This is a genomic window from Sporosarcina sp. Y1004 (assembly GCF_057669665.1).
The window spans coordinates 115,343-173,013 of the sequence record NZ_JBYHFQ010000006.1; the positions used below are offsets into that span (position 1 = coordinate 115,343).

The following is a 57,671-nucleotide window of genomic DNA, read 5'->3' on the forward strand; positions in this document are numbered from 1 at the left end:
AAGGGGTTTTCGGAAATTATGGCTGGGAGGAACCGGTCGGCCGCAGCGGTCTCGTTGGTTGGAATGCGTCTGGCCGTAAGATGGATTCGCTTGAGGAGGACAGAGAATATTCCATTTTTGAGTGTTTGGCGCTGAATGGTGTAGCTGACGGCGGGATTTGGTTTTTCTTTAGCATTGAATCGAAGATAGGAGTGCGGAAAGAGGGGCGGACATTGTATTATTCACCCGGAGATATTGGTTTCCGGGCGTTTGCGGTAAACGGAGAAACGGTCGTTGCGCACCGCGGTATAGGAGGGCGGAAACTTTTTGAGCTGCAGCGTGAAGGCGATGAATATAAGACTGTCCGTGAAATCGAACTGATGAAGCCAGATGGTACGCCTGTCGAACCGCAATTAGTAAACAACCGGGAGAGCATGCTACTGTTTTTGGACGGAGTTGAGCTGTATATGTATGAAGCGAAATCGGAAACGTGACGAAAAGCAGCTGTCGTGCGAATATTCAGTCAATTGGATGTACCACCTACATTCGAAATCGGGACGTAGAGGTGCTATTTAGGTAAGTAGTGGCTGTGTGATATTCAATTCAAGCACTACTTCCGTAAGCTTCTTGATTTGCATCGCGCACAGGCATCGGAAACATTTTGTATTGGGAATTTTATTATTAGATATTTCAAGTTAATGCTGAGAAATTAAATTGAGATACCAAGTATGGAAACAGCCATAAAATCTTAAGGAAATTAGTAAAAGTAGTAAATAACGAATCCCTGCCGTATAATTACAGATAATAGTCGGAATAGGTAGTCGAATTTAAAGATTTATGGAAATCAATAATAATAATATTTTTGTGACATTCGCGATGCCAAAAAAATAAGTATCAAATCGTTCGATAAATGGGCGCATTTCCGGAGTTTAAGGATATGCGCCTATTCAGCATTTAGGTCAGATTATGTAAAAATGCCATTTACACTAATGAAGTAGGATGATGGCTTATAGGGGAGCACTTAAAATGATAGTCATTATCACCATTCTAGTTGCTATTCTAATTTTAAATCAAATTATTATTCAAAAGCTAATATCAAAGTTGAATATAGAGGAATCTGAATTAAATAAAAAATACGTAAACAAATTACATAAGTATGTTGAGGGGATACTCTATTGGACTAGTTTTATTGTGATGATTATAGTCGTAAATGAATTCCTACATCTTAAAATATTGATTTTTGTGGGTATCGTTGTTGTGTTTGCTTTTCGCACCATAATGGAATGGATTTTCACAAGAGAAAGTAAAACATATCTTCTTAGTGCTGTAACTTGTGTTTTATTTGTTTTGTGATTGATTACTTATGGGGTAACAGATTACTTTAATATTATTTAAGAAATCGAGAGCGATAGTTGAGGAAATATGTGCTGAATTCGGGTCATTTAATCGGAGAACTCTTTGTAGTAATTCTAAGCCTCTTTGTTTATTAGGCAAGTTTAGGAGTGAAATTGTTCATTAGGAGATAGGGTCATGTTTAAGAAGAAGGATGCGGTTGTTTTGGTGTTATCCCTATTGGCTATTTGGATATCACTTAGTGAATTCTTGAGAAGGGACATTTTGGTTTCTAATTTATTTGCGCTTCTGTTCCTTATCGTTTCACTGTACTTGTTTGTTGTAACAGTAAAGGACCTTTTCAGGAAAGAAGATTGAGCAGTGCAAATATTATTAGTTGTTATTAAGGATAATATTTCAATGATTTATTAAGGTAGCGGATTAGTGCATATAAGTCCTATAAGGAGTTGTTGTTTTTGGTTGACAAAGAAACGCAGATAAAGATACTGCTTTATGGAAATGCATTAGATTTTGCTTGTGAAACTCTGGGTGTTAAAAATATGAGACACCATAAGTACTCTAAAGTATTTACGGTTAGTAAAGAAGAAGTATATGAATATATCGCAATCAATGGTATACCACAGAGTGATTCAACGAGTAGATATTCTATGGCGGAAGGCTTCCATTTTTTTGAGGAAGAAGGTAAATGGTATACCTTTTTTAGAGAGAGAGGTTATATCTCCCATGAAAAAAAAATTGATGATTATGAGATGGTAAATAATACATAGTACTTACATTGCTACAATTATCTGGTACTGGACTCTATTAGTAGTTTTTTAGCAAACAGGCGTGATTATTGAATAAACCGCCTTGAGATGATGGGATGACTTAGAGGCAACTAAATATAATAAACGGGTCAAATTGTGGAGGGGATTCTGTGTTTTGGATAAAATATGGTTTGATTGTGGTACTAGTTTTGGTTTGTACTTCAATAGCTAAGCTTCTTCTGAGGAAGCTTTTCAAAATTGAGAAAGTGAAAAAAGAGTTTTTTTCTTATAATTATATAAATGGGCTACATCGGAAAGTGGATAAGGGTTTGAAACTATTTTCCACAGTTATTATGATACTTATACTTAGTGTAATGTGGTTTTATTTTGAAGAGTTCAATTACCTGATTTTAATTGCAGTTATCATTTTTGCGGTGTTGGACTACCTGGTAAGAGCATTTTTTGAGTGGAGATATACACAGTATCCAAAACAATCTATTTTAACTTTAACCGAGATGTTTTTAGTTTTAATAGCAATAATAATCGTATTTCAATTTGAATTATTCGTTTAAACAAACGGATGCGATAGCTGAACAAATATGTACCACAATAAGGCCAGATTGCAAATAAGAAATACGAGAAAATATAAGTTGGTCTTGCTGAATAGGTATGCAGTGACAGTGTGATAATCAATTCAAGCACTACTTCCGAAAGGTCTTTGAATTGCATGGGTACCGGACACAAGAGGTGACGCCTCAATCGGGCTGTTTGGTTTTCCAATACGTATTTCTGAAGGGACCAAATTAAAGCTTCTCCAAATATAAAAAAATGACCCACTTTGGTCCGCATGCGAAGAGGCGTGGTGGGTTCTGATGATTTTATAAGTGAAGGGTACCAAGTTCTCATCAAATTCTAAATTGTTTTAGAACCTGGTACTCGAAATTATTCAACAAAAGGGCACATTTCCTGACTAAGGATCTGTGCCCTTTTAGATTTGGACTAGTTGTTTAGTAGTGATTGGTGAAAATTGGGGAATGTGAAGAAATGTACTAACAGGAAAGGTTGGTTCAAGAATTTACTTAATGACGAGTGAATAAATCTACGGCGATTATGCTAATAATAAACATTGACGTGACACCAATTGGTGACATATAATAAAGACACTAAATGGTGTCGTATTTAATAAGGGGGGAGGTTTTGAGCGAGAAAAAACAAGAGCGTGATGTGTATGCAGCAATCGCAGACCCAACAAGACGTCAATTGCTACGTTTGTTGGCAGATGCAGGGGAATTGCCTTTGTACGAACTGACTGCCCAATTTCAAATGGGGCGTACTGCAGTTTCTAAACATTTGGCTATCCTTAAAGAAGCTGGTCTGGTCACAGTTCGAAAGGTTGGAAGGGAAACAAGGTATCGAATAAATGCAGCTCCCTTGCAAGAAATTAAAGACTGGGTCTCTTTTTACGAGAATTTTTGGGTGGAAAAAGTGTCACATTTAAAAAAACTATTATCGGAGGAATAGACAATGGCAGACGTAACATTAGATTTTCAATTTACAAGTTCAATTGAGCAAGTGTGGAAGGCATTAACAGATTCAGATATGTTAGCAAAATGGATATGGAAAAATGACTTTAAACCAGTTGTCGGAGAAGAATTCCAATTCCGTTCTGAGCCAAATGAATGGTGGGATGGAATCGTTAAAGGTGAGGTACTCGAAGTAGAGGAGCCTCGTATATTATCTTACACTTGGGCAAGTGCTGGAGAAACCACTACGATTACATGGACATTGAAAACAGGTTCAGATGGTGCTACACATTTGCATTTTGAACAAACTGGTTTCAGTGAGGAAACTAAAGCAACCAAAGGAGCTATTGAGGGAGCCAAATATAGTTGGATGAATTTCGGTGAGCAACTCAAGAACATCTTGGAACAATAACCGCATTTTGCTTCAACTAAATGAATGGGATCAAGTAGTATAAAATAGGCAACGTTAAACAGATCACTAAATGGTCCATATTGCCAATTAGTGATCTGTTTTTCGATTTAAGGAGAATAGAATCATGAGCTTTATTCAAGATACATTATCAATATTCAAAAAGAGAGAATTATTATTTTTAGAAAGCAATAAAGAGTCTGAAGATGTGTATTCCTTTCTATTTGAAAAAGAGGAGGATTTAACCTGGGAAGCAGGGCAACACGGTTTGTTTACGATTACCCATAAGAAGATTAAAAAACCTATACGACCATTCACGATAGCATCTGCTCCCACGGAGAATATGGTTAGACTAACAATGCGTATTGGTGATCAACCAAGTGATTTTAAGAAAGCCCTGTTGGAATTAAAACAGGGGATGCGAGTTAAAATGAGTGGGCCGGTAGGGGGTTTTTATCTTAAAGATAACAGTCCTTCACTTCTAATTGCAGGCGGGATCGGAATTACACCGTTTCGGTCGATCGTAAAGCAATTAGAGGCAGAAGAGAATGGACGGGATCATAAAATACATCTGCTTTATTTGGATAGCAATCAATCATTTATATATAAAGATGAACTTGAAGGAATTGCTGACAATACTTCAATAGGTGTAACTTACCTTGATTCAAGGGATGAATTACATCAGGGGGTAGACAAGTTTACCAACTTATATAAGAACAGTGGTAAATACTATATCGCGGGACCGAAGTCAATGGTGGATGCAATTTCTACTTACTTACTAAATAATAATATTCCAAAACGAAATATCAAAAAGGATGCCTTTTTTGGGTATTAACAAGAAAATAATACAGGCAATCGGGCGTTTTAGCTAACTAAAAATATGTGCCAGATTGCGAATAAGAAGTACGAGAAAGTATGAAGTTGGTCTTGCTGAATAATTATCACTTGATACTTGTTGAGAGAGGTTAATTAAAATGAAAAATAAAGAATTAAAGGTGTTGGAAATACCGAAGTGGGGACGCTATTTACGTGGTAAATGGCTAGAAAACTTTGCTGGTCATCTAACAAATGAAGAACAAAAGGAAATATATATGGATTCATTTTTATGGCATCTTTGCAGTTACGAAAAGGTGAATTGTCTTGAAAAGGAAGAGGCCATAAAAGCATTCGATAGGCAAAAAAAGAATCAATGTACGATCTTTTATGAATTCACGAATGAAGCATTCTTAGTTCAAAATGCTGAAAATCTGAAAGTGAAGGACTTGCCATACGACGATTGGGATATGGATTACAGAGACATTTACGTTATGGATTGGGAAAATAACTGGACCTTTATTATAACGCATGAAAATGGCTGGATTGGACCATATTTTATTCAAAAACCCTAAAACTTACTTTCACAATCAGGTGCAATTGTCGAAGATCATAAGCTTAATTCCTCATTCAAGATACGGAGGAATTAGGCTTTTTATCTTTCAAAATCCTTAACGTTGTAAATTTGCACTTTCATGATGTTACCCCATTGGTAGACTTATTGGCAACGAGTGGTACATTCTTCTGGCCGTAATCATGACTAACGTGAAAAAATTTCATCACGTTGTCCCCTTTTTCGAATGGTTTGTCTATATATAGGGTGAAAGCATCGTTCGTTCAGGCAAAAGACGTCTTGCTGTCTTCAAAAACACTCGTTAGTAGGTAGAAATGTGTTTGTCGCCCTTGACCATGCGCTTACGCTTTTGTTGCTATTCACCAAAGGAGGATTCGTGATGAATTTATTAATCAAAGAGTCACCGCTTCAGGTAATTCCTTCGCTTGCGATGCAAGTTGGATTAAACGCGGCCATTTTACTGCAACAACTGCATTTTAGATCGCTCATCTCGACGAATGTGCGGGATGGGCATAAGTGGGTTTACAAAATATATTGGATTGCTTATGTCCCGAGGGCTGGCGCCCGGAGCCTAAACGACAAATCACTTTATACAAGTTTACTCTCGGTACGAGATTTTATAACTACCTAGGCTAAAAGAAAGGATGGCGTGAACATGGTATTTGTACAAGAAGTGTTTCAGTTGGCGATTGAAATGGACATGGTGCACTTGGCACATCGGACTTTTTGGGCAATTGCCGAGGGGAAAGTAAAAGTGGAGGAAGATTCCGAGCGACTGGTTGCAATCGACTATGACGACGAGGCGATTGCGAAAATGGTTGCGCGAAATCAGTTAAGCATTGGTCAGATTAAGCTGTACGTTGCCGAAACAACAAAGCCAGATCGATTCGCATTCTATTACAGTGAGAATGTTTTGGATGCGCACGCACTCCATCAGGACATGTTCCGAGAGACGCCAAAACGATTGACGAATGCCTCCTATTTAATGCCGATGCTTTTTCATTTCGATGAAACGGATGCTGCGAATATATTATATTTCCACCGCAACAATGTTGTCGCGTATCCATATTATTTAGGTCATGTCATGGCGGGGGAGCGGGTGTTGGCGCGGATGCGGGCTTGAGTTAGAGTAGCAAGACTAAATGTTTTGCTCTTTTTGTATGGAGAAAGTGAAACGTTTTGTCATCCGATTCGTATTAGAGATAACGGGTTTTATTGAAAAGGGTCTTCTAGTACGAGGAGGGATTAAATGAGACAGTTGTATATCAAGCAAAAGGTATTTAGTCTGGGCGGAAAATTTTCGGTTAAGGATGCAGAAGAGAAAGAAGTGTATTTCGTAGAAGGAAGCTTCATGCAAATACCGAAGACGTTTTCGATTATGGATGTGGCTATGCAGGAAGTGGCAATGATCACGAAAAAAACGTTTAGTTTCCTACCGACTTTTTTTGCCAAAGTACACGGCCAAGAAACGGTAACGATAAAAAAGGAATTTTCATTTTTAAAAGCACGTTATTCAATTGACGCGGCAGGAATTGAAGTACAGGGAAATTGGTGGGATATGGATTTCGAAGTGTACCGACATGGGGAACTGATTGGCGCTGTCAGCAAAAAGTGGTTCACATGGGGCGATAGCTACCAGTTGGAGATTCTAGATGATGAGATGGAACCACTACTCGTTGCGCTCGTTGTGGCAATTGACTGCGCAAAAGCGGCTCAATCTGCTGCAGCTGGGGGCGGGGTGTAACAAGACTATTAAAGTATCATTCCGATAAACCTCTGAGCGACGAAGTTTAGTGAAGGATTCTTATTGAATTCTGAATTGATTTAGAACACGAAATTACAGCATTTAAGCGATGTGCGGCAACGATATATATAACAAAGACGATTTCATCTAACTCTAGATGAGGTCGTCTTTTTTGAAGGTCAAAAATTAAAGCAACAAATGAAATAGAGTGCTCAGTAGATAACCCATAAGAATGTACATTGTAAAGATCTTGAAAGGAACAACTTTAATGTGATGTAAGACAAATTCACTGATGCTTGTAGCGGCAATCAAACCAATGGAAATACCCATTAGTACGCCTTGCTCTTTTGTTGTGAGATTCACGTAATGTCCAATCCATATGAATAGGCCGAAGAAAATGGATAAAGTGAGGAAACAAGAAAGTAATAGCCATAGTTTTTTCCCTTGTGAAAGAAGGGCAGTAGTAAGGGCGAAACCTTCCGGAACATGATGAAGAATAATTGAAGCTGTAATCGTGATGCCAATTGTCGAATTCTCCAACAAGTTTCCTATGGTTAAACTTAGGGGGATTGTATGTATCAGTAAAGCAATCATCAGCAAGAGTGCTGATGGCGTTTTAATAGTAAGTGTATGCATTAAATTATGAATGACTAGGAAAAGTAGACATCCAATTAGTATGCCCAGAATAATGCCAAATGGCTTGTACATTTTTAACGCACTTGGAATGATGTCAAGTGCGAGTAATCCTAATAGAAATCCCCCGCATAATAGAGATAATCCCGCGGTTGAATTTCGGAAGTATCTTGATACCTGCCAAGCAATCCCACCCCCGATGCTTACACTGAAAAAAAGAAACCCACCAAGTAATATCGCGCTCACCTCTATCAATCTCCCACCTTCTACATTTCTTAATATCTTCCTCTATGAAATATATGCGCCTACCGACTATGTATGATTAAGTCGTTTGTAAAGTGAGTATATTGTTAGATTAAATTGTTCCAAAGGACCAATTAAGTAGAAAAAGATAGAACCTAATTCAACTATGAATTAGGTTCTATCTATAATCTAACTGTTGGATTGGGGTGGTGATTAACGTTAGCTTTTCAAATTATAATTTCCGCTTCTTCTCATAAGGCCTTACCATCAGCCCCATCTCCTTACGTTCTTTATCAAGCGCCTTATAAAACGAGATCATCATAAGGATTATGATAAAGGAGAGGGGCAATGCTGCTATGATTAATGCATTCTGAAGTGCAGTTAGTCCGTTGGCAGAGAGTAGAATCATGGCAACAGCAGCCTGAGCGATACCCCATGTTAGTTTCACTGTGTTCGGCGGATTGAGTGATCCGTATGTCGACTGCATTCCAAGTACGAATGTTGCAGAATCTGCGGAAGTGATGAAAAAGATTGCAACGAGAATGACTGCGATAATCGATAGCGTCATCGACATTGGCATCGCATTGAAAACGGCGAAAAGCGTTTCCTCTGTTTTTAGTCCGGACAGATCGGTTCCTTTCTTTTGTACATCTATTGCAGTCGTACCGAAAACGGAAAACCAGAAGAGGCTTAGTAGAGTTGGTAACATCAGGACACCGACAAGGAATTCCCGTATCGTTCGACCACGCGATACACGTGCGATGAATATACCGACGAAAGGAGCCCATGAAATCCACCATGCCCAGTAAAAAATGGTCCAGTCATTAATCCATGCACGATGGCTGTCGTCAACTGGTGCGGCCCGGAAGCTCATCCGTATCAAGTTTTGCAAATAAGTACCGATTGTATCAGTAAACGTATTGAAAATTAACAAGGTTGGCCCAAGTATAACAACAAGGATAAGTAATACTAATGCGAGAACCATATTGATGTTAGACAAATATTTAATCCCTTTACTTAGACCTGACCATGAAGACGCAATAAACATAATTGTAACAATAACGATAATGCCAACTTGAATAGGGAAACTGATGGGCAAATCGAACAGATAAGCTAATCCGCCGTTAATTTGAATGGCGCCAAATCCTAGTGTCGTTGCGACTCCGAATACTGTCGCGAAAACAGCAAACACGTTGATCACGGTACCTAACCAACCGTCCATTCGTTTTCCAAATAGCGGTTTCATTGTTGAAGATATCAAACCGGGCTCTCCTTTACGGAATTGGAAATAGGCAAGAGTCATGGCGACGACAGCGTAAATCGCCCATGCATGAATTCCCCAATGGAAAAAAGTGAAGCGCATTGATTCACGGAAGGCTGCGGCTGTTTCTGGTTGTTCCGTTGCTGGGTTGATGGCAAAGTGAGATAAAGGTTCTGCGGCACCCCAGAAAACAAGGCCAATCCCCATACCCGCTGAAAATAACATTGAAAACCAGCTAATACGAGAATACTCAGGTTTTTCGTCGGGCTTACCTAGTGTAATCTGTCCCATTGGACTGACAATAAAGAACAGACAGAACAATACAATCCCGGTGACAACTAGTAGATAATACCAACCGAAAGATGATGTGATAAAATTCTTCATATTGTTAGTAACTATTTCGAAGCTTTCCGGCGAGATAGCACCGTATAAAACTGTCAATAAAACAAGTACTAGGGTAATCCAAAAAACGTTGGATACTTTTTTCATCAAATCACCTCTGTTCTAATGGGGTTTTGGTACATGTCGTTTGGTGTTATCATGCCCATTACTCCTTTTTCGCATTCATTATATCCTTTTACCCCGTGGCAATTAAAGTTAAACAGAAACAAAGCGATTCCAGATGACGATTGGAATCGCTTTGTTAAATATGAATATATTATTTGAAATGTAAGTTGTTATAATTATGAAGGTCGTGCATTTCTAGCAGGTAAATCTGTCAATTTGGTTAAGGTCCATGCCCATGTATTGCCATCTTCTTTGTCTGCTGCGCCATCTATAGCCCGCAACTGAAGTCCGACCGACGAAGACCGGGAAGAACCAAAAACCTTGTCTTCTCGATGTCCAGATAAAAGTGTAGCGGAATAGACAACCGCGGATTGCCCCGGGGTCTACTGCGAACAATGAAGTACTAGGATATTCCGGTATTCGGTTTGGAGGTGGTGAGCTAGGAGCCCGCTGTCCTTGCTGTTGTCCTTGACCGCCGCCTCGCCCAGGTGGTCCACCTTGCCCTGGACCACCTGGCCCCCCGAATCCTGGACCACCTTGCCCTGGGAAACCTGGCCCTCCGAATCCTGGACCGCCTTGCCCTGGGAAACCTGGTATCCCGAACCCTTGCCCACCTTGCCCCGGTGGATCAGGCATCCCGAACCCTTGCCCGCCTTGCCCTGGTGGGAACCCAGGCATTCCGTATCCCTGCCCGCCTTGCCCTGGTGGGAATCCAGGCATTCCGTATCCCTGCCCACCTTGCCCCGAAGGAAATCCTTGCATTCCCTGTCCAGGCATACCCATGCCCGGCGGCCAGCCTTGATTCTCATATCCCTGCATTCCTTGCGACGGATTACCTTCATATCCATCAGGTAATCTCGGGAACCATTGCTGTTCCCCTTGACCACCTGGTTGCATGTTAACCATTCTTCCACTCCTTCCAAGCGATTCCCCTTATCCTATGCGACAACAAATGAAATGCGTGGACTATTCGCTTAAAAATTGGTGAAAAGGGAGGGAAAAGAGCTAAATAGACAACGGTTTTCCCCAACTAATAAAACATCCATTTATGAGAACTCTTTTTACTTATTTAACACTTTAGCTAACTACAACAGCGCCTTGTTAGCACAGACTAAACTTTCTGAAAAGTGGTACTTTATGTGTTTTAATCATGTACGATAAGACTAGGTTAAGTAATTTTAGATAAAGGATGGGTGACATGATTGAATTAACAGGTTCCTCTCTCCGCCTAAATCAGATGAGTGAAATACTTTATAAAGAAGTGGGTGTTTCATTAAACAGTGAAGCATTGAAACGTGTCCATAAAAGTCGTGAAGCTGTCGAGAAAATTGTGCGAGATGACCGGACTGTTTATGGCATCAATACTGGATTTGGCAAATTCAGTGATGTGAAAATCGATGAAAAGGATACGAAAGCCTTGCAACTTCACCTGATTCGTTCGCATTCGTGTGGGGTGGGAGAGGCTTTCCCTGAAACCGTTTCGCGTGCAATGGTCGTTCTCCGTTTGAATGCTTTGCTGAAGGGGTTTTCAGGAATTCGTGCTGAAGTGCTGGAACGCTTCGCTTATATGGTGAATAACTGTATCCATCCAGTCATTCCTCAGCAAGGCTCACTCGGTGCATCAGGAGATCTTGCACCTCTCGCTCATTTAGCACTCGTATTGCTAGGCGAAGGGTTTGTGTGGGAAGACGGATTGCATACACCTTCTGCAGATGTGTGGAAAAAGCATGGAATGGAGCCCATCGTACTTGAAGCGAAAGAAGGGCTTGCGCTCATAAATGGAACGCAAGCGATGACTGCACAAGGTATAGTCAATTATTTAGAGGCAGAATCACTTGCCTTTGACAGTGAGTGGATAGCGGCTATGACAATGGAAGCATTATATGGAATCACAGACGCATTTCATCCAAGCATACATGAAGCACGCGGTTATCCTGAACAAGTAGATGTGGCGGCGAGGATGTTGGATTGGTTAGATGGAAGTCTTCTTACTACGATCCAAGGGGAAAAGCGTGTCCAAGATGCTTATTCCATTCGTTGCATTCCACAAGTGCACGGTGCAAGCTGGCAGGTACTTGGTTATGTAAAAGAAAAACTAGAGATTGAGATGAACGCAGCAACGGATAATCCGCTCATTTTTAATAATGGCGACACGGTTGTATCAGGGGGGAATTTCCATGGACAGCCGATTGCCTTTGCGATGGATTTCTTGAAACTAGGGGTGGCGGAACTTGCCAGTATTTCCGAACGTCGTATCGAACGGCTCGTTAATCCGCAATTGAATGAAGGATTACCGCCATTCCTAAGTCCCGAACCAGGACTGCAGTCAGGTGCCATGATCTTGCAGTATTCAGCCGCAAGCCTGGTATCAGAAAATAAAACACTCGCACACCCTGCATCCGTCGATTCGATACCGTCATCTGGTAATCAGGAAGACCATGTTTCAATGGGAACAATCGGTGCGAGGCATGCACATGAAATCATTAAAAATGCGAGAAATGTCCTTGCAATTGAAGCACTGTGTGCAATGACAGGTTGTCATATCCGCGGACCCGAACAGATGGCGCCGAAAACCCGTGTCAAGTTCGACCAATTGCTGAAAATCGTGCGTCCAATTGAAGAAGATCGTATTTTTACGCCGGATATTGAAAAGCTTGCTCAATTTCTGCTTGGGTGAAGTAGTAAGCCAAGTTGTTATCATGTTCATTATTTAGGCAATTCCGCTTCGTCCACCGGTTAAAGCGTTGTCGTATCGTTCGAGTTGTACGATTTGAGCATCGGGATTCACATTGCCTGTCATAATATCGGCGATAATTTTTGAACCTAGCATACTGTAAACAGTTCCATTGCCTCCATATCCAAGTAGATAATAATGATTTCCTTTTGACGGATGCTCTCCGATGAATGGTAAGTTATCTAGCGACTCTCCAAATGTTGCACAATAAGCGTAGTCAATTTCAATCGGAATTTCTGGGAAAAGTGCCTCTAGTTGTTTTTTTAGGTTTTCACCGCGTTTCATAATTGATTCATTTGAAAGATGAGCTTGGGGTTTATCCTCGTCGAGCCCGCCTACAATGATTCGATTGTCGATTGTTGTCCGCATGTAAAGATAAGGACGCTTAGATTCCCAAATCAGCGCATTTTCATGCCAAATCGGGGAAGTGTCTAGTGGTTTAGTAACAATGACATACGAACGGTTAATGTCAGCACCAATCCGTTTTCCTACTGGAAGCGTCTCATATCCAGTTGTAAAAAGAACTTTATCGGTATGGAATTCACCTAACGATGTAGAAACGTCCAACAGCCCATTTTCTTCGGTTACGCCATTCACTGCCGTATATTCAAAGAGATGGACATCCATTTTCTCGACTAATTGTAACAGTCCATTGACGAATTTATAGGGGTTCACTTCAGCATCGCCATATGTCACGATGGCCCCAGATTTTGAAAAGGGGAGATGCATGCGGAATTCTTCTTCGTTCCAATAATCGCAAGAAAATCCATGAATCTTTAATGTTTCATACTCTTTCCTAATCCGTTTTAAATCATTTTCGTCACTTGCATAATAAACACTTGGCCGGCTGATGAAATCAGGATCAATTGGCAACCGTTCAGCTGTTTGTTTTAGTTCTTCCATTGATTCCAAACATAACTGATAAAAACGTACAGCGTCCTTTTCTCCGATTTGTTCGATTAATTCATGAAGCATGATGTCATTTGAATATTGAAGCAACCCCGTATTCGCCATTGTACTGCCCGTAGCCATCTGCCGTTTGTCGAGCACTGCGATGGACAGACCTTTGTCTGCCAATGCAAGTGCTGAAAGAGCTCCCGACATCCCGCCACCTACAATAATGACATCATAATGTGACGCGATTTCTACCTTTTTTCGTTCGGGGGGGACCGGGATCGTTTCAGGCCAGTACAAAGAACCTTCGTGAATATGCATATTTACAACCTCCTATATGTAATCTAATATTCTTTACCCGCAATGAAGAGATTGAAAGCATGCTATTATAGATAGAAGTCTTGAAAGAATAGGAAGACAGATAGGGGAAATAAATTTAATGACTACTGCAGAAAAACCACATATTTTACTAGTAGACGGAATGGCTCTCTTATTCCGCTCTTTTTTTGCAACATCAGCTATGGGACATTACTTTCCTAATGAATCGGGGGTCCCAACAAATGGGGTTCAAGGATTTGCCCGTCATACGATGACAGCGATGTCACTATTTAAACCGACACATATGGCAGTTTGCTGGGATATGGGTTCGCAAACATTTAGGAATGATTTATTTGAAGGATACAAAGCGAACAGACCAGCACCTGCACCGGAACTAGTGCCGCAGTTTGATATGGCTAGAAGTGTTTCCGAAATGATCAATTGGAAGAACTATGGCGTTCCTGGCATGGAAGCGGATGATCTAATTGGTTCATTCGTAAAAACATGGAGCGATAAAGCGGATATCACAATTGTGACTGGAGATAAAGATATGCTTCAGCTACTTAGACCGGGTGTCCGAATTGCATTCACGAAAAAAGGATATGCCATTTACGACATTTATACGGAGGACCGTTTTATAGAAGAATACGGAATTACACCAATCCAGTTCATCGACACAAAAGCATTTACAGGGGATACTAGCGATGGCTATCCCGGCGTGAAAGGAATTGGACCGAAAACTGCCCTTAAACTGATTAAAGAACACGGGACAGTTGAAGGTGTGATTAATTCGATCCATGAACTGACGCCCGCGATTCGGAAGAAAATAGAAGAAGAGATGGACATGCTGTTACTCTCTAAAAAACTGGCGGAAATTCATTGTGAATTAGAAATGAAAGGTTCGATTGAAGAGTTGGAAATTCCTATTTATGATAATGTAGTGAGGGAATTGATAGAAAAAGAAGGGTATTCGATGATTCTAAAACAAGCAGATTCACTGTTTTTATGAAATCACACACTGGGCATTATGAGCATAGTTGTTTTTGAATCGCTTTGAATTGAACAAACTTCTATACGCTTATCGAGATGTCTTAATTAGAGGGGATGCGACTTTGTCGCATCCCCTCCAATTTTTTCGGTAATCGTATGGTGGTTGTTCATCCGTCGCTCTCCAAAAACATAAGTACATGAAGTGCTGAAGCTTTTTTGGACGAAAGCATAGCTTGCTTCTTACCTGGAGAGTAGCGGTCAAAGATACAATTTTGACCGCTCTAACCTTCTAATATAGTTTCTCTATTTTCAACTTAGGGAAGTGTCACCTACTTATAAAGTTAGAAGAAAATACTATGTACAACGTGCTAGAGTGCCCGGAATTTCATCTTCGGGCACTTACACTCTTTATAGAAAGTTATCTAATCTTTTCTTCCAAAGTAACTGCATTTTTCACTAAGATATTGTAGGAACGCGACAGGCAATTAATCACGACAGTAAAACCGAAAAGAGCGTTGCAAGATGTGACGGAGTCACTTCTTGCAACGCTTGCCCTCTCGGTAAAACTAACCTGATTAATTCGCCGAAAGCGGGCTTGAAATATTCCGGTGAAATGTGGGTTTCAAGCTCTTCTAGCTATATTTCTATGCAAGTAAATAGTTTCGCAACGATTGAAGCTTTTTGAACTCATTATTCTCTAGGTTCAATTTTTACAAAAGATAATATCGAGCGGTTTCGATTGTAGGAAACTGACCGGACGCGACTATTCCGATTCCTTCCCCCGTTATCATGGATAAATAGAGTAATATCCTCATCTAGAACTTCATAACCGATAACAGGTACCCAGTGATAATCGAATTCAAAACTTCCGCGCCAACGCAAACTAAACCATTTATCAAACTTGGCGGCAACAAGTCGGTCATTATCGATTTGTCTTTTCACTTCATCAATACCACATTCAACTACATTCCAATCACTTCCAATTAGTTTGCGCATATTACGGATGAAATGTCTTTTTAAAAGTCCGATTCTTGTTGTTCCAAGAAGTTTATATAAGTCGTTTATGTCATTAGGGTATGCATCTGGAGAAATCTGATCCATCAGAACACGAGCAGTGACGGGTCCACATGCAGAAGCCCGGAATGACTCATTGATATCATTATCATATTGTGATTTCCCAATCACGTTTAGCACTTTTTTCACTATATACACCTCCTCAAGCAATTATACGCAAGTTATTTCCAAAAATTTCTAGGTAAAGCCGACAAAAAAGAAGCAGTCTATAAGGAGACTGCTTCACTTTATGAATATCAATTACAGATATTTTGAACGTCTGCAAGAGTACCTTCTGCAAGAGCGTTACCAAGCCCTTCATCTGCTTGATAGAAGTTAGCAATCACGCGTCCGACAATGTCACGATTTTTAATTTGGGCAAAATCGTTGGGTAAGTTTTTAATGAGTGCTTGTTTTGTAGCATCGTCAGAAACAAATGCTTCATCAGATTGATTGAAGTGATTGACCATTATTTGACAACAAAACTTTTAAAGAAGTTCTGAAATTCACATAGGTTTCAATATCCAAGTGAATGCCAGCATGAACAACTTCTCTAACAATACGTGGATTGAACCCGACGAAGATAGGACGAATACCCATTAGTTTTAAAGTTTCATCGAGTTGGTTGATTTCAAGTGTAAGGAGGTTGAAATCGAACTCCTCAATATCTTTTGGGCTTACTCCGGTAAAATCAAATACAGCACATTCTACGTCTTTATTCTCTCCAACATAGCATAGGACACGGGTACGTATTAAATCAAAACGATCTTTACCGGTATGTCCTGAAATAGGGACCAAAATCGTATTTTCGACGATTGATGGAATGATTGGTACAGCTGTATTCAGAAGAATTCTTTCATAAGATGCAATTTTAGCTTTAAGCTGATTGATTTCAGTTTCATATTCCAATGTACGCACCTCAATACCGTTTTCTCTATTATACTCGAATTGGTAAAAGTGTCCATTAAAATACAAAAGCGGTTAGACATTTGTCCACCGCTTTGTAACTCACTAATAGATTAAGCTTTTACGTTATCTAGGAAATCAGTAACTTGTGAAGGTGATTTTGCATTTGCACTATGTAAGTGCGCTTGTTTTTCACCGTTCTGGAAAATTAAAAGACTTGGGATACCCATAACTTCATACTTATCTGCGATTTCAGGCAACACGTCGCGGTCTACATCATACCATGTGTATGTGTCATACTTTTCAACGATTGGATCAATGAACATATCCATACGTGTGCAGTCTGGGCACCATCCTGCTTGGAATTTGACAAGTGCTTTAGAATCTCCTGAAATAACTTCGTTAAATTGTTCTACTGTTGTAATTGATTTCATAATTTATGAGCCTCCTTCATAGGTATATTGTACAACGTTATCACTGTAGACTGGTAATAATCTGTTTCGAGTAGTTAGGGTAACGTTTAAATTGAGAAAAGTCGATTTAAATATTGCGAAAATGGTGAATGTGTTTTACACTAAGAGTCATAGAAGTAGTTTCTATTTTTTTTGCCCATAAAATGAATGAGTGTTCATTCAAATGGAAAAGGGAGGCTTTACACGTGGCTTATCAAATTAAAAAAGCGGCAGTTTTAGGTTCAGGCGTCATGGGATCGGGCATAGCAGCCCATCTCGCAAATATTGGGATTCCCGTCCTGTTACTCGACATCATTCCTGGAAAGTTAACTGATGAGGAAGTGGCTAAAGGACTTACACTTGAAAGTAGCGGGGTACGTAACAAGTTTGCAGCAGGCGCATTACAGAAACTATTGAAACAAAAACCTGCGCCACTGACTAAGAAAAGCAATCTGTCTCTCATAGAAGCAGGAAATTTTGAAGATGATTTAGACAAATTAAAAGATGTTGATTGGATTATAGAAGTAATTGTTGAAAATCTGGATGTGAAAAAAGGGTTATATGAAAAAATAGATGCGGTTCGTAAAACAGGCACAATTATCACTTCAAATACATCAGGTATCAGCATTGAAGCGATGGCAGAGGGACGTTCGGAAGACTTCCAAAAGCACTTCCTAGGAACGCACTTTTTCAATCCACCACGCTACTTGAAATTACTTGAAGTCATTCCGGCTAGTACAACAGCTCCGGAAGTCATTGAGTTCATGACTCGTTTTGGGGAAGATGTCCTTGGAAAAGGAGTTGTAATCGCTAAAGACACACCTAACTTTATCGCCAATCGGATAGGTACGTATGGTCTTCTAATCACGGTGCGTGAGATGGAGAAACGTGGGTTTTCTATCGGTGAAGTCGATTCGGTTACAGGTACTTTGATTGGTCGTCCTACTTCTGCTACATTCCGCACGCTTGACGTTGTAGGGCTAGATACTTTCATGCATGTAGCTAAAAACGTCTACGATAAAACAGAGGGCGAAGAGCAAAAGGTATTTGAATTGCCGCCATTTATGAAGAAAATGATTGAAAACGGCTGGATTGGTGCTAAGGCGAAACAAGGATTCTATTTGAAACAAGGAAAAGAAATTCTTGAACTGGATACGGAGACCTTTGAATACAGTCCGGCTAAAAAATTGAAAACGCCTTCTATTGAAATGGCAAAACAACAAAAAGGGCTTGCTCGTAAGGTGAAAACCCTTGTCTATGTGGATGACCGTACAGGAGAAATTCTTTGGAACATCCTAGCTCCGACAATGCTCTATTCGGCACAATTGCACGGTGAAATTGCAGACGATATCGTGGCACTCGACAATGCCATGAAATGGGGCTTTGGATGGCAGCAAGGGCCTTTTGAGATATGGGATGCAATCGGCGTTGAACAATCCGTTACTAGAATGAAGGAAGAAGGCTATGAAATTCCTTCTTTCGTTCAAAGTTTGCTAGCTAAAGGCTATGAAACTTTTTACAGAGAAGAAGACAGTGAACGCTACTTCTTTGATGGCGAGGATTATAAGCTTGTCCCAATAAATGAAAAAAGTATCGATTTGAAACGGTATAAGAAAAAACACGGTGTCATCAAAAAGAATTCTGGCGCTAGTTTAATCGACCTTGGCGATGGTGTGGCACTTCTTGAATTCCATTCGCAATCGAATTCAATCGGTCCCGACATCATTCAAATGATCAATTTCGCTGTGGATGAAGTGGAGAAGAACTTTAAAGGGCTCGTCATCGGAAATCAAGGCAAAAACTTCTGCGTAGGCGCAAACCTTGGGATGATTCTTATGGAAGCACAAGATGATAATATCTTTGAACTCGATTACATCATACGTTCATTCCAAAATGCCATGATGAAAATCAAATATTCCTCAAAACCTGTTGTCGCTGCGCCGTTCGCAATGACGCTTGGGGGCGGGGCAGAGGTTTGTCTGCCAGCCGCGCATATTCAAGCTTCAATGGAAACGTATATGGGGCTTGTAGAAGCCGGTGTAGGTTTGATACCAGGTGGTGGAGGAAACGTCGGGCTATATACGAAACATTTGAAAGGATTGCCGTATGGCGTCCATATTGACTATCAATTTGTTGCTAACAAAGTATTCGAATCCATTGCAACTGCAAAAGTTTCCGCGTCGGGTGAAGAAGCACGTGAAAACAACTTCCTAGATTTCGCGAATGGTATCAGTGTTAACGCTGATCACTTAATCTATGATGCGAAACAGGCAGCAATTTCATTATTTGATATGGGTTATAAAGCGCCTCAACGTGAAAAAATCCCTGTTACAGGCGATTCTGGTTATGCGACGATGCTGTTAGGTGCAGAAGGCATGTTCTTATCTGGTTATATCAGTGAATACGATTTGAAAATTGCGAAGAAGTTGGCGTTTGTTTTATCGGGCGGAAAAGTGCCATACGGAACACTTGTTGACGAACAATATATGTTGGATCTTGAACGTGAAGCGTTCCTTAGCCTTGTGGCGGAACCGAAATCACAGCAACGTATGCAACATATGCTCGTTAAAGGCAAACCACTGCGCAATTAATGTTGGATTGTATATAGCAAAGAGGAGGAAATTCAATGCGTGAAGCAGTAATAGTAGCCGGTGCACGGACGCCGGTTGGGAAATCGGGCAGAGGCACACTTGCAACAGTACGCCCGGATGATTTAGGGGCACTTGTGATTAAAGAAACATTGAAACGTGCGGGTGGTTATGACGGACCAATTGACGACCTAATCATTGGCTGTGCAATGCCTGAAGCGGAACAAGGATTGAACGTTGCTCGCAATATAGGCGCACTTGCAGGTCTTCCAGATACGACGCCTGCCATTACAATAAACCGGTACTGTTCATCAGGACTACAGTCAATTGCCTATGCGGCTGAGCGTATAATGCTGGGCTCTTCACAAGCAATTATCGCTGGTGGCGTCGAGTCAATGAGTATGGTGCCCATGATGGGAAATACAATTAGACCGAATGCGCACTTAGCGGAAACGGCTCCTCAGTATTATATGGGTATGGGTCACACTGCTGAGCAAGTTGCGGTGAAATATGGCATTACGCGTCAAGACCAGGATGAATTTGCTGTTTTATCCCACCAAAAAGCGGGGGCGGCGATTGCAGCTGGGAAATTCGATGATGAAATCGTACCCGTCGAAATCGTGAAACGTACTGTAGATGATAACGGGAAGTATAGCGAGAAGAAGTTCATGTTTGAAATGGACGAAGGCGTTCGTCACGGAACAAGCGTGGAGGGATTGGCTAAATTGCGTCCGGCATTCTCAGTGACAGGTACTGTTACTGCGGGGAACTCATCACAAACATCGGACGGAGCAGGTTCTGTACTTGTTATGGACCGTGAAGTGGCTGAAGCACAAGGCTTGAAACCAATCGCGAAGTTCTTGTCATTTGCAGTGGGCGGCGTGCCTCCTGAAGTGATGGGCATTGGTCCGATTGTGGCAATACCAAAAGCTCTTAAACTGGCAGGACTTTCAATTGAAGATATCGATGTCTGGGAGTTGAATGAAGCGTTTGCGTCTCAATCACTTCAAGTTATTCGCCATTTAGGCCTTGATATCGAAAAAGTAAATTTCAACGGCGGAGCAATCTCCCTTGGGCATCCACTTGGAGCAACAGGAACGATACTAACAATACGCATGATGAGTGAATTAAAACGACAAGGTAAACAGTTCGGCGTCGTTACAATGTGTATCGGCGGCGGAATGGGCGCAGCGGGCGTATTTGAACTTATATAGAAGGAACGCAGTCTAAGGTCGCGGCGTCCTGTCGCAACGACTGCATGACCTACATCCTGTAGGCCTAGCGGAGGGCGCCGTTTAGCCCCGACAGGCACAAGACAGTTTGCTAAGAGGCGCACCTCAGCCTCTCTAGCGAAATGACTTGTGACCCCGAGGGGCTGGCGCTCGGAGCTAGACAATGAAAACTGACAATCTTTCAAGAAAAAAAGGAGGAGACTACATTGACTGAATTAAAAACGAACGAACTGATAAAAGGCGGAGCTTTCCTAACAGAAGACATTGAGGCAAACCGTGTATTTACCCCTGAAGACTTTACTGATGAACAGAAAATGATTGCAAAAACAGCAGAAGACTACGTGAAAAATGAAGTTACACCTGTCGTGGAAAATCTTGAAAACCATGAATTCGAGCACTCTGTAAGACTACTTAAATCTGCGGGGGATCTAGGACTTCTAGGAGCGGATGTACCAGAAGAATACGGTGGTCTTGGACTCGACAAAATCGCGTCTGCACTTATCTCAGAAAAGATGTCTGTAGCAGGCGGATTCTCGATTACTCATGGCGCACATGTTGGTATCGGAACATTACCAATCGTACTTTTCGGAAATGAAGAACAGAAGAAAAAGTATTTGGAAAACTCTGTATCAGGTGACAAAATCTCTGCATATGCACTGACTGAGCCAGGTTCTGGTTCTGACGCATTGGGTGCGAAAACAAATGCAAAATTGAATGCTGCTGGAACACACTACATCTTAAATGGTGAAAAACAGTGGATTACGAATGCCGGATTCGCAGATATATTTGTTGTTTACGCGAAAATCGATGGCGATAAGTTCTCTGCATTTATCGTCGAAAAAGAATTCCCAGGTGTATCTGTCGGAGCTGAAGAGAAAAAGATGGGTATCAAATCTTCATCAACACGTACATTAATTTTACAAGATGCTGAAGTACCTGTAGAAAACTTATTAGGTGAAATCGGTCGCGGTCATATTATCGCGTTCAATATCTTGAATATCGGACGGTACAAATTGGGAGTTGGCACAATTGGTGGATCTAAACGTGCGCTTGAACTTGCAATTACTTATACGAACCAGCGCCAGCAATTCAAAACACCAATTTCTTCATTCAACTTGACTAAACAAAAACTGGCGACGATGGCATCCAGGCTATATGCAGCAGAAAGTTTGATTTACCGTACGGTTGGCTACTTTGAAGAGCGACAAAGCCAGTTGAGCCCTGCTGAGCAAAAAGATGGCAAAGCGATTGCAGCGGCAATTGCGGAATATGCAATCGAATGTTCCATCAACAAAGTCGTCGGGTCCGAAGTGTTGGATTACATTGTCGACGAAGCGGTTCAACTCCACGGTGGATACGGCTTTATGGCAGAATACGAAGTAGAGCGTATTTACCGCGATTCACGCATCAACCGTATTTTTGAAGGAACTAATGAAATCAACCGTCTACTTGTTCCGGGGACGTTCCTGAAAAAAGCGATGAAAGGCGAACTACCATTGCTTCAACAAGCACAAGCGCTTCAAGAAGAACTTCTTATGATGATGCCTGAGGAAATTGGTGATGAAGTACTTGCACAAGAGAAAGTACTCGTTAAAAATGCTAAAAAGATTGGTTTGCTTGCGGCAGGTCTAGCTGCACAGCGTTTCGGCACGAAGCTTGAAGCCGAGCAAGAGGTGCTGGTCAACATTGCGGACATCGCTAATAATATCTTTGCCATGGAATCCGCGCTTCTTCGATCGGAAAAAGCGATTGCACGCGTAGGTGAAGAGAAGTCTCAACAAAAAATCCTTTACACACAAATTTTCTGTCAAGAAGCTTTTCAAGACATCGAGCGAGATGCGAAAGAAACGATTCTGGCAGCAGTAGACGGAGATAACCAGCGTATGATGATTTCTGCATTGCGTAAATTAACACGTTCAAATCCTTATAATATCATCGCTAAAAAACGCGAAGCTTCGGTCAAGCTAATCGAAGCAGAGAAGTTTATCGTTTAACATTCCTACCGATTAACCGATAAATAACTTAATCACACTGGGCACTGCGAGTATGGTTGTCTTTGAATCGCTTAGGATTGAAAGACCTCTATACCATTACCGAGATGTCTTAATAAATAGGGATGCGACTTCGTCGCATCCCTATTTTTCATTTTGGTAATCTTATGGTGGTTGTTCATCCGTCGCTCTCCAAAGACACAAATACAAGAAGTGCCGAAGTGTTTCGGGACGAAAGAATAGCTCGCTTCTTACTTGGAGAGAAGCGGCCAAAGATACAATTTTGGCCGCTCAAACCTTCTACTATTGGATCCCTATTACTATATAAAGGAAGTGTCAATTTCTAATAGAACATCACATAATCTTTGCTGAAAGTTAGTGAAGAATTCAATGTACAAGGTGCTAGAGTGACCGAAATTGCATCTTCGGGCACTTACACTCTTATAGAAGATCATCTATTCTTTTCTTCCAAAGCAACCGCTTTTTTCACTTGAGTTTTGTAGGAACGCGACAGGCAATTAATCACAACAATATGAACGAAAAGAGTGTGGCTATAAGTGACGAAGTCACTTATAGCCACACCTACCTCTCGGTAATAGTGTAGTAAATAATTCGCCGAAAGCGGGCCGGAAATAGTCCAGTGAAAATGGCTATTATCTAGCCCTACTCGCCATTGTTTTAAGCAACTAAACGGTTAATCAACAGCCGTGATCTTTTAATGAAGTAAAATTGCAGATTTCACTTTGACATCCTGCTGTCTATATATGCCAGGTAGTTTTTTCTGTTATACTGTGAAAAATGGAGGCGTTGCGGTATGGGATTAATTTACTACGGTTACCCGAAATGCGGGACGTGTAGAAAAGCGAAAAAGTGGCTTGAAACGAATAACTTGGACTTTCAAGAAGTGAACATTGCGGAAGCTCCTCCGTCAGAAGAGGAACTTGGAAAGATGATTGCAGCTTCTGATTTGGAATTGAAAAAGTTTTTCAATGTCAGCGGCATGAAATATAGAGAGCTTAATTTGAAAGACAAACTGCCTACAATGTCCGATGAAGAAAAAATTAGTTTGCTATCATCAGACGGTATGCTCATCAAAAGACCGATTGTTTATGGAGAAGGAAAAGTAACTGTCGGTTTCAAGGAAGAAGAATTTAATAAAGTCTGGGGCAATTAAGTTACAGTCTTGTCTTTATCAGAGAAATATGACAGAATTGAAGAGAATGAAACTATTTATTTGGAGGGGTATAAATGAGCACACCAAAAGATCTGCGTTATTCTGAAGAACACGAATGGGTAAAGGAAGAAAACGGTAATTACCGCATCGGTATTACACACTTTGCACAATCTGAACTTGGAGATATCGTATTCGTTGAACTTCCATCTGTTGGCGATGAAATCAAAGCGGACGAGCCTTTCGGAAGCGTTGAGTCGGTTAAAACAGTATCTGAATTATATGCTCCAATCAGCGGTAAAGTACTTGAAGTGAACGAAGGACTAGAAGACAGCCCTGAATTCGTCAATGAATCACCGTATGAAAATGCATGGATGGTCGTCGTTGAACCTTCTAACACTTCTGAGTTGGACGAACTTATGTCTGCAGAAGCGTATGATAAAATGACAATCGGAGAATAATTACAACACGGCGCCGGTACATTTCCGGCGTCTTTTGCATCTTACTAGTCGATTTGCGAAGGAGGAACTCTCTTGTCGGATGAAAAAATCATCATAGTAGAGGGCGGTTCGGATAGAAAAAGATTAGCGCGTATACTTGCGGAGTCAGTCAAAATCATTTGTACGAACGGTACAGTAAGCCCATATCGGCTTGAAGAGTTGCTTGCGCCCTATGAAGAACAGGACCTGTATGTTTTTGTCGATGCTGATGAAGATGGTGAAAAAACGCGTGTATTATTTAAAAGAGAATTTCCAGCAGCAATCCATCTATATACAGAAAAAGAGTACCGGGAAGTGGAGACGACCCCGTATAAAGTGTTAGCTGAAATACTACAAAATGCGGATTTCAAAATCCGACCCGAATTTTTACTTTAAAGGATGTAAGATAAATGGAAAATTGGACACGCGAACAGTGGGAGGCAACTTTGAAGGACTCACCCGATTCTGCGTTTTATTTATATACACCGATGTGTGGTACATGTGCAGTCGCTTCTAAAATGATGAACGTCATTTCTGTCATGAAACCGGAAATGCCAATCGGGAAAGCGGATTTGAACTATGTGCAATCTATGGCAATTGACTATGAAATTGAAAGCGTTCCTTGCTTGTTGATACAGAAGGATGGCGTTTTACAACATAAAGTCTATGCTTTTCAGTCAGTCCCGTATCTGTTGGAATTGATTGATTGACAATCAAGACAGGAATTTGATATAATACGACTTAACCAACAATTGAATAGGTCGCTCTTATTAAGAGAGGTGGAGGGATAGTGCCCTACGAAGCCCGGCAACCGTCACGAAAGTGAAATGGTGCCAAATCACACAAAGTGCATAGCATACTTTGAGAGATGAGAGATTGGACAAACGTTTATTTTATGATAACGTAAAGCCTTTCTGCCCGTCTGCAGGAAGGTTTTTTTTGTACAGAAAAGCGGAAGGCGCCTGCAGCTAGACACCAGAAAAGCAGAAGGCGCCGCTAAAGGAACGCAACCTAAGTTCGCGACGTCCTGTCATAACGGTTGCATGACCTGTATCCTGCCGGCCCCCGACAGGCATAAGACAACGAAAGAATTCTTAATTTTAATTTACATAGACAAAATCTCAGAGGTGAAATCAATGATTCAATTAACGGATATTAATAAACGGTTCGGTGAAGGACCCGGCAGTATTACAGCGGTTGAAAATGTATCACTCGAAATAGCTGATGGTGAAATTTTCGGTGTGATCGGTTATAGTGGCGCTGGAAAAAGTACTTTGATTCGACTGTTGAACGGTCTAGAAATGCCTACTTCAGGAAGTGTGAATATCGGCGGTTTGGAAATGTCGGCTATCAAAGGCAAAGCTTTGAGGGAAGCGCGGCAGAAAGTGAGTATGATTTTTCAACATTTCAACTTGCTGTGGTCGCGGACGGTGAAAGACAATATTGCATTCCCTCTTGAAATCGCGGGTGTGCGAAAAGCCGAGCGCGAAAAGAAAGTGGCGGAACTGATTGAACTGGTTGGTTTGACTGGTCGAGAAAATGCGTATCCATCAGAATTGTCGGGCGGTCAGAAACAGCGTGTAGGGATAGCTCGTGCACTTGCAAACGACCCTGAAGTCCTACTTTGCGACGAGGCGACTTCTGCTCTTGATCCGGAAACGACGGATTCGATACTGGATCTTCTGACTGGTATTAATGAAAGGCTTGGACTGACGATTGTTCTCATCACACATGAAATGCACGTAATCCGGAAAATCTGCCATAGGGTTGCAGTCATGGAAGCTGGGAAAGTTGTCGAGATGGGGGACGTACTCGATGTGTTCCAATCGCCAAAAGAGGCCATTACGAAGCGATTTGTTTCTCAAGTGACGGAGCCCGCGGAAGCGAAGCAGGCAATGGCGCATATTAAGGATGAATTTCCAACAGGTACACTTATCAAGCTTGTGTTCGTTGGTGAGCAGACGGAACAACCTGTGCTCGCAAGTCTCATTCGGAAATACGATGTGGGTGTCAATATCGTCCAAGGAAACATTTCCCATACACATGGTGGAGCATATGGCTCACTTATCCTCCAGCTCCTTGGAGATTCAACAATTATTGAGGAAGCAATTCAATACCTCAATGAAAATGATGTTCAGACAGAGGTGATCGGTAATGATTGAAAACCTTTTTCCGAATGTTGATTGGACTAAGATGTGGGAAGCGACAGCAGAAACGCTCTATATGACAGCAATTTCAACACTGTTCACATTGATTATTGGACTCGGACTCGGAATCATACTCTTCCTAACAAGTCCCGGACAACTGTGGTCGAATAAGTTGGTCAATGTTATTTCAGGGGCATTCGTCAATATTTTTAGATCAATTCCGTTTATCATATTAATCATATTGCTTATTCCGTTTACGAAATTTCTTCTTGGCACAATTCGCGGACCGGATGCAGCATTGCCGGCACTTATTATTGGAGCGGCTCCATTCTATGCAAGAATGGTGTTGATTGCATTGCAGGAGATTGATAAAGGTGTAATTGAAGCTTCGAAGTCAATGGGAGCGAAAACGAGGACGATTATTTTTAAAGTTCTCTTACCGGAATCGATGCCAGCACTTGTCTCCGGTATCACCGTAACAGCAATCGCACTTGTCGGGTACACCGCTATGGCGGGGATCATCGGCGCAGGTGGACTTGGGAATCTCGCGTTTTTGGATGGATTCCAGCGCAGTCGTGAGGACGTTATACTAATTGCAACAATCTTAATTTTAATTATCGTTTTCATCATTCAATTCATCGGGGATTTCGCAGTAAGGAAATTTGACAAGAGATAATTCTATGACAGTAACATCAGGCATTGCCTGTAAACTATAAAAGAATAGAAAAAAGGGGAGAAATGATTATGAAAAAGCTTTTTGGGGGAATCGTATTAGCAGTACTTCTATTAGCATTAGCGGCTTGTGGGGCGAAAGATGATAGCGGCGATAACAATGCGAGTAGTGGGGATAATGCTACCGATGAAAAAGTTGACGCAACGGAAATCGTAATTGGTGCATCTAATACACCGCACGCAATCATTTTGGAAGAGGCAGCGCCGATATTGAAAGAAAAAGGTATTGAACTTGTTATAGAAACTTACCAAGACTATGTATTACCGAACAAAGATCTTGAATCTGGCGAATTGGATGCGAACTTCTTCCAGCACATACCTTATTTGGATCAACAAGTAATCGACCATGGTTATAAATTTGCGAATGCAGGGGCTATCCATATCGAACCGATGGCTGTTTACTCGACGGAACATAAAACAATCGAGGACCTTCCTGACGGTGCTGTTATCATATTTAGTAACTCTGTAGCTGAACATGGCCGCGTACTTTCATTACTGGAATCAGCTGGGCTAATTAAACTGGCTGAAGGAGTAGATAAAGTAAAGGCTGAAGTGAAAGATATTGTAGATAATCCTAAGAACCTTCAGTTTGATGCAAATTATGAACCTTCACTTTTACCGCAACTCTATAACAATGATGAAGGTGATGCGGTAGTCATCAATGCAAACTATGCAATCGATGCAGGCTTGAATCCGGTTGAAGATTCTATTGCGATTGAAGAGACGGAGTCGCCGTATGCGAACATCATCACAGTTAGAGAAGGCGAAGAAAATACTGAAGCAATCAAGACATTGGTTGAAGTGTTGAAATCGAAAGAAATTCAAGACTTTATTCTTGAAGAGTGGGGCGGCGACGTCATCCCAGTAAAGTAATTTGTTGAAGCGAGTGGACAAGGGTGAATCAGATTTAGTGAACGATAGGCAATATCAACCATTCAGGTTAACAGCATAGAGAAAAGGGAGAGTATAAAATGAAGAAATTACTAACAGGAGTTTTATTAGCAGCACTCGTTCTTGTACTTGCGGCTTGCGGTACAAAAAACACCGATGAAAGCAATAATACAAGCGGAAATAGTGAAAACACCGACGAAAAAGAAGCAACTAAGATTGTTATCGGTGCTTCCAATACACCGCACTCGATCATTCTTGAACAAGCAAAACCGTTATTGGAAGAAAAGGGTTACGACCTTCAAATCGAAACATATCAAGACTATGTGTTACCAAACCAAGATCTTGAATCTGGCGAAATCGATGCAAACTACTTCCAGCATATTCCGTATCTTGAATTGCAAATTAAAGATGCTGGATACGACTTTGTAAATGCGGGTGGCATCCATATTGAACCAATTGGTGTCTATTCGAAAAAGTATAAATCACTCGATGAACTTCCTGACGGTGCGACAATTTTAATGAGTAGTTCAGTTTCGGATCACGGGCGTGTACTAGCGATGCTCGAATCAAAAGGACTTATTAAACTTGACGAAAGTGTAGATAAGACAGCAGCTGAACTGAAAGATATCGTTGAAAATCCTAAGAACATTGAATTTGATGCAAACTATGAACCTGGTCTAATGCCGCAACTATACTCGAATGATGAAGGCGATGCATTGTTGATTAACTCGAACTATGCAATCGATGCGGGCTTGAATCCGATTGAAGATTCAATTGCTATCGAAGACAAGGATTCCCCTTATGTAAATATCATCGCAGTAAGAAAAGGCGACGAAAATAATGAGTCAATCAAAGCTTTGATTGAAGTATTGAAGTCGAAAGAAATTCAAGACTTTATCATCAAAGAATGGGGCGGCACAGTAGTCCCGGTTAAATAATAGGTAGAAACCTCTGTCGAAAAGTACGAATTCGACGGAGGTTTTTTGTTTTCCAATAGATGTTAATGTCGAAATGGTGTTTCAATAGCGAAAATATTATGGTATCGTTGTCTCTTAAATACATAAAATCATCTTAGGGGGAACACTGTTTTGAAAAAAATTGGTCTAATTTGGCGTATCGTCATCGCTATTGCACTGGCAGTCGTGTTTGGATCGCTGTTACCGAAAATTAGCGAAGGCTTTGCAGAGTGGTTTGTCGGTCTCGCAGCCACATTTAATATGATATTTGGAGGCTTTTTGAATTTTATAGTGCCTTTGATCATCATCGCTTTCATTGCGCCAGGAATTGCGAAGCTAGGCAAGGGGTCAGGTAGACTACTTGGTTTGGCGACAGCATTTGCTTATATTTCGACAATTGTAGCAGGGATTATTGCCTATTTTGCAGCAACAAGTTTGTTGCCTGGATTTATCGGGAAAATTAGCGAAGGTAGTGTTGCTGAAAGTGGCCGTGCTGCGGCTGAAGCTTTTTTTGAGATTGAATTGATTCCTTTGATGGATGTTATGGCAGCACTTCTTCTTGCATTTGTACTGGGTATCGGGATGGCTTCCATCGGTAGCAAATCTATGCTTAATGTATTTGATGAATTCAATGTGTTAATCGAAAAAGTGATTTCGTTTGTTATTATTCCACTTTTACCATTCCATATTTTCGGAATCTTCCTTAATATGACGTATACTGGCCAAGTTGCTAAGGTTCTATCTGTCTTTGCAATGGTATTTGTTATGATTATTATTCTTCACTTCATCATGCTAACACTTCAATATACGGTTGCAGGATCGCTTTCAAAAAAGAATCCGTTCTTCTTGATGAAAACAATGGCACCTGCTTACCTTACTGCACTTGGGACACAATCGTCTGCGGCGACGATACCGATTACGTTAAGGCAGGCGCGTAAAACAGGTGCGTCGGATAAAGTGACTGATTTTACAATTCCACTTTTTGCGACAATCCACTTGTCAGGAAGTACAATTACACTTGTATCCTGTTCGATAGGCGTCATGCTTATGAATGGAATGCCGATTGTATTTGCGGATTTCCTTCCATTCATCTTCATGCTCGGCGTTACGATGATTGCAGCACCAGGAGTACCCGGCGGGGCGGTTATGGCAGCAATAGGGCTACTCAGCACTATGCTTGGCTTCGATGAAGCGATGATTGCACTTATGATTGCACTTTACATGGCGCAAGACAGCTTTGGAACTGCAACAAACGTTACGGGTGATGGCGCACTTGCTATTATCGTCGATAAGTTTACAAAAAATGATGATGTAGCTAAAGCGACTCCAGAACCAGAACAATACTAATGATTCAAAAAACCGGTACATTGCGTATCGGTTTTTTGAATTGTGTGGATTCTCATTGGGAACTGGATAATTGAAAATGGGCGAGCGCTAGAAAAATAGAGGCATACAAGTCTTGAATTAAGGGCATCCCTTTTAAAATGAAAGGATTCTCAATGATTTGCAAGGCACTGGTTAATACGTTAAGATTAGAATGATACTAAATTGAGAATGGATATCCGTTCAACTTTATTATATTGGAGGTATTGGAATGGCTACTTTAGAAATTAAAGACCTTCACGTTGAAATCGAAGGCAAGGAAATATTGAAAGGCGTCGATTTGACGATCAATACAAACGAGATCCATGCAATCATGGGTCCGAACGGTACAGGTAAATCAACACTCGCGCAAGCGATTATGGGGCATCCCAAATATGAGGTGACATCTGGTACGATTACGCTTGATGGTGAAGACGTACTAGAAATGGCAGTAGATGAACGCGCTAGAGCAGGTATTTTCCTTGGCATGCAATATCCAAGTGAAATTACAGGCGTAACGAATTCTGACTTCCTACGTTCTGCAATCAATGCTAAACGTGAAGAAGGCGACGAGATTTCATTGATGAAATTCATTCGTGAACTTGATAGCCGAATGGAATTCCTTGAAATGGATGAAGACATGGCTACACGCTACTTAAACGAAGGTTTCTCAGGCGGAGAGAAAAAGCGTAACGAGATTCTTCAACTTACAATGTTGAGACCTAAATTTGCAGTGCTTGATGAAATTGACTCTGGTCTTGATATCGATGCATTGAAAGTTGTTTCTAAAGGAATTAACGAAATGCGCGGAGAAGATTTCGGTTGCTTGATCATCACTCACTACCAACGTCTTCTAGACTACATCACGCCAGATAAAGTTCACGTTATGATGCAAGGTAAAGTTGTTAAATCCGGCGGTTCTGAACTCGCACATAAACTTGAAGAACAAGGATATGACTGGATTAAAGAAGAACTTGGCATCGAAGACGAAACTGTCGGGCAGGAAGTTTAAGAAAGGAGGACGATTCAAAAATGACGGTTGAAACTAAGTTGGCATTGACCGAACAGGACGTCCGTTCCTATTCAGCTAAGATGAACGAAGCAGATTGGATGGCGGATTTCCGCGCAGACGCATTAGCGAAAGCGGAACAGCTACCAATGCCAAAACCAGATAAAACGAAAATTGATAAGTGGAATTTCACGGAATTCCCTGTCCATACAGTTGAAAGTGCTGTTTATGCTTCATTGGACGAGCTTTCTGAAGAAGCGCGTGCACTTGTAGACAAAGATAAGCAAAACAGTATTTATGTTCAGCACAACAACACACCTGCTTATCTCTCATTATCCGAAGAGTTGAAAGCGAAAGGCGTCATCATGACGGATATTTTCACAGCATCACGCGAACACAGCGATCTTGTGAAAAAGTATTTCATGACAGACGGTGTTAAAGTAGACGAGCATAAATTGACGGCACTTCATGCAGCACTTATTAACGGAGGCGTATTCGTATACGTTCCGAAAAATGTTGTCGTCGAAGAACCGATTCAAGTACTGTTTTTGCATGACGATGAACAAGCATCACTCTTTAACCACGTTCTTATCGTGGCAGAAGCAAATAGTTCAGTGACATATGTCGAAAACTATTTATCGACTGTAGAAGAAGCAAAAGGATTAGCGAATATTGTATCGGAAGTATTCACAGGTGATAATGCCAAAATCACATATGGTGCAGTTGATGTACTTGCGAAAGGGTTTACAACATATGTGAATCGCCGCGGGATTGCAGGACGCGATAGCCGTATTGATTGGGCACTTGGACTAATGAATGACAGTGATACGATTTCTGAAAACATTACTCACCTTGTAGGTAACGGATCTCATTGTGAGATGAAAACAGTTGTTGTAGGACGTGGTAAACAGCGTCAGAATTTCACATCTGAAATCTTTCATTTTGGTACAGATACGGAAGGGTTCATCTTGAAGCATGCTGTTGTGAAAGAAGAATCAACATGTATCTTTAACGGGATTGGGAGAATTGCAAAAGGCGCGACGAGAGCAAATGCAGTCCAAGAATCACGCGTCCTTATGCTAAGTGAAAAGGCACGTGGAGATGCAAATCCAGCGCTTCTTATCGATGAAGATGATGTAACCGCTGGACACGCAGCATCTGTTGGCCGTGTTGATCCGATGCAATTATTTTATCTGATGAGTCGTGGAATTTCACAGAAAGAAGCTGAACGACTTGTTATTCATGGTTTCCTTGCACCAGTTGTCAGCAAATTACCGATTGAAGGCGTCAAGAAACAATTGACGGAGGTTATCGAAAGGAAAGTGCGCTAATGCTTAGCAAAGACATCCGCAAACATTTCCCTATACTGGACCAGGAAATCAACGGGCATCCGCTCGTTTATCTAGATAGTGCCGCGACTTCGCAAAAGCCGCGGCAAGTAATAGAAGCAATTAGCAACTATTACAGCTTTGATAATTCGAACGTCCACCGCGGCGTCCATTCGCTTGGTAATCGAGCGACAGAAGGATACGAAGGTGCACGCGAGAAAGTTCGCAAATTCATTAACGCGAAGTCAACGGAAGAAGTTATTTTCATGCGTGGCACTACAACCGCATTAAATACTGTTGCACAAAGTTATGGACGCGCGAATGTTGGTGAAGGTGATGAAATCCTCATCACTTACATGGAACACCATTCCAATATTATTCCATGGCAACAGCTGGCGAAAGAAAAAGGGGCCGTTTTGAAATATATCGACCTTGAAGTTGATGGAACACTATCCATCGACAAAGTTCGCGCTACCATTACAGACCGTACTAAAATTGTTTCGGTTATGTACGTTTCAAACGTACTTGGTACGATGAACCCTATTAAAGAAATCGCCGAAATTGCTCATGAACATGGTGCTGTTATGGTAGTTGATGGTGCGCAAGCTGCGCCCCATATAAAAATAGATGTACAGAAATTAGATTGTGACTTTCTTGCATTCTCGGGACACAAGATGTGCGGTCCTACAGGGATTGGCGTTCTTTATGGAAAGAAAGAGTTGCTTGAGAAAATGGAACCTGTCGAGTTCGGCGGCGAAATGATTGATTTCGTTGGATTGTATGAATCGACATGGAAAGAGCTTCCTTGGAAGTTTGAAGGTGGTACACCGATAATCGCAGGTGCGATTGGACTTGCTGCTGCAATCGACTTTCTAGAGGAAATCGGTCTGGATAACATTGAACGGCATGAACATGAACTTGCTGGATATGCAATGGAACGGATGTCGGAAATCGATGGACTTACCATTTACGGTCCACTAGATCCTAAAAAACGTGCCGGACTTGTTACATTTAATCTGAACGATGTCCATCCACACGATGTTGCAACTGTGCTCGATATGAACGGTATTGCCGTTAGAGCAGGTCATCACTGTGCTCAGCCACTTATGAAATGGCTAGATGTATCATCCACTGCACGCGCTAGCTTCTATATTTATAATACCGAAGCTGACGTTGACCGCCTCGTGGACGGACTCCGTATCGCAAAGGAGTATTTCGCAGATGTCAACTAACAAATTAGATCAACTTTATCGTTCGGTCATCATGGACCATTATAAAAAACCTAGAAACAAAGGTGTCCTTGAAGAAAGTAACATCACAATCGATATGAATAATCCAACTTGCGGAGATGTCATTCATCTGACTCTGCAAGTGGAAGATGGCATTGTTAAAGATGCTAAGTTTGAAGGTGATGGCTGCTCAATTTCAATGGCATCCGCATCGATGATGACGCAAATTGTTAAAGGAAAGAAAGTGGATGAAGCACTAAAAGCGGCCACAATCTTTTCAGACATGATGCTTGGTAAAGATGTTGACGACTCCATCGACCTTGGTGATCTTGAAGCGCTTGCGGGCGTATCGAAATTTCCTGCCCGCATAAAATGTGCGACACTAGCATGGAAGGCGATGGAAAAGGGAGTCGGAAATGACTCCGAACAATAATAGGACGGAGGAATAGTAATGGCTAAAAAAATGCCGGATATCGGCGATTACAAATATGGGTTTTCTGATAAAGACGTCTCTGTTTTCCGTTCGGAACGTGGTTTAACTAAAGAAATCGTTGAGGAAATCTCAGGTATGAAAGACGAACCTAAGTGGATGCTTGACTACCGATTGAAATCATTGGAGATGTTCTATAAAATGCCAATGCCTCAATGGGGTGGAGATTTAAACTCCCTTAAATTCGATGAGATTACTTATTACGTTAAACCATCTGAAGGTGCAGAGCGCTCATGGGATGAAGTACCGGAAGAGATCAAACGTACGTTTGATAAACTCGGAATTCCTGAAGCTGAACAAAAATACCTTGCGGGTGTTTCAGCGCAATACGAATCTGAAGTTGTTTACCATAACATGAAAGAGGAACTTGTTGACCTTGGAATCGTCTTTAAAGACACAGATTCAGCACTTAAGGAAGACGAAGAACTGTTCAGAAAGTATTGGGGAACAATTATCCCTAACTCTGACAATAAGTTTGCTGCATTGAACTCTGCTGTATGGTCGGGTGGATCGTTCATCTATGTTCCACCAGGCATTAAAGTAGAAACACCACTTCAAGCTTATTTCCGTATTAACTCAGAAAATATGGGTCAGTTCGAACGTACTATGATCATTGTAGATGAAGGGGCAAGTGTCCATTATGTTGAAGGATGTACAGCGCCTGTTTATACAACGAACTCATTGCATAGTGCGGTCGTAGAAATTATCGTTAAAAAAGATGCATACTGCCGTTATACGACAATCCAAAACTGGGCAAATAACGTTTATAACCTTGTTACGAAGCGCGCGGTTTGTGATGCGAACGCAACAATGGAATGGATCGATGGCAACATTGGTTCAAAATTAACGATGAAATACCCAGCGATTATACTAAAAGGCGAAGGCGCTCGCGGTATGACACTTTCCATCGCACTTGCAGGAAAAGGTCAACACCAAGATGCTGGAGCTAAAATGCATCACCTTGCACCAAATACGTCATCTACAATCGTGTCGAAATCAATTTCACAACACGGTGGTAAAGTAACATACCGCGGAATCGTACACTTTGGACGTAAAGCGGATGGTGCACGTGCAAATATCGAGTGTGACACACTTATTATGGATGAACTGTCGACTTCTGACACGATTCCATATAATGAAATCCTGAATGATAACATTTCACTTGAACACGAAGCGAAAGTCTCTAAAGTATCAGAGGAGCAGCTCTTCTACTTGATGAGCCGCGGTGTTCCTGAGCTTGAAGCAACTGAAATGATCGTCATGGGCTTCATCGAGCCATTCACAAAAGAACTACCGATGGAATATGCTGTAGAAATGAACCGTCTCATTAAATTCGAGATGGAAGGTTCAATCGGGTAATTTAAACAAGAAAAACCGGCCACCAGGGCCGGTTTTTCTGTCTCTACATATATATTAGGCTTTAGGTGGTTTACCCCACTAGTATAACGAACAATTCTAGCGAAGGAGCGACAAGTGTGAGCCGAAGCAATAAGACCAAGGAGGGATGCAGTTCAATCCCTCCCAAGTGATCTTCTGACGGGCTTATTGCGTGAGGCCATCACCAAGCGACAAAGCGGTGTAGGAAGAACAACCTATTTGTTAAGTGCCGACTATATAGAAAGAATAGTTTGAGGGTGTAGAGTTCATCAAATCTGTTGTCCATCTATGTTAATATATTAGTATCGATTCATTTGAAAGGGGCAGAGAAGGATGATCCATATCGGACTGACCGGTTGGGGAGACCATCCTGACGTATACAACCTATCCTCCTCAAAGACAGAGAAGCTCATTGACTATAGTTCACACTTTCCAATCGTAGAACTCGATGCTACTTTTTATGCCATTCAGCCAGAACGCAATATTCGGAAATGGATAACGGAGACGCCAAATGATTTCACTTTTATCGTTAAAGCATATCAAGGAATGACGGGTCATCATCGGGGTAAACTACCTTATGCAACCGTCGATGAAATGTACAATTTGTTCCGATTGTCGATGACGCCCCTTCAGGAGGCAGGAAAACTCGCAATGATATTAGTCCAATTTCCTCCGTGGTTTGATTGTAATAAAGTGAATGTCACTAAAATCCGACAAGTATGCAATCAATTACATGGATTTGATATTGCTGTTGAATTTAGACATCAATCTTGGTATTCTACTGCATTTAGAGAACAGACTTTACGTTTTCTTACTGATATGAATGTCATTCATTCAGTGTGTGACGAACCACAGGCAGGAGAAGGAAGCATTCCGCTTGTACCTGTGACAACACGCTCCGATAAAGTGCTCTTTAGATTACATGGCAGAAATGTATCTGGGTGGCGTAACACGACTGGTGATGATCAGGCTTGGCGTAAAGTGCGTTACTTATATAACTATAATGACGCTGAACTCCATGAAATCCAGTTAGCGGTTGAAAAGCTCAAACAAGAAACTTCTAAAACGTTCGTTATATTTAACAATAACTCAGGTGGCCATGCAGCTCAAAATGCTAAACGGCTACAAAAGGTACTTAACATTAATTATGAAAGTCTAACATCAAAACAGCTCGACTTGTTTGAAGGAGAATGGTAATGGAGTATTTCTTATTAGCCGTTATCGGTCTTGCGGCAGGGATTATTGGTGCACTCGTGGGTTTGGGAGGCGGAGTCATCCTTGTGCCGGCGACATTATTTGTCGGCATTAATCTGGGCTTGATAGATGGAATTACACCACAAACGGCTGTCGGGCTATCTGTCATTATGATGATTTTCACAGGACTGGCTTCGACGCTTTCTTATATGAAGGGCAAAACAATTGATTTTAGGAGTGGATATATCTTTTTCCTGGGAAGTGTTCCGGGGACTCTCCTAGGTGCTATTGTCAATAAAGGGCTCGATTTGCCATCTTTTAATCTTTACTTCGGAATTTTGTTAATTATTTTATCAATCATTCTTTTGGTCCGTAAGCATTTAAAACCGGTTGATTGGTTTGTAAATCATGGTAAAAAGAGGACGTTTACAGATAATATGGATGAGACCTATGTCTATGGATTTCCTGTCTGGTTTGCATTGATCCTAACATTTGGTGTTGGATTTGCGTCAGGTCTTTTTGGCATCGGTGGTGGTTCAATTCTAGTACCAGCCATGATGTTACTCTTTTTATTTCCGCCCCATGTTGCAGTCAGTACATCAATGTTCATGGTTTTCTTATCGGCGATTGTCAACTCGATTACACATATATCGCTCGGTAATGTTCCTTGGTTATATACGATTCCGGTCATTCCGGCCGCATACATTGGAGCCAAAATCGGAGCTCGGCTGAACCAGAAAATGAAATCGGAAACAGTCGTTGTTGCACTACGTATTATTTTGCTTTTACTTGGAGTTAGATCGATTATTGAAGGACTTTTGGGGTGACATATGAATCAAATTGAAGTGATTCACTTTTATCATACAAACGATATCCACAGTCATTTTGAAAGCTGGCCACAGATTAGCCGGTTTCTTTGTGATGAAAAGAATGAACACTTATTAAATGGTGAGGCTTGTTACGTATTCGACATCGGTGATCATGTGGATCGTTCACATCCATTTACGGAGGGAACGAAAGGACAAGGAAATGTTAGACTGTTGAATGAAGCTGGTTATGATGCAGTTACGATAGGTAATAATGAAGGAATCACAATGTCGAAAGCTGCATTAAACTCACTATACGCAGATGCTCGTTTTGAAGTCATTCTAAGTAATTTGTTTGAACAGGATGGAAATCGTCCGAAATGGGCGCAACCTTACAAAATTTATGTTACTGCCAGTGGAACGAAAATTGGCGTTATAGGAGCGACTGCAGAGTATCAGGCGTTCTATTCAAAACTAGGCTGGAAAATTACACCACCCCGCGAAAGTTTAATGGGCATTGCCAAACAGCTTGCATCAGAAACGGACCTAATCGTTTGCTTATCGCATATGGGTATTCATGAAGACGAGCAACTCGCAGTGGAGTGTCCAGAAATTGATATCATTTTCGGTGCGCACACGCATCACCTGTTCCACGAAGGCAAGCTAATTGGGGATACATTATTGGCTGCAACGGGTAAATATGGTGAGTATGTGGGTCATGTGACATTGAGAGTTGCTAGCAGCACAAAAAGGACTCTCACTATCGACGCAGAACTGGTTAGGGCGGATTCGGTTAAAAGAAGTGAAGAGGATATCGTCCAATCGAATCATTTAATACAACTTGGGAAAAGGGCGATGGAAGATAAGGTCTTTGATAATCCTTCACGGTTGCAACAGAATCTGTTTGAGGGTAGCCCCTTATCCTCGTTCTTCGGTCGGGCACTCATTGCCTATTCACAGGCTGATTGTGCCATGTTTAACGCAGGGATTTTCCTAGGTAGTCTCGATAAAGGGTGGGTGACGAAAGGCGATTTACATTCACTTCTGCCACATCCCATAAACCCGTGTCTCATCACACTGGATGGAGTCGAACTTATAGAAGTATATAAGCTTTCTTTAAATAAGGATTGGCCACAAATTGAAATCAAAGGCCTTGGTTTCCGGGGCACATTAATGGGCGCGATGATTTATGAAAGATTATATCAGAATAGACATGGACAACTTTTTGCGGGAAATCGTGAGGTCGTACCAGGTCAAAAATATACGCTTGCAACATTAGATATGTTTACGTTTGGACATTTCTTTCCATCTCTCAGACATGCAGAGGTAGAGTATTACATGCCTGAGTTGATTAGAGATGTGCTTGGTTGGTACGGGACCGAACATTTTAAGTCTTAATCATTGGTACTGTTCGCATATTGCCTAAGAATAAACGGCTCAATTCCTGCATAGCTTAAAAGCAGGAGGAGTCGTTTTGAAATTTCAGGGGCAAGTCACCAGAAGAACCAGGAAAACCAGGAAAAAAAAGCGTAGACTATTACCTATTTTGGTACCTACATTTTTTATAGCAGTTTTCTTGTTTTTTTATGTAGTCAATATGAGGCTTACTCCAATATATGTCCAATATGCAGAAGTACAGACGCAAAGAATAGCCTCACATGTTATTAGTAAGGCCATCAATTCAAGGGTTGCTACTGTGCTCGACGTCAATGACATCATCGTGGATATTCCCAATGAATCTACGGGTGTTGTTACATGGAAGTTTAACACGGAAGTGATTAACAGGGTGTTGGCTGAAACCCAAACGCTTGTCGAGTCCCATTTACAACAAGCTTCGGAGGGAAATCTTGATATATTACCCCCACAGAATGAAATCAAATTCGATCCCGATGCAATGGAAACTCAAGGAGGAGTCGTCTTCTTCGTTCCTATCGGTCAAGCGACGAATATTCCATTGCTAGGAAACTTGGGTCCTAAGATTCCAATTCGTTTCCATGTCATTGGTGATGTCAGTGCGACAATCGATACGGAAATTCTTCCTTTTGGTATAAACAGTGCCTACGTTGAAGTGAATATATTATTAACAGTCAATGTCCAGATTATAGTTCCGCTTGCAACTGAAAAAAGTGTTATTAATCAAAAAATTCCGGTAGCCATGGGGCTTATTCAAGGTAAGGTGCCTCAAATCTACAATAATGGAACCGATAATGCTCCTTCGGTTGAAGTTCCATTAAGCACTGAATATGAGTGAAGAAGAATACTTGAAAATGCTGCGGATAACTGATAGGCTATTAGAGGATTAGAAATATCGATTGGGTAGAGGCTGCATTGCTTATTAGTCACACACGCGAGATTGACACCGATGACCGTGTGCAAAAGGAAGCTTTGCCGAAGCGTGGTAAGATCGTCGAGATCTATCAGGCTGGGGTTGTTCCGAATAGGGATAACACTGTCATACGTCTTAAGAACATGTATGATGAGCTACAAGTCGTGAGTTAGATAAGCTGTATTATTTATCCAACAAACGAAACGTAGATAAAGCCGGCTCCAATTACACTCGAGAAGTGTAATTAGCAGTCGGTTTTTTGTATTCCCCCTTGAAAGGGCCTCGACCCGACAAAATGGAGGAATAGAAAATGATTGGAACTTGGGTATCAATATTACCACCACTAATCGCCATTATTATGGTGTTTGCAACAAAAAGGGTGCTGTTATCGCTAGGTGCAGGAATCGTCTCAGGTGCTTTGCTAGCGGCGTCATTCGCTCCTGTAGAAACGCTGAGCATATTATGGCAATCCATTAAAGCGACATTTTGGGATGGTGGACTAAATACAGCAAATATTTACATTGTTCTATTTATCCTGCTCTTAGGTGTTATCACTGCTTTCGTTAGCTTGTCTGGAGGTAGCAGAGCATTTGCAGAATGGGCAGTACGCCATATTAAAACAAAACGTGGGGCAAAATTGCTCACGGTATCACTCGGTCTTGCTATTTTTGTGGATGATTATTTCAATGCATTGGCAGTGGGACAAATCGCGCGTCCGATTACGGATCAGCACAGGGTTTCAAGAGCGAAATTGGCTTATTTCATCGACTCGACTTCAGCACCGATTTGTGTCATTTCACCAATTTCAAGCTGGGGTGCCTTTTTAATCGGACAACTCGCCCTTATATTTGGCGGTGCAGCAGCAATCAGTTATTCGCCATTATCCGCGTTCGTAATGATGGCACCCATGAATTTTTACGTTATCGCAACACTCGCAATGGTATTCTTCCTTGCATGGACCAATTTCGATCTATTCGATATGAAGAAACATGAACAACTTGCAACTGAAACAGGCCAATTATTTGACCCCGACAAAGAAATTCCGGGTCAATTGAAAGAGGAATTTCCTGTACATACGCATGGCCGCGTACGAGATCTTGTGGCGCCGATTGTCACACTCGTTGTAGTAACATTTGCGGCGATGTTTGTGTCTGGCTATCTTATCGGAGGATCGATGAATATCTTCTCGATCTTTGAAAGTACGGATGTCGCACTTTCATTGTTGGCGGGTGGAATTATAGCTACCCTAGTTGCGGCAGCGTTATATATGCAGCAGATGAAAAATAATGAAACGGCGAGCTTTTCGCTTATGGGCAGTGCGTTTATAAATGGAATGAATTCTATGATGCCGCCTGTTTTAATCCTTATTTTTGCTTGGTCACTATCGTTCTTAATCGGAACACTTGAAACGGGTCTATTCTTATCTGACCTTGTAATGAAATCAAATATACCGGTTTCATTCTTGCCTGTTATTATGTTCATACTTGCTTGCATTATGGCTTTTTCAACCGGAAGTTCTTGGGGGTCGTTCGGTATTCTTCTGCCGATTGCGGGAACAATCATGATTGAAGCGGCACCGGAAATGTTACTGCCGGCGCTTGCTGCAGTTCTTGCGGGGGCTGTATTCGGAGATCACGCTTCGCCGATTTCTGATACGACGATTCTATCTGCTACAGGTGCAGGATGTAACCATATTGATCATGTTTCGACACAGTTTCCTTACGCGCTAATCAGTGCTGTAATCGCTGCGATGGGCTATATCATTCTAGGCATTACAGGTTCAATCTGGATCGGACTCGTTGGCGTTATTATTATTTTGTTAGTATTTTTTACTGTCTGGACAATGCGGGCTAGTAAAGTGGCACATTAATAGTATTGATAATCTTATACTAAAAAGCGGTGGCTTAGGCTACCGCTTTTTTATTATAATAATAATAGTTTTCTAACAAAAAAATGTTTTGACAATAGTCTGATAGGTGTATATACTAGGCATTAAGACCAAAAAGTGATATGAGATTAATAAAACACTATTTTTTGGTCCTATGTGATCGTAAAGGAGGAATAAACTGGATTTAATCTAGTGATAATAATACAAAAAATAACTGTAAAAATTTACTAGGTCAAATATTTTATTCAGTGAAATATAATTATATGAAAATTGCTATAGACTGAATAAGAAGTTTGTTTTACAATGGGCTTGTAAGTAGGAAAAAAGTGATATTTCTAGGAAAAGAGAATCGTTAGTTTTCTTATGGGGGAGGAACGATTTTAATTATCTGAAATATCAATAAAAAGGGGGATTTCATTTGAAAATGAAAAAATTTGTAAGTGTATTTGCCGTTTCGGCACTAGCTGTCGGAATACTGGCAGGGTGTGCAGGAGAGAAGGCTGAAGAAGGAAGCACAGGCGGCTCTAAGGATGGCGATACGATTAAAATCGGGGTCAACCTTGAATTGTCAGGTAATGTTGCTTCTTATGGTACTTCAGAGTTATCAGGAATTGAACTTGCTGTTGAAGAAATAAACGCAGATGGCGGAATTGATGGTCAAGAAATCGAACTTGTGAAAGTTGATAATAAATCCGATCCTGCTGAGGCTACGAGTGCAGCACTTAAATTGATCACTCAGGATAAAGTAGTTGCAATCATCGGTGCGGCAACGAGTGGTGCTACTGTTGCACAGGCTGAAATTGCGAACGGCAACGAAACACCGCTTATCAGTCCATCTGGAACAAGCCCTACAGTAACAGTCAAAGAAGACGGAAGTGTGAATGAATTCGTTTTCCGTACTTCATTCATCGATCCATTCCAAGGAACGGTTGCAGCAAACTTTGCAGCTAACGATCTTGGTGTTAAAAACGTAGCGATTTTCACTGATAATGCAAGCGATTATTCAAAAGGTCTTGCTGCATCATTCAAAAAAGATTTTGAAAAAGCAGGCGGTAAAATTATTGCTGAAGAATCTTACGTAGGTAAGGATTCTGATTTCCGTTCAACGCTAACTCGTATTAAAGCCGCGAATCCTGAATTCATCTTCATCCCTGGATATTATGAAGAAGTAGGACTAATCGTTAAACAGGCTCGTGAAATGGGTATCGATGTTCCACTAATGGGAGCAGATGGATGGGATTCTCCTACTCTAATTGAGCTTGCTGGTGCAGATGCATTGAACAATACATTCACAACAAATCACTATTCATCTGAAGATCCAGATGGCATCATTCAAGACTTTAACGATAAGTTCAATGAGAAATTCAGTAAATCACCTGATGCATTCAACGCACTAGGTTACGATACAGTGTATCTTTTAGCTGATGCTATCAAACGCGCAGGCGGTCCGGATTCAGTCAAAATTAAAGATGCCCTTGCTGAAACGAAAGATCTTGAATTGATCACTGGATTGTATTCGGTTGATGAAAACCATCACCCAATCAAATCTGCTACTATTCTTGAATTCAAAGATGGCGAACAAGTCTTTAAAACAAAAGTTAATCCTTAATTTAAACTGTAAGAATGGGGGGAGGATGTCCTCCTCCCATTCTTTTTTAATCCTTACTTTAGAGCTGGAAAAGGAGTGAGAAGTTCATGGAATGGTTACAACAGCTAATAAACGGTATTTCACTCGGTAGCATTTATGCGTTAATTGCACTAGGTTACACAATGGTTTATGGGATCATAAAATTGATTAACTTTGCGCATGGTGAAATATTTATGATAGGTGCGTTTATTGGGTATTACTCCATTGCTGGTTGGGGACTCGGGTTTATCCCTGCATTACTATTATCAATGGTTTCCTGTGCAATTATTGGCGTTCTTATTGAACGAATCGCTTATAAGAGATTACGGAATGCAACGAGAATTGCTGCATTGATTACAGCAATTGGGGTTTCTCTTCTAATTCAAAATGGTGTCATTTATATGCGTGGTGCGCAACCTGATGCGTATCCTGAAGTATTACGCAATAAATCTTTTGATTTTTTCGGTGCTCAAATCAGCAGTCAAGCAATCTTAATTCTATCTGTTTCTGTTACTCTAATGATCATTCTACAATTCATTGTACATAAAACAAAAATCGGAAAAGCGATGCGAGCTGTTTCCTATGATGCTGAAGCAGCTAAGCTTATGGGAATTAATGTCGACAACACAATCTCGGCTACGTTTGCGATTGGATCAGCTTTAGCTGGTGCAGCGGGCGTTATTTTCGGTATTTATTATACAAAGATTGACCCATTAATGGGTATTATTCCTGGTTTGAAAGCATTCGTTGCTGCTGTCCTTGGTGGAATTGGAATAATTCCAGGTGCCATGGCTGGAGGTCTTGTGCTTGGAGTTGTAGAAACGTTTGTCAGTGCGCTCGGGTTCTCTCTATGGAGAGATGCCGCGGCATTCGTCATATTGATTTTAATACTCATCTTCAAACCGTCTGGGCTCTTTGGTAAAAATACACGTGAGAAAGTGTAGGTGAAACAAAGTCATGAAAAAGTCGAAACAGTTTTGGTCATTTGTTGCTTCATCTCTTATCATTTATACAGTTGTTCAAGTGCTTCTTAATGTAGGCATATTGAATACCTTTCACTCTAATACATTAATTTTTATGGCCATTAATATAATGCTCGCGGTCAGTTTGCATTTAGTAATTGGTATTACAGGACAGTTTTCACTTGGTCATGCCGGGTTCTTGGCAGTAGGTGCATATATCTCGGCCATCGTGACAATGAAACTAAACCTACCATTTCCGGTTGCTATACTAGCCGCAGGACTAATTGCTACAATTGCAGGGTTGATAATAGGAATACCTAGTTTGCGGCTACGCGGGGATTACCTTGCGATCGCCACACTTGGTTTTGCGGAAATCATTCGAATAGTATTTTTGAATATCGAATATGTGGGCGGAGCAGCGGGGATGCAAGTTACGCATGCAACTACATGGACTTCTGCATTTATCTGTCTTTTCGTCACAATTGTCGTTATCGTCAATTTTACAAATTCAAGACATGGTCGAGCTTGTATCTCTGTTCGTGAAAATGAAATTGCATCCGATGCAATGGGGATAAACACAACGTATTATAAAGTATTGGCGTTCGCGATTGGTTCTTTCTTTGCTGGTATCGCAGGCGCATTATATGCTCATAACTTTTATATCATTCAACCTTCAAACTTCGGGTTCTTAAAGTCCATTGATATCCTGATCTATGTAGTGTTGGGCGGTTTAGGAAGTTTATCAGGCGCAATTGTTGCAACGGTTTTGTTAACGATAGTGTCCACGTTCTTGCAAGGTTATCCTGAGACACGGATGATCATCTATAGTCTTGTACTCATCATCGTGATGCTTTATCGTCCAAAAGGTTTAATGGGTACAATGGAAATAACGGATTACTTCAAATTGTGGAGAGGTTCGAAAGGAGGCAGCCAGCATGACAAGTGAACCGTTACTTAAAATTAAAGATGTCGGTATACAGTTTGGCGGGCTGAAAGCTGTTTCGAATTTTAACATGGAAATCAATCGAGGCGAACTAATTGGTCTAATTGGACCGAATGGTGCAGGTAAGACAACGAGTTTCAACCTTTTGACGGGCGTTTATACGCCCACTGAAGGCGATATATTATTTAATGGTAAACGCATTAATGGGATGGCTCCTTTTCAAGTAACCCGTAGAGGAATTGGTCGAACGTTTCAAAATATCCGATTGTTCAATGAGCTATCTGTTTTGGATAATGTAAAAGTAGCTTATCACTCACTAGCAAAGCATTCTGTTCTGAGTTCTATGTTACGCCTTCCTTCCCATTTCGCTGGTGAAAAAGAAATGGAAGAAAAAGCGATGGAGTTTCTGAAAATCTTCGAACTGGATAAATATAAAGATGAAGAGGCAAAGAACCTGGCATATGGGAAACAGCGCAGGCTGGAAATTGCACGAGCGTTAGCCACAGGACCACAGTTGCTACTACTTGATGAACCGGCAGCTGGAATGAATCCGCAGGAAACGAAAGAATTAATGGAGTTAATCGCTTTTGTTCGTAAAAAGTTTAATCTAACCATTTTGTTGATTGAACACGATATGAATTTGGTTATGGGAATTTGTGAACGTATTTACGTATTGGACCACGGTGTACTCCTTGCTGAAGGAACTCCTGAAGAAATCCGTAATAATCCGAAAGTGATCGAGGCTTATTTAGGGGAGGAAGTTCACGAATGAGCATGTTAAAAGTTGAAAACTTAAACGTATATTACGGTAGTATCCATGCCCTTAAAGGCGTTTCATTGAATGTGGATCAGGGTGAAATTGTTACATTAATCGGTGCGAATGGCGCTGGGAAGAGTACCTTGTTGAAAACATTATCAGGTTTATTGAAGCCTAAAGTGGGATCCATTGAATACATGGACCAGTCAATAGTGGGTAAACCCGCTCAGTCTATCGTAAAGGCGGGAATTTCCCACGTTCCTGAAGGAAGACGAGTATTCGCAGAAATGAGTGTTGAAGAGAATATCGAATTAGGTGCATTTCTACGAAAAGATAAAGCAGGTATTCAACAGGACTTCCAAAAAGTATACGAAATCTTCCCTCGCTTGCATGAGCGGCGTAAGCAATCGGCTGGAACCTTGTCCGGTGGAGAACAACAAATGTTGGCGATGGGTAGAGCTATCATGGCCAAACCAAAGTTACTGTTCTTGGACGAGCCGTCAATGGGACTTGCGCCTTTAATGGTAAAAACAATATTTCAAGTTGTTAGGGATATTAATAAAGAAGGAACGACAATTCTTCTTGTTGAACAAAATGCAAATATGGCATTATCAATTGCGGATAGGGCATATGTCCTAGAAACAGGTCGAGTTATTTTGTCAGGAACTGCAGAGGAATTACAGGCCAGTGAAGAGATTAAGAAAGCTTATTTGGGTGGACATTGATTGAAGAAAGGTAGCGCAGGATACAAGCGCTACCTTTTTTTAATAACTAATAAGAGTCAGAATTATAGCGTTATGACGGTTGTTTGAAGTCTAAATATATGATACATTGACAACAGTAGTTGAAATACATTAAAAGTTCAGAGGAATGGAGTCGGTCGACGTGTCATGCAAGCCGGAACAAGGAAATAGAACCGAACATGTAAGAAAGCCCGATTGGTTAAAAATTAAGCTTAATACGAATGAAAATTATACAGACCTTAAAAAAATGATGCGAGAAAATAACTTAAATACTGTATGTGAAGAAGCACGTTGTCCAAATATCCATGAATGCTGGGGTGAGCGTCGAACTGCTACATTCATGATTCTGGGTGCTGTGTGTACACGTGCATGCCGTTTTTGTGCAGTTAAAACAGGATTGCCTACGGAACTTGATATTGCAGAACCGGAACGTGTGGCGGATTCTGTAGCTCTAATGAATCTAAAGCATACAGTTGTTACTGCGGTAGCGCGTGATGACCAGAAAGACGGAGGATCTGCAATTTTCGCTGAAACAATTCGTGCAATACGTAGAAAAAATCCGTTTACAACTGTTGAAGTACTGCCATCAGATATGGGCGGTGTATATGAGAATCTGGAACGTCTTATGGACGCCAAACCGGATATTCTGAATCATAACATTGAAACGGTACGTCGCTTAACACCAAGAGTTCGTGCACGTGCAACTTATGACAGATCACTCGAACTTTTACTCCGTGCAAAAGAAATGCAGCCAGACATCCCTACAAAATCTTCATTGATGTTAGGGCTTGGTGAAACACATGAAGAAATTCTCGAGACAATGGATGACCTTCGCTCCCATAAAGTTGATATAATGACTATAGGCCAGTATCTACAGCCTACTAAAAAACATTTAAAAGTACAAAAGTATTATTCGCCTCAAGAATTTGAGGAGTTAAGAAAAATTGCAATGTCTAAAGGGTTCTCACACTGTCAGGCTGGTCCGCTTGTACGTTCGAGTTACCATGCTGATGAACAGGTGAACGCGGCCGCAAAGGAAAGGCAGCGTCAAGGTGATGAACTACTTGAAACAGCACTGCAAAGCTAAATTGGCGGTGAAAGTTGAATGATAGTAATTGATAGTTGGAAGTTCGATATAATGACTGACTACCGTGAGGGATTTAATGAAGAAGCGTTACTTGCAAGATATAGTGACGTGCTCCTTAAATACGATTATATACTTGGTGACTGGGGATACGGACAACTCCGTTTAAAAGGTTTTTTCGATGATACCAACCAGAAAGCAACGTATGAAACAAAAATTAACACATTACAAGATTATTTGTATGAATACTGTAATTTTGGCTGTGCTTATTTCGTATTGAAAAAAATGGAAAAGGTTAAACCGGAAGTTCAGGAGACAATAAAAGTACTGCAAACTCCGGAAACACCAGAAATACAGGTAACCGAGGTTACTGAGTAAACCGGCTCGCGAGTGGATGCCAAATCCGCACGCGGGTCTTTTCAATTCATCGAATCAGATGTAGTATTATTATTTGATAGTCTAAACAATCAGGAGGGAAAGTCAGTGTATTTTGTCGACCGTAATCAAATTAGCGAATCACTTAGCCATATGGAAAGTTTGCTGGCGTTATATAGAAAAGGAAGTGAGTGGCAAGAGGATACAATTCATTCACTTGCGCTTGAACGGATAACACATGTAATCATTGAATCGATTATTGATGTCGGGAACTCGATGATTGATGGTTTTATCATGCGTGATCCAGGAAGTTATGAAGATATTATCGACATCATGGAAGACGAACGAGTTATTACAAAGGAAATGGCAGATCCGTTAAAACGGGTAATTGAGTTAAGAAAAATGATTGTCCGTGATTTCACCAAAATTGATGTGAATGAGATTGAGAACGTACTCAATGCATCGATGGAAGAACTTCTCATATTCCCTACCAAAGTTCGCCACTACTTAGAAAATGAACTCGGACCAGTCTCCGCTTTCTACCCAGAAGATAAATGAGTATTGCTAATTATAAAGCAATTTGCCTTGACCTTGATGGGACTGTTTACAGAGGTATCGAACCAATTCCGCAAGCGGTCTCTTTTATTGAGAAAATACAAAATAGTGGTTTGGAACCTTATTTTGTAACTAATAATTCTTCTATGACACGCTTGCGTCTTCAGGAGAAGTTGGCAGCATTTGGAGTTAAAGCAAATCGAAAGCACATTATGACTTCCGCCATTGCGGCTGCAAAGTACTGCAAGGAAAATTTTCAAGGCGCATCAGTCATGATGATTGGTGAAGAAGGATTGGAAGAAGCGTTGGCAATTGAAGGTATAGAGCTCGCAGTGGTGAATCCAGACATTGTCATCATGGGGATTGATCGTAGTATAACCTATGCTAAATTGGCTGATGCCTGTCTTGCATTACGTAAGGGTGCAAAATTCATCGCGACGAACAGCGACAAAGCGTTTCCGACAGAGAGAGGACTTGTCCCTGGAAATGGATCATTCGTAAAGTTGCTAGAAAACGCAAGTGGTGTATCTCCGTTATTCGTTGGTAAACCCGAGTCATATATGCTTGAGTTCATTCAGCAAGAGAATGACTACTTAAAAAAAGAGATGATTATGATTGGTGATAATTACGATACGGATATACAAGCGGGAATTCGTTTTGGCATTGATACCGTTCACGTTGCAGGGGGAGTTACTTCCTTGGAAGAGGGTATAGGGAAAAGACAGAAACCGACATATTCCTATCAAACATTATTGGAGTTCTAAATCTAAAAAGCTACCCGTTAATGATTGACGGGTAGCCATAATGCTCAAAAGAGCGGATTGTCTTCTATGAATTGATAGATACGTTCTGTTAGTTCGTCATTTGTCTCAGCTTCAACAATTTCACCATTTACAATTGCGTAAAGCGTATCAGTACATTTAGTGCAATAACTTAAACAGCCATATTCGAGAACATCAAGACCCGGATCTTTCTCCAACTTCTCGAATGTTTCCTGTGAACCATTTGCAATATTACTCATGCAAAATTCGACAATTGGATTCACGATGATCACCTCGCCTATTTGGAATCCTACACTTTTTTACCTCTTTCGTCAATAATCGTGTCTTATTGTGAAAGGTGTCACAAACTGTTATAATCGAATTTGGGAAAACAACGGATTATTGTTTTACAAAGGAGAAAAAATTATGAGAAAACTTGTGCTTTTAGGTGCTGGATATGGAAATATGCGTATCTTACTTCGTTTATTAACAAAGGATCTTCCTGAAGATGTAGAAATAACACTAGTCGACCGGACACCGTTTCATAGTTTGAAAACAGAGTTTTATGCGCTGGCGTCAGGGACGGTATCGGATTCTATTGTGCGCGTTACGCTTCCTACACATGAGAGACTTAAAGTTATCGGTGGAGAAATTATCGAAATTAGACCAGATGAAAAGTGTGTCTATCTAGACGACGGCGTGCAAATAAAGTTTGATGAACTTGTTATTGGACTAGGATGTGAAGATAACTATCATGACGTGCCAGGTGCTTCGGAATATACATATAGTATCCAGACAATTGGTAAGTCCAGGATTACTTATGAGAAACTCCTAGGTCTTGGAGGCGGAGCTACGATAGGTATCGTCGGAGCGGGTTTAAGTGGAATCGAGCTTGCAAGTGAGCTGCGGGAAAGTAGACCGGATTTGAATATCAAATTGTTCGATCGCGGACCGCGTATTTTAAGGGATTTCCCTGAGAGACTCAGTAATTATGTCAAGGGATGGTTTGATGAACATAATGTTGACGTTGTTTCGAGCTCCAACATTACAAAAGTGGAACCAACCACGCTTTATAATCATGAAGAAACGATTGCCGTAGATGCTGTTGTTTGGACAGCTGGAATTCGTCCAGTTGCGCCTGTCGAAAATATTGATACAGAAAAAGACAGTTCAGGTCGCGTTAAATTAAATATGTACCATCAGCTCCCTGAATTTAATGATGTATACGTCGTGGGGGACTGCGCAGCGCTTCCTTACGCACCAAGTGCACAAGTAGCTGAGGAACAAGCGGAACAGATTGTACGCGTACTGCGCAACGTCTGGAACAACGAACCTTTACCGGAGAAAATGCCTGAAATCAAGCTGAAAGGTTTCCTTGGATCCCTTGGTAAGAAGCAGGGCTTTGCATATCTTGCTGATCGTACCGTAACAGGTCGTATTGCAAGACTATTGAAGTCAGGCGTTCTTTGGATGTATAAATGGCATAACGGATAAGAGTGCCATTAAACGTGGTCACATAAACGTTTGAGAGACTTTAAAATACGTTACCAACTCACAGAATCACAATTCCTTAGATGTCACCGTATCGATTTTTTATCTTTGCGGTGGCATTTTTCTATAATAAATTAGATACAAAACACCCCTAACTCGCATTCATGACTGCGGGAAGGGGTGTTTTGTGTTCTCAATTAAACTGAAGCATTATCATTTCATTCAGTTGCAACATAGCCGTGCTTTTCAAGGGCAGTAAATACAGGCTTCAATTGAATATAACCTTCACCAATCATTTCGTCATTGATCATAACGAGCGGATAGAAATATACATCCTCTTGTATTTGTTGTGAAATATGTTTATGTTTTTCGTCTGTAACTTCTGATTCGATGTCGATGTAGTCGATTACGTATGGCTGATTAGGATACTTTCTATCAATGGCTGCCTGCAGCCACTCATATGTATCCTTTGATGAAGGTGCGTTAACACAGCTGGCACAAATAATATCTGCACCATAAATTTCAATGATTGCGTTGCTTTTACTCATTTTTTTGTCCCCTTTCGATTTGAATGATGGATTTTTTCTTCTTTCCAGTTTATAATAAGTATAAGGAAAGGAGAGTTAAAAAACAATGACAGATACAATGCTTACTGAACCAGTACAAGAAGTTTTAAATAAATTACGCCCATTCCTCCTTCGTGATGGAGGGGACTGTGAACTTGTGGATATTGAGGATGGTATCGTGAAACTACGCCTTCTCGGTGCTTGCGGTAGTTGCCCAAGCTCTACAATAACGTTAAAGGCTGGTATTGAGCGGGCTCTTCTGGAAGAAGTTCCAGGAGTCGTTGAAGTAGAACAAGTATTTTAATGTAACCTTTAGGCGGACCGAAAATTGGTCCGTCTTTTTATTTCAAAGTTCAAATTTCCTGCCTAACTCTTTCGCTAGTTCGATGATTTTTGGTTCGGCTGAAGTACACTGGCTTTCCAGGACACGTTAAAAACCGAGGACCGTCCCTTCAGTATATCCGATTCTCCATAAAATTTCGAAAATTGCAATTTCCAAAAGGTGATTTCCTCATCTTTCTATAGCGGGATCAGGATAGACAGGTTTAAAGTTACTCTCATAGGAAGAGACTCGAGTAAATCTTGATTTCATTTTCGAAGTTGTAAAACGAATATTATAATGGAAATATACTACCTTTTTATCGTGAAATGGGCAGATTTTCACTTGAATCTTCCTTTCGAACTAGTATATTCTATTATAACGTATATTTCAAAACGCACGAGCTATTATGATTGCGTTATGGCTGAATTCCTTGTTATGATAAGGAAAAGAAAACAAAGGGAAGGTGAACACGAATGACACAGGTTGTTGAAGTTACACAAGCAGCAGCAATTCATGTTAGGGAAATGATGCGTCATAATGAGGAAGAAGGATCATTTCTACGTGTCGCTGTGAACGGCGGAGGATGCAGTGGTCTGACATACGGAATGGGTTTTGAGAGTGAAAAATCAGCTGACGACATTTTGCTCGAGCAGCATGGTTTACAAATTCTTGTTTCGAGTGAGGATGCAGGCGTTCTTGAAGGCACACAAGTTGACTATAAAGAGTCCCTCATGGGGGGCGGATTCACAATAAATAACCCGAACGCTATTGCGTCATGCGGTTGCGGTACATCATTTAGAACTGCTAAGAAAGCAGGAACTCCAGCAGACTGCTGATTCCTAGATGAAGTCAGCTTTGTTGAAATGTTGAATCAGGATTATGAATAACAGTAGAAATTGATGTGTACACAATCCCGAAATAGTGTAAACACAACCCTAAAATGATGTATTTAGGGTTGTGAATACCAAGCCTTTTTGATTTGTATGTTGCAAAACATAACAAATTGAGGAGGCTTTTTGTATGGTTTTGAAAAAGAAAAAACGAACAGCTGTTGGTAAAATGGCAATGGAGAAGGACTATCCGAAGATTAGCTTTGAGCAAGCGATTGACCTTGTGGTCTCTGACAAAAGTGCGGAAGGTGTTAGACCACGTACTTTAAAAGACTATAAGAATAATTGGCGTTACTTTGTAAATTGGTTAGTGAAGAACTATGAGTTTGAAACCGTTGACGAGCTAACGCCTCAAATTTTTCGTGATTATATCAACTACTTGAAACATGATGCAGTTCGTTATGAGGGGCATATATACATCAAAAAAATTGGAGGAGTGGGGTTAGCGGATACAACGATAAATATCCGTCTGCGTGTCTTTAAGGCAATGCTTAACCATTTAGAGCGTGAGGAGCTAATAGCTTTTAACCCAATGGACTCTGTGAGGCTGTTGAAGCAAGATGAAGACCTTACAAACTGTTTTACTGATGATGATGTCAAAGAGTTGTTTAGACAGCCTGAGAAGCGTGATTACGTTGGTTTTCGTGACCTTGTTGCGATGACATTATTATTAGACTGTGGGCTAAGAGCAAATGAATTACTGAGTTTGAGGGCGGTTGATATAGACTTTCAAACTCGCTTCATTACACTCAGAGCAGAGGTCAATAAGAACCGTAAGCCTCGTATCGTACCTATGTCTGTCCACTCAGTCAAAATGCTCATACAGCTTATTGGAGAGAACAAGAAGCATTTCACGACAGATAGGCTCTTTTTATCACAGTGGGGAGAGCCTTTAGGACAGAACCATTTTAACAAGCGTTTGAAATATTATGCTGATAAGGCAGGGATAAAGGGGAAAAAGGTTACAGCTCACGTTTATCGTCACACATGGGCTAAGAATATGACGCTCAATGGCTGTGATTCATTCACACTTCAAAAGATGGGCGGTTGGAGCGATATTCGAACGATGAGAAGATACATTCAGATGGATACAGATGATTTACGCAAGACGCATGATAGTTATTCGCCTGTAATGAACTTATTGAATAAGAAAAATTAGTATTTGAGAAGCTAGAGAAAGAGTCTAGCTTCTTTTTTGAGCTACGAGTTTTTAAAAAATTCCATCTCTAAACAGCTTAACAAATATGCTAAACGCTATGGACTTGAGAATATCAATGCACACGCCATACGGAGAGGTTGCGCTAAGAGTCTATTAGACAAGGGTGCAAGCATTGCGCTAATTTCAAAAGCTTTATCTCACTCTGACCTCGCTGTGACCACTCATTATTTGGATTTAGATGTTGAAGAGGTCGCATCTGATTTAAGGGAATACCTATAATAAGTAACAATAATAATATAAATAGATGTTCTAAAGAGGAAGAAATTCAATATTAGCAATGCAAATGCTTGAGTTTAAAGAATCCTGTCTTTTACTAGATTGGATTCTTTTTGTCTTCTTATGAGTATTTAGCGGAGAAGTCTACTTTAAAAGATCAAGATTATTGTGGGTGTGCGGGTACTTAAAACCAATAGAACACATCCATTGTCACAGAAGTTCTATAGCACACCAATCCTCACACTCTTTCTAATAACTACACCGTATGAAAGTAAACTAAATGCTCTTAATACACCTTAATTGAGATGTTTCTGACGTGCATATTTAGATAAGAAGAATATTGAAGTAATCATAGATAAGTCTTAGGAAGAGTACTAGAGTTTACCGTTTTAACATTGATAATTCATATTGAAAAAGATGTCATGGATTTTAAGGGGTTTAAAGTGATTATTTAATACTAAAAACAAAGAAATGATTTATGCTCTAAAATAGTGTGTTTTTTACAAACTGTTTTGGATTTATCGCATTTATTTATATGTTTTCGTTAGATTGGATTCTATTTTTATTTTCTATTGTTTATGATGGCTTGTTGGAGCAGTTACAAATAAGGTGTTTACAGATACATAAAGTTATTTAAAAAACAATAAAGTCGTTTATAAATAATAGCCGAGATACTAAAAAAATAGTGTGGGTTATTACTATTTAAGTTACAATAATAGAAAATGTATCCAATCGTTAAAGCGAATTTCGGTTACCGAATCTTCAACTAAAGGTGCAGGTTAGTTGAATAAGGAATTTGAGGTTTAATTTATAAAAACACTAAAAAGGAGATGTTAAAATGATATACCAACTGCATTTCACTGTATCTGAATATGAAAAAAATGATTACTGGGTTCCTTTGATGAACTATTTTTTAGTACAATCAGATACTATAGAAATCCATTGTTGGGATGAAGAAGAAGAGGTTGTCGAGGAAACAAAATCTATGCTTAAAAACTCATTTGAAACAGTTACGGAAAACAAACTCACTATCTTCAAGGGAAATAAAGCACTAGATGTTGTAAATCATTTATTATTTAACAATGTAGATACAGAGGGTAAGTTAAAATGGTTCTCTATTTTTTTGAGTGAAAATACCACAACTATTTTTCATTCTGAACATTGGGGTAGGGAATTTTTCGCACCTAATGTTAACGAAAAAGATATAGCATTCATTAAATCTGTAATGCCAAATGAAACAAATTTTAATCAATATAAATAGCAAGATTATTATTACCTTATTCAACTAACGGGTGCTTTAGTTGAACAACATTTTTCCGAATTGAAACTTTTTTCAATTCGAATCGTAAAAATAGTTAAATTAAACATCCTTAGTCTGTTTACGACGCAAAATCAAAAGGAGGAGAAATAAATGTATGAATACAATTTTATAAAAATAGAGTTTAAAAAGTTATCTAGTAAACCTAATGAAGATTATCGTGAAGTAATTAAAAGTCACGCAAAACAAGGCTGGCGTTTTGTTCAAATTTTCTCTCCTGACTTTGCAACTTCAGGAGTTGCAATAGGGTCATACTATGAATTGATTTTTGAAAGACCTATAAAACAGTAAACAGAACAGAAACCATTCGTAATGAAAGTTTGTGAAACTTTACACTTAAACTAACGGGTGCTTTACTTCAAGAAGGGGTAAAGCCTTTTTTTACTAAAGGGGCAGTTTAGCGTAATTAAAAGTCTGAAAAATCTATTTAAAGGGAGAGTGAAGAATTGACAACCAAATATGTGAATTGGGGAGATTCAAAAGTAAAATTAACCTGGAAACGTGATTCACAACTTCCTCCAAGAAAGTTAATTACAAGCGTTCACGGCTTTTGTTTAAAAGAAGAAAAGCTACTTTTGGTTAATCTAAATCATAGAGGTTGGGATTTTCCTGGTGGTCATATTGAACATGAGGAAACTCCTGAAAATTGTTTAAAGCGTGAAGCGTATGAGGAGGGGTATGTAACGGGAAGTACCTTTCTTTTAGGTCATATTATAGTTGACCACAATGAAAATCCGAAATGGGATGCAAGTAACAATTATCCAAAGGTAGGATATCAAGTTTTCTATCGTATGAACATTGACCGATTACATGATTTTCAAGCACAGTTTGAGTCTGCCGAAAGAATTCTTATAAATCCAGGCGAAGTAATAGAATACTATCATGATTGGAACGAACTTTATCAAGAAATACTTGATTATGCTTTAGTCCTAAAGTAATTCATCTTCAACTAACGGATGCTTTACTGAAACAATAGGATTAATGCTGAGCGGAGGCAGACAAATGGTATTAGAAACAAAGCGGTTGCTATTAAAATCATATGAACATGAATTTGCAGATGTTATATATTCGGTAGTGTCACAGGCGGAAATTGCTGACACAATGATTACCATTCCACATCCATACCCAAAAGCTGTTGTGAATAAGTGGATTGATTATTTACAAACAAGTGCAAAACAAGGTACTGCTTTTGAATTTGCAATTTTTCCGAAAGAAAATCCGGGAAAATACATAGGGAATTGCGGACTTGTCAGTATTTCCAGTAGTCATCAAAAGGCAGAAATCGCCTATTTTATTGATAAAAACGAGTGGGGTAAAGGCTATGCAACTGAAGTTGCGTCTTCTATGAATAGCTACGGTTTTGAAAAACTTGGCTTAGAGAGAATTTACGGTCACTGTATGTCCAGAAATCCTGCATCTCGAAAAGTAATGGAAAAGATAGGCTTTCAATTTGAAGGAACATTAAGGCATGATATTAAAAAAGGAGATATCTTTGAGGATTTGGATTTATTAGG

62 protein-coding genes, 1 pseudogene and 2 riboswitches (2 of these 65 running past the window's edge) are annotated in these 57,671 nt (G+C 40.5%); of the genes and pseudogenes, 53 read left to right on the plus strand and 10 right to left on the minus strand.

The genetic code is table 11. The features are described 5' to 3' along the window. The 11 genes from AC25Y6_RS06490 to AC25Y6_RS06540 all read left to right on the plus strand — a co-directional run. Positions 1-473, plus strand: the 3' portion of a protein-coding gene (locus tag AC25Y6_RS06490; RefSeq protein WP_488142408.1) for a hypothetical protein. The gene continues 451 nt to the left of window position 1, outside the view; 473 of the gene's 924 nt are visible here — the last part of the coding sequence; its start codon lies off the left edge, out of view; it ends in the stop codon at positions 471-473. Between the two features lie 532 nt (positions 474-1,005). Further along, positions 1,006-1,332, plus strand: coding sequence for a DUF4181 domain-containing protein (locus tag AC25Y6_RS06495; protein ID WP_488142409.1), 327 nt, complete (start codon positions 1,006-1,008; stop codon positions 1,330-1,332). Positions 1,333-1,509: 177 nt separating this feature from the next. Then, the gene (locus AC25Y6_RS06500) at positions 1,510-1,689 is read left to right on the plus strand and encodes a hypothetical protein (protein WP_488142410.1); all 180 of its coding nucleotides are present in this window, start codon (positions 1,510-1,512) and stop codon (positions 1,687-1,689) included. A gap of 98 nt (positions 1,690-1,787) precedes the next feature. Then, positions 1,788-2,099 carry a hypothetical protein gene (locus tag AC25Y6_RS06505; RefSeq protein ID WP_488142411.1) on the plus strand — a complete coding sequence of 104 codons (312 nt, stop codon included), beginning with the start codon at positions 1,788-1,790 and terminating at the stop codon, positions 2,097-2,099. Between the two features lie 149 nt (positions 2,100-2,248). Continuing rightward, positions 2,249-2,650, plus strand: coding sequence for a DUF4181 domain-containing protein (locus tag AC25Y6_RS06510; protein ID WP_488142412.1), 402 nt, complete (start codon positions 2,249-2,251; stop codon positions 2,648-2,650). A 625-nt stretch (positions 2,651-3,275) separates the two neighbouring features. Next, positions 3,276-3,599, plus strand: a complete 324-nt coding sequence (locus AC25Y6_RS06515) for an ArsR/SmtB family transcription factor (RefSeq protein WP_488142413.1) — start codon at positions 3,276-3,278, stop codon at positions 3,597-3,599. A gap of 3 nt (positions 3,600-3,602) precedes the next feature. After that, positions 3,603-4,013, plus strand: a complete 411-nt coding sequence (locus tag AC25Y6_RS06520; RefSeq protein WP_488142414.1) for an SRPBCC family protein — start codon at positions 3,603-3,605, stop codon at positions 4,011-4,013. A 124-nt stretch (positions 4,014-4,137) separates the two neighbouring features. Continuing rightward, entirely contained in the window at positions 4,138-4,845 is a 708-nt protein-coding gene (locus AC25Y6_RS06525; RefSeq protein WP_488142415.1) for an FAD-dependent oxidoreductase, read from the plus strand. Positions 4,846-4,984: 139 nt separating this feature from the next. Next, on the plus strand, positions 4,985-5,398 hold the full coding sequence (locus AC25Y6_RS06530) for a DUF4275 family protein (RefSeq protein ID WP_488142416.1): 414 nt from the start codon (positions 4,985-4,987) through the stop codon (positions 5,396-5,398). A 654-nt stretch (positions 5,399-6,052) separates the two neighbouring features. Further along, complete coding sequence (locus AC25Y6_RS06535) at positions 6,053-6,520, plus strand: hypothetical protein (RefSeq protein ID WP_488142417.1); 468 nt, start codon at positions 6,053-6,055, stop codon at positions 6,518-6,520. A gap of 126 nt (positions 6,521-6,646) precedes the next feature. Further along, entirely contained in the window at positions 6,647-7,141 is a 495-nt protein-coding gene (locus AC25Y6_RS06540) for an LURP-one-related/scramblase family protein (protein WP_488142418.1), read from the plus strand. Between the two features lie 186 nt (positions 7,142-7,327). Here AC25Y6_RS06540 and AC25Y6_RS06545 read toward each other — a convergent pair whose 3' ends face one another. From AC25Y6_RS06545 to AC25Y6_RS06555, 3 genes are all read right to left on the minus strand, one after another. Continuing rightward, complete coding sequence (locus AC25Y6_RS06545) at positions 7,328-8,020, minus strand: ZIP family metal transporter (protein WP_488142419.1); 693 nt, start codon at positions 8,018-8,020, stop codon at positions 7,328-7,330. A 229-nt stretch (positions 8,021-8,249) separates the two neighbouring features. After that, on the minus strand, positions 8,250-9,767 hold the full coding sequence (locus AC25Y6_RS06550) for a glycine betaine uptake BCCT transporter (RefSeq protein WP_488142420.1): 1,518 nt from the start codon (positions 9,765-9,767) through the stop codon (positions 8,250-8,252). A gap of 213 nt (positions 9,768-9,980) precedes the next feature. After that, the gene (locus AC25Y6_RS06555) at positions 9,981-10,691 is read right to left on the minus strand and encodes a hypothetical protein (RefSeq protein ID WP_488142421.1); all 711 of its coding nucleotides are present in this window, start codon (positions 10,689-10,691) and stop codon (positions 9,981-9,983) included. A 292-nt stretch (positions 10,692-10,983) separates the two neighbouring features. On the opposite strand from AC25Y6_RS06555, the gene hutH reads away from it, so the two are divergent. Then, positions 10,984-12,462: a histidine ammonia-lyase gene (gene hutH, locus AC25Y6_RS06560; protein ID WP_488142422.1), complete on the plus strand. Its 1,479-nt coding sequence runs from the start codon at positions 10,984-10,986 to the stop codon at positions 12,460-12,462. Positions 12,463-12,495: 33 nt separating this feature from the next. Here the strand turns inward: hutH and AC25Y6_RS06565 are convergent, their stop codons facing one another. Continuing rightward, positions 12,496-13,734: an NAD(P)/FAD-dependent oxidoreductase gene (locus AC25Y6_RS06565; protein WP_488142423.1), complete on the minus strand. Its 1,239-nt coding sequence runs from the start codon at positions 13,732-13,734 to the stop codon at positions 12,496-12,498. A gap of 118 nt (positions 13,735-13,852) precedes the next feature. Here AC25Y6_RS06565 and AC25Y6_RS06570 point away from each other — a divergent pair, with 118 nt between their 5' ends. After that, positions 13,853-14,740 (plus strand): 5'-3' exonuclease, encoded by an 888-nt coding sequence (locus AC25Y6_RS06570; protein ID WP_488142424.1) that lies wholly within the window; start codon positions 13,853-13,855, stop codon positions 14,738-14,740. A 671-nt stretch (positions 14,741-15,411) separates the two neighbouring features. On the opposite strand, the gene AC25Y6_RS06575 is transcribed toward AC25Y6_RS06570, so the two are convergent. The 4 genes from AC25Y6_RS06575 to AC25Y6_RS06590 form a co-directional block, all read right to left on the minus strand. Further along, complete coding sequence (locus tag AC25Y6_RS06575) at positions 15,412-15,924, minus strand: hypothetical protein (protein ID WP_488142425.1); 513 nt, start codon at positions 15,922-15,924, stop codon at positions 15,412-15,414. A gap of 107 nt (positions 15,925-16,031) precedes the next feature. Then, complete coding sequence (locus tag AC25Y6_RS06580) at positions 16,032-16,244, minus strand: catalase-related domain-containing protein (protein WP_488142426.1); 213 nt, start codon at positions 16,242-16,244, stop codon at positions 16,032-16,034. Beyond that, positions 16,219-16,692 carry an STAS domain-containing protein gene (locus tag AC25Y6_RS06585; RefSeq protein ID WP_488142427.1) on the minus strand — a complete coding sequence of 158 codons (474 nt, stop codon included), beginning with the start codon at positions 16,690-16,692 and terminating at the stop codon, positions 16,219-16,221. Before AC25Y6_RS06585 ends, AC25Y6_RS06580 begins: the two co-directional genes overlap by 26 nt. A 101-nt stretch (positions 16,693-16,793) precedes the next feature. Then, entirely contained in the window at positions 16,794-17,114 is a 321-nt protein-coding gene (locus AC25Y6_RS06590; protein WP_488142428.1) for a thioredoxin family protein, read from the minus strand. Positions 17,115-17,338: 224 nt separating this feature from the next. Between AC25Y6_RS06590 and AC25Y6_RS06595 the strand changes: the two genes are divergently transcribed. The 31 genes from AC25Y6_RS06595 (at position 17,339) to AC25Y6_RS06745 (ending at position 50,138) form a co-directional block, all read left to right on the plus strand. Beyond that, on the plus strand, positions 17,339-19,723 hold the full coding sequence (locus tag AC25Y6_RS06595) for a 3-hydroxyacyl-CoA dehydrogenase/enoyl-CoA hydratase family protein (protein WP_488142429.1): 2,385 nt from the start codon (positions 17,339-17,341) through the stop codon (positions 19,721-19,723). A gap of 35 nt (positions 19,724-19,758) precedes the next feature. Further along, a complete protein-coding gene (locus AC25Y6_RS06600) occupies positions 19,759-20,934 on the plus strand; it encodes an acetyl-CoA C-acetyltransferase (RefSeq protein WP_488142430.1) in 1,176 nt (391 codons plus the stop codon). Positions 20,935-21,158: 224 nt separating this feature from the next. Further along, positions 21,159-22,946 (plus strand): acyl-CoA dehydrogenase family protein, encoded by a 1,788-nt coding sequence (locus AC25Y6_RS06605; RefSeq protein WP_482102263.1) that lies wholly within the window; start codon positions 21,159-21,161, stop codon positions 22,944-22,946. An 811-nt stretch (positions 22,947-23,757) separates the two neighbouring features. Continuing rightward, entirely contained in the window at positions 23,758-24,117 is a 360-nt protein-coding gene (locus AC25Y6_RS06610) for an arsenate reductase family protein (RefSeq protein ID WP_482102262.1), read from the plus strand. A 74-nt stretch (positions 24,118-24,191) separates the two neighbouring features. Next, positions 24,192-24,575 (plus strand): glycine cleavage system protein GcvH, encoded by a 384-nt coding sequence (gcvH, locus tag AC25Y6_RS06615; protein WP_482102261.1) that lies wholly within the window; start codon positions 24,192-24,194, stop codon positions 24,573-24,575. 72 nt (positions 24,576-24,647) lie between these two features. Next, positions 24,648-24,989: a toprim domain-containing protein gene (locus tag AC25Y6_RS06620; protein WP_482105878.1), complete on the plus strand. Its 342-nt coding sequence runs from the start codon at positions 24,648-24,650 to the stop codon at positions 24,987-24,989. Between the two features lie 14 nt (positions 24,990-25,003). Beyond that, the gene (locus AC25Y6_RS06625; RefSeq protein WP_482102259.1) at positions 25,004-25,303 is read left to right on the plus strand and encodes a thioredoxin family protein; all 300 of its coding nucleotides are present in this window, start codon (positions 25,004-25,006) and stop codon (positions 25,301-25,303) included. Between the two features lie 54 nt (positions 25,304-25,357). Then, positions 25,358-25,468, plus strand: a riboswitch (SAM riboswitch). 261 nt (positions 25,469-25,729) lie between these two features. Continuing rightward, positions 25,730-26,755 (plus strand): methionine ABC transporter ATP-binding protein, encoded by a 1,026-nt coding sequence (locus AC25Y6_RS06630; protein ID WP_482102258.1) that lies wholly within the window; start codon positions 25,730-25,732, stop codon positions 26,753-26,755. Next, the gene (locus AC25Y6_RS06635; RefSeq protein ID WP_482102257.1) at positions 26,748-27,416 is read left to right on the plus strand and encodes a methionine ABC transporter permease; all 669 of its coding nucleotides are present in this window, start codon (positions 26,748-26,750) and stop codon (positions 27,414-27,416) included. The genes AC25Y6_RS06630 and AC25Y6_RS06635 overlap by 8 nt, the downstream gene beginning before the upstream one ends. Before the next feature lie 68 nt (positions 27,417-27,484). Beyond that, positions 27,485-28,345 carry a MetQ/NlpA family ABC transporter substrate-binding protein gene (locus AC25Y6_RS06640; protein WP_488142431.1) on the plus strand — a complete coding sequence of 287 codons (861 nt, stop codon included), beginning with the start codon at positions 27,485-27,487 and terminating at the stop codon, positions 28,343-28,345. 98 nt (positions 28,346-28,443) lie between these two features. After that, entirely contained in the window at positions 28,444-29,301 is an 858-nt protein-coding gene (locus AC25Y6_RS06645; protein ID WP_482105873.1) for a MetQ/NlpA family ABC transporter substrate-binding protein, read from the plus strand. A 150-nt stretch (positions 29,302-29,451) separates the two neighbouring features. Beyond that, entirely contained in the window at positions 29,452-30,666 is a 1,215-nt protein-coding gene (locus AC25Y6_RS06650) for a dicarboxylate/amino acid:cation symporter (RefSeq protein ID WP_482105872.1), read from the plus strand. Between the two features lie 247 nt (positions 30,667-30,913). After that, on the plus strand, positions 30,914-31,693 hold the full coding sequence (gene sufC, locus AC25Y6_RS06655) for a Fe-S cluster assembly ATPase SufC (protein WP_482102253.1): 780 nt from the start codon (positions 30,914-30,916) through the stop codon (positions 31,691-31,693). A gap of 20 nt (positions 31,694-31,713) precedes the next feature. Beyond that, positions 31,714-33,021: a Fe-S cluster assembly protein SufD gene (gene sufD, locus AC25Y6_RS06660; RefSeq protein WP_482105871.1), complete on the plus strand. Its 1,308-nt coding sequence runs from the start codon at positions 31,714-31,716 to the stop codon at positions 33,019-33,021. Then, a complete protein-coding gene (locus AC25Y6_RS06665) occupies positions 33,021-34,250 on the plus strand; it encodes a cysteine desulfurase (protein ID WP_482105870.1) in 1,230 nt (409 codons plus the stop codon). The genes sufD and AC25Y6_RS06665 overlap by 1 nt, the downstream gene beginning before the upstream one ends. Continuing rightward, complete coding sequence (gene sufU / locus AC25Y6_RS06670; protein ID WP_482105869.1) at positions 34,240-34,680, plus strand: Fe-S cluster assembly sulfur transfer protein SufU; 441 nt, start codon at positions 34,240-34,242, stop codon at positions 34,678-34,680. Before AC25Y6_RS06665 ends, sufU begins: the two co-directional genes overlap by 11 nt. 18 nt (positions 34,681-34,698) lie before the next feature. Continuing rightward, positions 34,699-36,096, plus strand: a complete 1,398-nt coding sequence (gene sufB / locus AC25Y6_RS06675) for a Fe-S cluster assembly protein SufB (RefSeq protein ID WP_482105868.1) — start codon at positions 34,699-34,701, stop codon at positions 36,094-36,096. A gap of 351 nt (positions 36,097-36,447) precedes the next feature. Continuing rightward, positions 36,448-37,311: a DUF72 domain-containing protein gene (locus AC25Y6_RS06680; RefSeq protein ID WP_488142432.1), complete on the plus strand. Its 864-nt coding sequence runs from the start codon at positions 36,448-36,450 to the stop codon at positions 37,309-37,311. After that, the gene (locus AC25Y6_RS06685) at positions 37,311-38,135 is read left to right on the plus strand and encodes a sulfite exporter TauE/SafE family protein (protein ID WP_482105866.1); all 825 of its coding nucleotides are present in this window, start codon (positions 37,311-37,313) and stop codon (positions 38,133-38,135) included. The genes AC25Y6_RS06680 and AC25Y6_RS06685 overlap by 1 nt, the downstream gene beginning before the upstream one ends. Positions 38,136-38,138: 3 nt before the next feature. Continuing rightward, positions 38,139-39,512 carry a bifunctional metallophosphatase/5'-nucleotidase gene (locus AC25Y6_RS06690; protein WP_488142433.1) on the plus strand — a complete coding sequence of 458 codons (1,374 nt, stop codon included), beginning with the start codon at positions 38,139-38,141 and terminating at the stop codon, positions 39,510-39,512. Positions 39,513-39,588: 76 nt separating this feature from the next. Next, the gene (yunB, locus tag AC25Y6_RS06695; protein ID WP_482102245.1) at positions 39,589-40,365 is read left to right on the plus strand and encodes a sporulation protein YunB; all 777 of its coding nucleotides are present in this window, start codon (positions 39,589-39,591) and stop codon (positions 40,363-40,365) included. 58 nt (positions 40,366-40,423) lie between these two features. Further along, a riboswitch (Lysine riboswitch) is annotated at positions 40,424-40,606 on the plus strand. Between the two features lie 144 nt (positions 40,607-40,750). Beyond that, on the plus strand, positions 40,751-42,310 hold the full coding sequence (locus AC25Y6_RS06700; protein ID WP_488142434.1) for a Na+/H+ antiporter NhaC family protein: 1,560 nt from the start codon (positions 40,751-40,753) through the stop codon (positions 42,308-42,310). A gap of 442 nt (positions 42,311-42,752) precedes the next feature. Next, positions 42,753-43,937, plus strand: a complete 1,185-nt coding sequence (locus AC25Y6_RS06705) for an ABC transporter substrate-binding protein (RefSeq protein ID WP_482105894.1) — start codon at positions 42,753-42,755, stop codon at positions 43,935-43,937. Between the two features lie 86 nt (positions 43,938-44,023). Then, on the plus strand, positions 44,024-44,899 hold the full coding sequence (locus tag AC25Y6_RS06710) for a branched-chain amino acid ABC transporter permease (RefSeq protein WP_482102243.1): 876 nt from the start codon (positions 44,024-44,026) through the stop codon (positions 44,897-44,899). A 13-nt stretch (positions 44,900-44,912) separates the two neighbouring features. Then, the gene (locus AC25Y6_RS06715) at positions 44,913-45,863 is read left to right on the plus strand and encodes a branched-chain amino acid ABC transporter permease (protein ID WP_488142435.1); all 951 of its coding nucleotides are present in this window, start codon (positions 44,913-44,915) and stop codon (positions 45,861-45,863) included. Beyond that, positions 45,853-46,632, plus strand: a complete 780-nt coding sequence (locus AC25Y6_RS06720; RefSeq protein WP_488142436.1) for an ABC transporter ATP-binding protein — start codon at positions 45,853-45,855, stop codon at positions 46,630-46,632. Before AC25Y6_RS06715 ends, AC25Y6_RS06720 begins: the two co-directional genes overlap by 11 nt. Positions 46,633-46,634: 2 nt before the next feature. Further along, positions 46,635-47,342 carry an ABC transporter ATP-binding protein gene (locus AC25Y6_RS06725; RefSeq protein WP_482102356.1) on the plus strand — a complete coding sequence of 236 codons (708 nt, stop codon included), beginning with the start codon at positions 46,635-46,637 and terminating at the stop codon, positions 47,340-47,342. A 145-nt stretch (positions 47,343-47,487) separates the two neighbouring features. Then, positions 47,488-48,447 (plus strand): lipoyl synthase, encoded by a 960-nt coding sequence (lipA, locus tag AC25Y6_RS06730; protein WP_482102240.1) that lies wholly within the window; start codon positions 47,488-47,490, stop codon positions 48,445-48,447. An 18-nt stretch (positions 48,448-48,465) separates the two neighbouring features. After that, complete coding sequence (locus tag AC25Y6_RS06735) at positions 48,466-48,822, plus strand: YutD family protein (protein ID WP_488142437.1); 357 nt, start codon at positions 48,466-48,468, stop codon at positions 48,820-48,822. 105 nt (positions 48,823-48,927) lie between these two features. Then, positions 48,928-49,377 carry a DUF86 domain-containing protein gene (locus AC25Y6_RS06740; RefSeq protein ID WP_482102238.1) on the plus strand — a complete coding sequence of 150 codons (450 nt, stop codon included), beginning with the start codon at positions 48,928-48,930 and terminating at the stop codon, positions 49,375-49,377. Beyond that, on the plus strand, positions 49,374-50,138 hold the full coding sequence (locus AC25Y6_RS06745) for a TIGR01457 family HAD-type hydrolase (protein WP_488142438.1): 765 nt from the start codon (positions 49,374-49,376) through the stop codon (positions 50,136-50,138). The genes AC25Y6_RS06740 and AC25Y6_RS06745 overlap by 4 nt, the downstream gene beginning before the upstream one ends. Positions 50,139-50,182: 44 nt before the next feature. Here AC25Y6_RS06745 and AC25Y6_RS06750 read toward each other — a convergent pair whose 3' ends face one another. Further along, positions 50,183-50,419, minus strand: coding sequence for a YuzB family protein (locus AC25Y6_RS06750; RefSeq protein WP_482102236.1), 237 nt, complete (start codon positions 50,417-50,419; stop codon positions 50,183-50,185). A gap of 142 nt (positions 50,420-50,561) precedes the next feature. Here AC25Y6_RS06750 and AC25Y6_RS06755 point away from each other — a divergent pair, with 142 nt between their 5' ends. Continuing rightward, positions 50,562-51,629 (plus strand): NAD(P)/FAD-dependent oxidoreductase, encoded by a 1,068-nt coding sequence (locus tag AC25Y6_RS06755; protein WP_482102235.1) that lies wholly within the window; start codon positions 50,562-50,564, stop codon positions 51,627-51,629. Positions 51,630-51,844: 215 nt separating this feature from the next. Here AC25Y6_RS06755 and AC25Y6_RS06760 read toward each other — a convergent pair whose 3' ends face one another. After that, a complete protein-coding gene (locus AC25Y6_RS06760; RefSeq protein WP_482102234.1) occupies positions 51,845-52,174 on the minus strand; it encodes a YuzD family protein in 330 nt (109 codons plus the stop codon). Between the two features lie 85 nt (positions 52,175-52,259). Here AC25Y6_RS06760 and AC25Y6_RS06765 point away from each other — a divergent pair, with 85 nt between their 5' ends. From AC25Y6_RS06765 to AC25Y6_RS06800, 8 genes and pseudogenes are all read left to right on the plus strand, one after another. Further along, positions 52,260-52,496 carry a NifU family protein gene (locus AC25Y6_RS06765; RefSeq protein ID WP_482102233.1) on the plus strand — a complete coding sequence of 79 codons (237 nt, stop codon included), beginning with the start codon at positions 52,260-52,262 and terminating at the stop codon, positions 52,494-52,496. Positions 52,497-52,987: 491 nt separating this feature from the next. After that, entirely contained in the window at positions 52,988-53,350 is a 363-nt protein-coding gene (locus AC25Y6_RS06770) for a HesB/IscA family protein (RefSeq protein ID WP_488142439.1), read from the plus strand. A gap of 184 nt (positions 53,351-53,534) precedes the next feature. Further along, complete coding sequence (locus tag AC25Y6_RS06775; RefSeq protein ID WP_488142440.1) at positions 53,535-54,563, plus strand: tyrosine-type recombinase/integrase; 1,029 nt, start codon at positions 53,535-53,537, stop codon at positions 54,561-54,563. Between the two features lie 57 nt (positions 54,564-54,620). Then, positions 54,621-54,842, plus strand: a pseudogene (locus AC25Y6_RS06780) (tyrosine-type recombinase/integrase); the annotation flags it as partial. 835 nt (positions 54,843-55,677) lie between these two features. Then, positions 55,678-56,100 carry a hypothetical protein gene (locus tag AC25Y6_RS06785; RefSeq protein ID WP_488142441.1) on the plus strand — a complete coding sequence of 141 codons (423 nt, stop codon included), beginning with the start codon at positions 55,678-55,680 and terminating at the stop codon, positions 56,098-56,100. Between the two features lie 150 nt (positions 56,101-56,250). Next, on the plus strand, positions 56,251-56,448 hold the full coding sequence (locus AC25Y6_RS06790; RefSeq protein ID WP_488142442.1) for a DUF4177 domain-containing protein: 198 nt from the start codon (positions 56,251-56,253) through the stop codon (positions 56,446-56,448). Positions 56,449-56,603: 155 nt separating this feature from the next. Further along, positions 56,604-57,095 carry an NUDIX hydrolase gene (locus AC25Y6_RS06795; protein ID WP_488142443.1) on the plus strand — a complete coding sequence of 164 codons (492 nt, stop codon included), beginning with the start codon at positions 56,604-56,606 and terminating at the stop codon, positions 57,093-57,095. Between the two features lie 64 nt (positions 57,096-57,159). Next, positions 57,160-57,671, plus strand: partial view of a GNAT family N-acetyltransferase gene (locus AC25Y6_RS06800; RefSeq protein WP_488142444.1) — the 5' portion only. The gene runs 52 nt beyond the window's last position; the window shows 512 of its 564 coding nt (coding positions 1-512); it begins with the start codon at positions 57,160-57,162; its stop codon lies beyond the right edge, outside the window.

Coding starts and splice junctions, on each gene's coding strand:
- AC25Y6_RS06495 (WP_488142409.1), top strand. CDS start 1,006: ATGATAGTCATTATCACCATTCTAGTTGCTATTCTAATTTTAAATCAA.
- AC25Y6_RS06500 (WP_488142410.1), top strand. CDS start 1,510: ATGTTTAAGAAGAAGGATGCGGTTGTTTTGGTGTTATCCCTATTGGCT.
- AC25Y6_RS06520 (WP_488142414.1), top strand. CDS start 3,603: ATGGCAGACGTAACATTAGATTTTCAATTTACAAGTTCAATTGAGCAA.
- AC25Y6_RS06525 (WP_488142415.1), top strand. CDS start 4,138: ATGAGCTTTATTCAAGATACATTATCAATATTCAAAAAGAGAGAATTA.
- AC25Y6_RS06530 (WP_488142416.1), top strand. CDS start 4,985: ATGAAAAATAAAGAATTAAAGGTGTTGGAAATACCGAAGTGGGGACGC.
- AC25Y6_RS06535 (WP_488142417.1), top strand. CDS start 6,053: ATGGTATTTGTACAAGAAGTGTTTCAGTTGGCGATTGAAATGGACATG.
- AC25Y6_RS06540 (WP_488142418.1), top strand. CDS start 6,647: ATGAGACAGTTGTATATCAAGCAAAAGGTATTTAGTCTGGGCGGAAAA.
- AC25Y6_RS06550 (WP_488142420.1), bottom strand. CDS start 9,767: ATGAAAAAAGTATCCAACGTTTTTTGGATTACCCTAGTACTTGTTTTA.
- AC25Y6_RS06555 (WP_488142421.1), bottom strand. CDS start 10,691: ATGGTTAACATGCAACCAGGTGGTCAAGGGGAACAGCAATGGTTCCCG.
- hutH (WP_488142422.1), top strand. CDS start 10,984: ATGATTGAATTAACAGGTTCCTCTCTCCGCCTAAATCAGATGAGTGAA.
- AC25Y6_RS06565 (WP_488142423.1), bottom strand. CDS start 13,734: ATGCATATTCACGAAGGTTCTTTGTACTGGCCTGAAACGATCCCGGTC.
- AC25Y6_RS06570 (WP_488142424.1), top strand. CDS start 13,853: ATGACTACTGCAGAAAAACCACATATTTTACTAGTAGACGGAATGGCT.
- AC25Y6_RS06580 (WP_488142426.1), bottom strand. CDS start 16,244: ATGGTCAATCACTTCAATCAATCTGATGAAGCATTTGTTTCTGACGAT.
- AC25Y6_RS06590 (WP_488142428.1), bottom strand. CDS start 17,114: ATGAAATCAATTACAACAGTAGAACAATTTAACGAAGTTATTTCAGGA.
- AC25Y6_RS06600 (WP_488142430.1), top strand. CDS start 19,759: ATGCGTGAAGCAGTAATAGTAGCCGGTGCACGGACGCCGGTTGGGAAA.
- AC25Y6_RS06610 (WP_482102262.1), top strand. CDS start 23,758: ATGGGATTAATTTACTACGGTTACCCGAAATGCGGGACGTGTAGAAAA.
- gcvH (WP_482102261.1), top strand. CDS start 24,192: ATGAGCACACCAAAAGATCTGCGTTATTCTGAAGAACACGAATGGGTA.
- AC25Y6_RS06625 (WP_482102259.1), top strand. CDS start 25,004: ATGGAAAATTGGACACGCGAACAGTGGGAGGCAACTTTGAAGGACTCA.
- AC25Y6_RS06630 (WP_482102258.1), top strand. CDS start 25,730: ATGATTCAATTAACGGATATTAATAAACGGTTCGGTGAAGGACCCGGC.
- AC25Y6_RS06635 (WP_482102257.1), top strand. CDS start 26,748: ATGATTGAAAACCTTTTTCCGAATGTTGATTGGACTAAGATGTGGGAA.
- AC25Y6_RS06640 (WP_488142431.1), top strand. CDS start 27,485: ATGAAAAAGCTTTTTGGGGGAATCGTATTAGCAGTACTTCTATTAGCA.
- AC25Y6_RS06645 (WP_482105873.1), top strand. CDS start 28,444: ATGAAGAAATTACTAACAGGAGTTTTATTAGCAGCACTCGTTCTTGTA.
- sufC (WP_482102253.1), top strand. CDS start 30,914: ATGGCTACTTTAGAAATTAAAGACCTTCACGTTGAAATCGAAGGCAAG.
- sufD (WP_482105871.1), top strand. CDS start 31,714: ATGACGGTTGAAACTAAGTTGGCATTGACCGAACAGGACGTCCGTTCC.
- AC25Y6_RS06665 (WP_482105870.1), top strand. CDS start 33,021: ATGCTTAGCAAAGACATCCGCAAACATTTCCCTATACTGGACCAGGAA.
- sufU (WP_482105869.1), top strand. CDS start 34,240: ATGTCAACTAACAAATTAGATCAACTTTATCGTTCGGTCATCATGGAC.
- sufB (WP_482105868.1), top strand. CDS start 34,699: ATGGCTAAAAAAATGCCGGATATCGGCGATTACAAATATGGGTTTTCT.
- AC25Y6_RS06680 (WP_488142432.1), top strand. CDS start 36,448: ATGATCCATATCGGACTGACCGGTTGGGGAGACCATCCTGACGTATAC.
- AC25Y6_RS06685 (WP_482105866.1), top strand. CDS start 37,311: ATGGAGTATTTCTTATTAGCCGTTATCGGTCTTGCGGCAGGGATTATT.
- AC25Y6_RS06690 (WP_488142433.1), top strand. CDS start 38,139: ATGAATCAAATTGAAGTGATTCACTTTTATCATACAAACGATATCCAC.
- AC25Y6_RS06700 (WP_488142434.1), top strand. CDS start 40,751: ATGATTGGAACTTGGGTATCAATATTACCACCACTAATCGCCATTATT.
- AC25Y6_RS06705 (WP_482105894.1), top strand. CDS start 42,753: ATGAAAAAATTTGTAAGTGTATTTGCCGTTTCGGCACTAGCTGTCGGA.
- AC25Y6_RS06710 (WP_482102243.1), top strand. CDS start 44,024: ATGGAATGGTTACAACAGCTAATAAACGGTATTTCACTCGGTAGCATT.
- AC25Y6_RS06715 (WP_488142435.1), top strand. CDS start 44,913: ATGAAAAAGTCGAAACAGTTTTGGTCATTTGTTGCTTCATCTCTTATC.
- AC25Y6_RS06720 (WP_488142436.1), top strand. CDS start 45,853: ATGACAAGTGAACCGTTACTTAAAATTAAAGATGTCGGTATACAGTTT.
- AC25Y6_RS06725 (WP_482102356.1), top strand. CDS start 46,635: ATGTTAAAAGTTGAAAACTTAAACGTATATTACGGTAGTATCCATGCC.
- lipA (WP_482102240.1), top strand. CDS start 47,488: ATGGAGTCGGTCGACGTGTCATGCAAGCCGGAACAAGGAAATAGAACC.
- AC25Y6_RS06735 (WP_488142437.1), top strand. CDS start 48,466: ATGATAGTAATTGATAGTTGGAAGTTCGATATAATGACTGACTACCGT.
- AC25Y6_RS06745 (WP_488142438.1), top strand. CDS start 49,374: ATGAGTATTGCTAATTATAAAGCAATTTGCCTTGACCTTGATGGGACT.
- AC25Y6_RS06755 (WP_482102235.1), top strand. CDS start 50,562: ATGAGAAAACTTGTGCTTTTAGGTGCTGGATATGGAAATATGCGTATC.
- AC25Y6_RS06760 (WP_482102234.1), bottom strand. CDS start 52,174: ATGAGTAAAAGCAACGCAATCATTGAAATTTATGGTGCAGATATTATT.
- AC25Y6_RS06765 (WP_482102233.1), top strand. CDS start 52,260: ATGACAGATACAATGCTTACTGAACCAGTACAAGAAGTTTTAAATAAA.
- AC25Y6_RS06770 (WP_488142439.1), top strand. CDS start 52,988: ATGACACAGGTTGTTGAAGTTACACAAGCAGCAGCAATTCATGTTAGG.
- AC25Y6_RS06775 (WP_488142440.1), top strand. CDS start 53,535: ATGGTTTTGAAAAAGAAAAAACGAACAGCTGTTGGTAAAATGGCAATG.
- AC25Y6_RS06785 (WP_488142441.1), top strand. CDS start 55,678: ATGATATACCAACTGCATTTCACTGTATCTGAATATGAAAAAAATGAT.
- AC25Y6_RS06790 (WP_488142442.1), top strand. CDS start 56,251: ATGTATGAATACAATTTTATAAAAATAGAGTTTAAAAAGTTATCTAGT.